Raw genomic sequence first — 56572 nt, 5'->3', positions numbered from 1 at the left:
CGGCGCAAGCCGATAGTTCACGACCACGAAGTTGATGTCGTGCGTCTGATACAGCCCTGCAAGCGAACTGAAGTCGGACTTGTCCAGCGATTGCCAGTAACCGCCGTGAATGAAGACGAGCGTGGGTCGTCCGGCCTGCTGTGCGGGGAACAGATCATAGGTCTGTTTCGCGTCTTCGCCGTACGCGATGTCTTCCCTGAACGCGTTGGCACGACGAAAGGCTTCGCCGGTGCGAGCCCAGCGCGCAAAGATATCGAGATGATCGGGAATCCCCGCACGAACGTTGTATTGCAGATCCAGTGCCTCTTGATCAAACGAACGGTAAACCGGCATGCTAGCCTCACTAATCGGAATGGAAGTCGATTTCACGCCGCAGCATCGCGACGCAAATTCCGAATCTAAGAGAGGCGCGACGACGCGGCGCGCGAACAAGTGACAAGGTATGCCGAGGTTACGCCATGTTCGGAAAGAGTGAAGACCGGGACGATTATCAGCAGATTGCGCGGCCCGTCGGCGGCATGGCGCGCGACTTGCCGGATCGATTTTTCATCGACTATCACGAGCACGTTCGCGGCCAGCTCATCTACACCATCACGGGCTCCATCGTCGTTACGACCGCCAAGGGCACCTGGGTCGTGCCGCCGCTGCGCGCGGTCTGGGTGCCGCCCGGCGTGCGGCACTGCATGCAGGCGGTGGGCGCCATCGAGATGCGCACCCTCTATTTCGACGCGGATCGGTTGCCCCTGCATACGAGCGACTGTTGCGTCGTGTCCGTGTCGCCGCTGCTGCGCGAACTCATTTCCGCCGTCGCGCGTATGCCTGTCGAATATGCGCTGGGCAGCCGCGATGCGGTCGTGGTGGATCTGCTGTTTCACGAGATCCGTCCGCTCAGTATCGAACCGCTTCACCTGCCCATGCCGTCAGACGAGCGCATCGCACGCATTTGCCGGTGGATTCTCGCGAACCCGGCAGAAGAGACGTCGGTGTGCGCGTGGAGCAAGGTCGTGGGCGCCAGCGAGCGCACCATCATCCGTCTGTTTCCCGAGCAGACGGGGATGACGTTCACACGCTGGCGTCAGCAGGCGAGGCTGCTCGTCGCGGTGCAGATGCTGAGCGCGCAGCGTCCGGTGACGGACATCGCGTCGTCGCTCGGGTACGACAGCACCAGCGCGTTCAGCGCCATGTTCCGCAAGGCGCTCGGCTGCACGCCGACCGAATTCTTCCGGCCGAAAGACACCTGATGCCGGTGAGGACTCATCGTCGCTAGTTGGCGTAAGCGCGACATACGTTTGCGTCAGCCCGACAATTCGGGCGCATTCGATCCTCCAGAATGAATGTGCCGCCACGGTGGCGGCTTCATTGTGGAGATGACGTGAACATCTACGAACGTATCGCAGCCGCAGGGCTGGAATTACCCAATCTCAAGGTAACGCCCGCGGCTTTTCGTCCCTTCAAGGTCCACGGCAATACGCTCATCGTGTCGGGGCAGTTGCCCGTGCGCGCGGGCGTTCCCGTTTGCACCGGCAAGGTACCCGCCGACGTGTCGGTCGACGACGCGCGGCATGCCGCACGGCTGTGCGTGCTCAACGTGCTGGGCTGGGCGCATCTGGCGACCAACGGGCAACTCGACCGCATCGAGAGCGTGCTGCGGGTCGGCGGTTTCGTGGCGACGTCGGAGGGGTTTGCCGATGCGCCGTCGATCATCAATGCGGCGTCGGAACTGCTCACGCAGATCTTCGGGGAAGCGGGTGAGCATGCCCGCATCGCCATCGGCGTGGCGAGTTTGCCCTTCAACGCGCCGGTCGAAGTCGAAGCGACTTTCTCTCTCGTCTCATGAACGCGCGCGCCGGATATGCCGACGTCCTCGTCGGCCTGCAATACGGCGACGAAGGGAAGGCCAAGATCGTCGACCGGCTGGCGGCGGATTACGACATCGTCGCCCGCTTCAATGGCGGGGCCAATGCCGGGCACACCGTGTCGACGCCGACGGGGAGCGCCCGTCTCGCGCAGGTGCCCTCGGGGGTGTTCCACGCGCATACGCTGATGTACATCGGCTCGGGGTGCGTGGTCAGCCTCGTCAAGCTGGCTGACGAACTCGACGCGCTGCGCAGTACCGGTGCTTCGCTGGACGGGCGGCTCCATGTGAGCGAGCAATGCGCGGTCATCCAGCCGTGGCATCTCGACTTCGATGCCCGACACGGCGCGCAGATCGGTACGACCGGTAACGGCATCGGGCCGTGCTATGCCGATCTGTCGCTGCGATGGCAGGGCGGCGTGCGAACGGTCGTGCAGCTTCGCGACCTGGTGGCAGACGAGGCGGGCGCATTCGAGCAGATGGCCCGCTACGCCGCGACGCATGACGACACCCCCGCCGCGAGGGCGGCGACCGGGAGCGTCATCGCCAGCATGCGCGCGGCGTGGGCGAGGCTCAAGCCGAGCGTCGGGGTGGTGGATGCGCGGTGGATGACGCGGCATGTCCAGCGCGGCGCGCGTGTGCTCTTCGAGGGCGCGCAGTCGGTGATGCTGGATGTGACCGGCGGACAGCAGCCGTACGTGACATCCAGCCACACCGCCCCGGCGTTTGCCTTCGTCGGCGGCGATCTGCCGGTGCGATATCACCGCAAGACCATCGGCGTGGCGAAGGCCATTGCGTCACGTGTCGGCGCCGGGCCGTTTCGCACCGAATTCGGTGCGCAGCGCTCGTCACGCTATTGCGCCGACGCCGCGCTGCGCGGTATCGGCTGGCGCGAGGAGCGGGACCGCTTCGACCCGCAGGCACTGCTCCGGTCCGAAGATGAATTCGATGTCGGCGTGGCGCTGCGCATGCTGACGAACGAATACGGCACCGGGAGCGGGCGTCCACGACGATTGGGACGGCTCGATGTCGCCGAGCTTGCCGAGGTCATCGAGCGCCACGGGGTGAACGAGTGGTATCTCAACAAGTGCGACTGCCTGTCGCTTTTCTCCGGCACACGCGACGCAGAGATTCCGGTGCTCATGCCGCAGAGCGAGGGTGAGGGCGGCGCGCATGCCGCCGCGATGTATCACTTCCCCGCGTTCGACGAACTTCCCGACGATGTGACCGACATTGCCCGCCTGCCATTGCCGCTTCAGGCGTTCGTCTCGGCCGTGCAGACGGCGACGGCCTGCCGCATCGCAGGCATCGGGCTCGGCCCGCGCCGGGAGCAACTCCTCATTCTTTCAGAAGGGACTGTCAACGATGACGCCTGACTATCTAGACGCCGAAATGCGTCGCACCGATCTGGCATGGACCGATTGGCCGGCGATCGAAGCGTTCCTGCGCGACGAACTGATTTGTCGCGTGGCCGTGAACGACGCGCCGTTTCCCTATGTCGTGCCGCAAAGCTTCACCTTCGTGGGCGACGCGTTTCTCATCCACTGTTCGCGCTTCGGCAAATTCTCGGGCTTGCTGCGTGAGAATCCCCACGTCACCATCGTTGTTGACCGGCCGGTCGCGTTGCTCAAAGCGCCCAAGGGGCAGAACACCAGCCTGGAGTACTACAGCGTGATTGCCCGATGCGAGGCGACGACGCGCGAGGACACGCACGACGTCATCGCGCATCAGAACACGGCGTTGGGGAAGTTTCGTCCCGAGAAGGATTACACGCCCATCGAGCCGGGGGCGGCGAGTCAGATTGTGGCCATTCGCTGCCGCATCGAAAGTCTCAGCGCCAAGAAGCGGATTCTCGCTGACGGCCAGTATTCGCCGCCGGGACAACCGCAGGCGCCCTATCTGCGATATCCGTTCGAGCGGGGCGCCGCGTTGTCAGGTCTGCCTGAAGGCGCGTTCGATCCGCAGCGTTTTCATCGCAAGCCGACGTGATGGGTGTCATGCGGTCCGCCCGCTCGCTTGTGCGTGTTCCTCGTCAAGGCGACACGTCGAAGCACCGGCAGGCCAGCGGACCGCTCGCCTCGCGCATCTTGGCGTAACTCCGATTGTCCACGACATTTTCCCGCGCGCCCCGCTAGTTTTGGCGCCCGATATTGATGCATCCGGTACCGATTCACGGTGCCGGCCTATTCAACGGGACAGGTCGAAACGGAGGAGCGGCGTATGAAAATGCATTCGATGGAAGTGGGCCGGATAACGGCGGCGCAGCGGTTGGAGCGCTTGCCCGTTTGCGGGTATCACCGATGGTTGTTTCTCGTGATTGCGTTGGCGTTTTTCTTCGACAACATCGATCTGGCCACGATGACGTTCGTCCTCGGTTCGATCAAGACGGAGTTCGCACTCTCCAACGTGCAGGCCGGTCTGATCGGCAGTGCGAGTTTCGTCGGTATGGCGATCGGCGCGATCGGCTCGGGGATGGCCGCTGACCGTTTCGGACGCAAACCGGTGTTCCAGATCAGCATGGTCGTCTGGGGCGTCGGCAGCGTGCTTTGCGCCACAGCGTCCGGACCGGTGGAACTGGGCGCGTTTCGCTTGTTGCTGGGCATCGGGATGGGCATGGAACTGCCGCTGGCGCAAACGCTGCTCTCCGAGTTCATTCCGACGCACCGGCGCGGCAAGTATCTCGCGCTGATGGACGGCAACTGGCCACTCGCCTTTATCTGCGCCGGGCTGCTGTCCTACGTCGTGCTCGCGCATCATGGCTGGCGCGTGCTGTTTGCGCTGGAAGCGATCCCCGCGCTGTTTCTGTTCGTCATTCGACGCTATGTGCCCGAATCGCCCCGCTGGCTGGAGTCGCAAGGGCGCTATGAAGCCGCCGATGCCGTGGTCGGTGCGGTGGAGGCGTCGGTCATGCGCCGCCTCCGGCTGACGTCGTTGCCGGAGGTGGCGCCCAATGCGCCGGAGAGCCAACGCGAAGCCCGTGGCCTGCGCGTGATCTGGTCCGACGGCTATCGCAGGCGCACGCTGGTGGTCGGCGCGTTGTGGTTCTTTGCCCTGCTCGGCTTTTACGGACTGAATACGTGGCTGGGGGCGCTCCAGCAGGCGGCGGGGATCGTGGTCACCCAGTCGGTGCTCTTCACGGTGTACATCTCGGTGGGCGGCATACCGGGGTTTCTGGTCGCGGCATGGTCGGTCGAGCGATTGGGCCGAAAGCTGACCTGCGTCGGCACGCTGGTTGGCGGGGCGTGCGCCACCTACGCCTTCGGTCAGGTGCTGCTCGCCGGGGCGCCGCAGTGGTCGATCTACGCGACCGGTGCGAGCATGCAGTTCTTCGCGTTCGGCATGTGGGCGGTGCTATACGCCTATACGCCGGAGTTGTTTCCCTCTCGGGCGCGCGCGACCGGGTGTGGCTACGCGTCGTTCTGCGGCCGGGTCGGGGCGCTGTTAGGGCCGACGCTCGTCGGCGCCATCGTGACATGGTCGACGAGCGATGCCGTGTTCCTCTTTGGCGCGATCTGCTTCGGTATTGCCGCCTTGTGTGTCTGGCGCTATGGCGTGGAGACGAAGGGCGTGCAACTGGAGACGGTATCGGGTTGAGTTGAGTTGAGTTGAGTTGAGTTGAGTTGAGTCGAGTTGAGGCGCAGGCGGATGGGGGATGGCGGCGGCAGGCAGTGCAGGTTCACGTGAAGGGCTGCGCTAGAATCTCGCAGCCCCTCATGTGTGCCTCCGCTCATTTCCGTACCGACATGAATCCCGGACGAGCGGCTTTGCCATCGCCGATGGACGCAATGTCTATCTCGATCAGTACGGAGAGCCGATCGTCGACACCTTTTATCCGTCGCGATATCCCGGTATCCCGCCGATCGTCGGCATTCGTCGCGCAGAGATGCATCGCATTCTCGCCGCACGAATCGCCGCGCTGGACGTCGATATCCGGCTCGGCACGACGGCCGTGTCGATCGATCAACAGGCACCGCATTCGGTTTGCGTCGCGCTCTCGGACGGCTCGGTCGGCGAGTACGATCTCGTCGTTGGCGCGGACGGCATTCGCTCGGAAGTCCGCCAGCTTGTCGCTGGCGCGATATCGCCCGTCTATACCGGGTTGGGCGTGTGGCGCAGCGTGCACGCGCGCCCCCGGGATCTCACTGCGAAGATCATGATGATGGGCGTGGGCAAGCGGCTCGGCATCATGCCGATCAGCGACGACCGTCTGTATGTGTTCGGCACGATGGCCGAGCCGTCGGGCGCATGGTACGACCGTGCCGAATGGCCGGCGTTGATGAAAGCCCGGTTCGCGGAGTTCGGCGGTCCGGCGCGACAGTTTCTCGACACGTTGACGTCGGATTCGGAGGTGCTGTACACCGCCGTCGAAGAAGTCTCGATGCCGCTGCCATGGCATCGGGGGCGGGTGATCGTGATTGGCGACGCCGCGCACGCGTCCACCCCGTTCATGGGGCAGGGCGGGGCGATGGCGCTGGAAGATGCCGTGATGCTGGCGCAGCGGCTTGCGGGAGGGGAGAACATCGGGGACATCGAGGCCACGTTGCAGGCCTTCGGTCGGGCGCGTTATCCGCTGTGCAAGTTCGTGCAGGACGTGTCGCGTTCGGTGGGCGAAGCCGGGGCGCAGGAGCATGCGCACGCGCTCGCCTCGCGCAACGACACCCTGCGGCAGGACGCCCAGCAGAAGGTCGACAGTTTCTATGCGCGGATGGAGGCGCTACGTAGCGAGGCGGCGTCCATGCCGTAGCCGGGGCATGCCGGACACGTCTTGCCGTATGATGGTCGCCTCCCTCAGCGAGACCCGAGACCCCCTGACATGCAAGTGCTAGTCGATGCGGACGCTTGCCCCGCCGCCATCAAAGAGATTCTGTTTCGCGCCGCCCGACGCGAGTCGATACCGGTGACGCTCGTCGCCAATCAGTTCCTGCGCACGCCGCCGTCGCCGTTCATCAAGGCGATTCAGGTGCCGTCGGGATTCGACGTGGCAGACGCGCGCATCGTCGAGATGGTCGAAGCGGGGGATCTGGTGATTACGGCGGACATTCCGCTGGCCGCCGGCGTGATCGAGAAAGGCGGTCATGCGCTCGATCCGCGCGGAAGCTGGTTCACGCCGGACAATATCAGGGAGCGTCTGTCGGTGCGCGACATGATGGATCAACTGCGCACCGCCGGCATCGAGACCGGCGGACCTGCACCGTTCAGCCCGCGCGACAGCAAGGCGTTTGCCGGTGAGCTGGATCGTTTTCTTGCGCGTCAGCGCAAGGCGTCGTCCTGACGTCGTGTTGCGTCGCGTCTCGTTGACGTCAGACGATCGACGACGAGCCGTGTCGTCTTCCGTCGAGTTTTGTGATTACGTCGCGCTTTGTGTGTTGCCTGCCACCTTGTCGCGCAACGCTTCGAGCATCGCGACGATATCGCTCGGCAGTCTGCGCTCGCGGGCGATGTCGACACAATCGCGCCCCCGGTCGTCGGCAATCGACGGATCGGCCCCGGCATCGATCAGCAGACGCAATGTCGCGAGCCGTTGCAGGCGCGCGGCGTAGAACATCGGCGTTTCACCGTGTGCGCGCAGGTTCAGCGACGGCGCGAAGGCGAGCAGCGATCGGCACATGGCGTCGTCGTCGCGCCAGACTGCGGCCCACAGCGAATAGCTCGGATTGGCACCGCGTCGCAACAGGAAGTCGACGAGCGGACGATTCTCGCCGCGTGCGACGGCGTACCAGAGGGCCGTTGCCTGAAAGTCGCCTTCATCTTCATCCATGGGAACGACCTGCTCCAGCACGGCGCCAGCGTCGAGCAATGTCTCGACGGTCTTCAATCCATTGGGTTCGGCCAGCCCGCCGGCGCCCGACGGCCGCACCGCGCAGGCCAGATGCAATGCTGTGCGGCTTTTCGGATCGGTGGCGGCAATCAGCGCCGGCGCGTCTGCCAGCAATCCGGCGACCGCGTCGCAATGCCACTGCTTTGCTGCGTTGAACAAGGCGGTTTTCGAGGGTTTCGCCATCCCGGCTTCTCCTTGTCGGTGTTCTGCGCGACACCGCGCAGAAGACAACGTTGGGTCAGTCTATCGACATCATGTGGCGGTTCGACATGCGGCGGGCACAACGGTTCTCGTACCTTGCCAGCCTGTCAGGCTTGATCGGCGCCCGCGCGCAACAACTCGGCGAAACGGGCCTCGCACCAGCGCATCACGTCGTTCGGCTCGCGTCCGAAGCGCCACAGCATGCGCACGGGCAGTTGTGGCAGGCCGAGATCGTCGCAGCGAAGTTCGTGCAGATCCTCGTACTCCGCAATATCGATGGGCAGCACCGCCCAGCCGAGCTTGTCGACGACCATGCTGGCGATGACGTAGGAACTGTCCGCGCGCCAGATCGACGGGCTGAGTTGCAGCGGCATGATGTCGTCCATCTGCAACAGAATCTGACGGTACTTCGCCAGATCGCCGCGCGTGACCTGATCGCGATAAGCCAGCGGATGGTCGCCCGCGACGAAAACGCCCTGCACGGCCGAGCCGACGTACTTGTGGCCCAGCGCCGACGAGATCGCGCCGCGATCCACGTGAAAGCCGATATCTGCGCGCTGCTTCTCCACGTACTCGGCGACTTCCGTCGACGTGCCGTTGAGCAGCGTCAGCTCCAGATAGGCGAACTGATAGGCGAGGTCGCGCACCAGCTCGCTCACGGCCTGATAGGGCAGCGCCTCGTCGAGCGCGAGCGACAACTGCGGCTGCTCGCCGAACGCCAGCGCATTGGCACGATGGTTCAGCCCTTCGGCTTGCCGCAACAACTCCTTGGCTTCGAGCAGCATCACCTCGCCCTGATCGGTGAGACGTGCATTGCGGCGGCTGCGATCGAATAGTTCAAATCCCAAATCCGCTTCGAGCAGGGCGATGGCGGTGCTCACGGCCGACTGGGCTTTTCCCAAACGACGGGCGGCAGCGGATATCGAGCCTTCCTCCGCTGCCGCCACAAAGTAGCGCAATTGTTCAATTGTCCAGTTCATCCATTCATTTTATAGATAGGTTCCAACTTTTTCTAACACCATTTTCGCGGCAGAATCGCGCTTCTCCAATCTAAAACGCCAGATTGAAACGCCAACATAGGCGAGGCGGCAGACGACCGGATCCCCGGTCCGGTGGTCTCAGGCATAGACTTCCTTCGCGCAACGCGCACCTGCCACCCACGGCGCCCCTGGAGAGATGCGGGCCCCCGGTTCCCCCCATCGCTGGCGCATGGCGCGCCAGCTCTCGCTCGACGCCGCGCACCGAACGCAGCATCGACACCGTCGACCGGATGTCGTCAATCACACGTGCTTACATGTCATCGAAAATCGATTACCGAACCCGTTTCGGACTACTGACTGGTGTGTCCGCCAGTCTGATCGCCAGCGTTCTCCTCCTTTCCGCGTGCTCGGACCGTGGCAAAAAAGAGACGGCGGACGCCACGCCGGAGGCCGTCGTGCGCACGGTCGAGCGTCGCGCCGAACCGCTCACGACCCAGCAACCGGGACGTCTGGAAGCCTACCGCAGCGCCGACGTGCGTGCGCGGGCGGGCGGCGTCGTCATGGAGCGGAAGTATCAGGAAGGCCAGAAGGTCACCAAGGGCGAGGTGCTGTTCCGCATCGATCCGCAGCCGCTGTCGGCTGCGCTCGACGCCGCCCGCGGGGCGCTCGCCAAGGCGCAGGCCGAACATGATTCGGCACGTGACAAGATCGAGCGCTATCGCGGCCTGCTCGAATCGCACGCCATCAGCGCCCGTGAAGACGCCGAGTCCCGCGCGGCCGAAGCGCGCACGCGCGCCGAAGTGCTGGCCGCCCGCGCGGAAGTGCGCAAGGCCGAACTCAACCTCGGTTACACGAACGTCGTCTCGCCGATTGCAGGACGTGTTCGCCGCGCCGAAGTGACGGAAGGGGCGCTCGTCGGTCTGGACGCCCCCACGTTGCTCACGCGTGTCGAACAGATCGACCCGATCTACGTGAACTTCTCGCAACCGGCTGCCGAGGTCTACGCGATGACGCGCGACCTGCGCGCGGGCAAGTTGCAGCGCGGCGAGCCGGGCGAAGGCGCGTCTGCGCCGCAGGTGCACGTGACGCTGCCCGACGGTCGCGAGTACACGCTGCCCGGCAAATTGCTCTTCACGGATCTGGCCGTCGACCCGGGCACCGACACCATCGCCATGCGCGCGCTGCTGCCGAACCCGGACGGCGTGCTGCTGCCCGGCGCGTTCGTGCAGGTGCGCATGCAGGGCGCGGTGAATCCGAACGTCGTGCGTGTGCCGCGCGAATCGCTCACCCGCACCGGCGAGGGCGCCATCGTGCGCGTGGTCGATGCGCAGGGCAAGGTGCATGACAAGAAGGTGCGCGCCGAAGCCATCGACGGTCGCGACTGGCTCGTGACGGAAGGCCTCAAGGGCGGTGAACACGTGATCGTGCAGAACGTCGCGCAGTTCTCCGACGGCATGCAAGTCAAGACGAAATCGGACGCCACCGCATTGGCCGGTCAGGCCACCCGTCAAGCCACGAAAGCGGAGACGCACTAACCATGGCTCGTTTCTTTATCGATCGCCCGGTCTTTGCCTGGGTGATCTCCCTGTTGATCACGCTGATCGGCGTGCTCGCGATCCGGGCGCTGCCCGTCGCGCAGTACCCCGACATCGCACCGCCGATGGTCAGCGTGTGGAGCAGCTATCCCGGCGCGTCGGCAAAAGTCGTCGAAGACTCGGTCACCGCGATCATCGAACGTCAGATGAACGGTGCGCCGGGGCTGATGTACACCTCCGCCACCAGCGGCAACGGCGAGTCCTCGGTGAACCTGACGTTCCGTCAGGGCACGAGCCTCGATCTGGCGGCCGTGGAAGTGCAGAACCGTCTGAAGACGGTCGAGTCGCGCTTGCCGGAAGTCGTGCGTCGTTACGGCGTGAAGGTCGAGCGCGCGGCCGACAACATCCATATGGTCGTCACGCTGTCATCGCGCAATCCGGCGGTGAACGAATTCGATCTGGGCGAGATTGCCGCGTCGCAGGTGATGAACCAGCTCAAGCGCGTGCCCGGCGTCGGTCAGGTGCAGTTCTGGGGCACGGAGAAGGCCATTCGCATCTGGCCTGATCCGGCTAAACTCGTCGCACTCGATCTGACCGCCACGGACATCGTCTCCAAGGTGCGCGCCTATAACGCGCGCGTGACCGTCGGTGATCTCGGTACGGGGTCGACTCCGACGTCCGCCCCGATCAACGCCAACGTCGTGTCCGACAGCGCGTTGTCCACTCCGGAAGAGTTCGCCAACATTCCCCTGCGCGTGCGCTCGGACGGCTCTGCCGTCCGGTTGGGCGATGTGGCGCGCGTGGAACTGGGCGCCTCTGACTACAACTACTCGGCGCGCGTCGACGGCTTGCCCGCCACGGCCATGGGCGTGAAGCTCGCTGCCGGGTCGAACGCCGTCGAAGTAATGAAGGCCGTGCGTCAGGTGATGGACGAGCAGGCGAAGTTGTTCCCGGCGGGTGTCGAGTATCAGATGCCCTACGAGACGGCGTCGTTCGTGAAGGTCTCGATCCAGAAAGTCGTGAAGACGCTGCTCGAAGCCATCGTGCTCGTGTTCCTGGTGATGTATCTGTTCATGCAGAACCTGCGTGCAACGCTGATCCCGACGCTTGTCGTACCGGTCGCTTTGCTGGGCACGTTCGGCGTGCTGCTGGGGCTGGGCTATTCGGTCAATACGCTGACGATGTTCGGCATGGTGCTCGCCATCGGCATTCTGGTCGACGACGCCATCGTCGTCGTCGAGAACACCGAGCGGATCATGGTCGAGGAAGGCTTGTCGCCGTATGCGGCCACGGTCAAGGCGATGCAGCAGATCAGCGGGGCCATCGTGGGGATCACGGTGGTGCTGGTGACGGTCTTCGTACCGATGGCGTTCTTCTCGGGTGCGGTGGGCAACATCTACCGTCAGTTCGCCGTCACGCTCGCCGTGTCCATCGGCTTCTCCGCGTTCCTCGCCCTCTCGCTCACCCCGGCGCTGTGCGCCACGTTGTTGCGCCCGGTCTCGCACGACCACCACGAGAAGCGCGGCTTCTTCGGCTGGTTCAACCGCACGTTCGCGGTGGGCACCGAGCGCTACACGCGCACCGTCGGCAAGACGCTACGACGTCCGTGGCGCGCGCTGCTGGTCTATGGTCTCGTGCTGATCGCCGTGCCGCTGGCGTTCATGCGTCTGCCGTCGGCCTTCATTCCGGAGGAAGACACGGGCAGCTTCATGGTGATGGCGTCGGAGCCGCAGGGCGCCACGTTGCCCGAGGCGATGACCGCGCTCAAACGTATCGAGCACTATCTGATGGAAAACGAGCCGGTCAAGCACGTATTCGTGCTGGGTGGCTGGAACGAGTTCGGCGCAGGCCCGGGCGGCGGCATGTTGTACGTCACGCTCAAGGACTGGCACGAACGCACGTCAAAGCACGACGGTGTGAGCGCGATCGTCGAGCGCGTGAACGGCAAGTTCATGGGGCAACCCGATCGCATGATGATCGCGATGAACAGCCCGGCACTGCCGGAGCTTGGGTCGTCCAACGGCTTCAACCTGCGCTTGCAGGATCGGGCGGGCGTCGGCAAGGAAGTCTTCACGGCTGCGCGCGACGATCTGCTTCACAAAGCCGCGCAGGACCCGGTGCTCAAGAACGTGATCTTCGCGGGGCAGGGCGATGTGCCGCAGGTGGACGTAAGCATCGATCGTCGCAAGATGGAAGCGCTGAAGGTCAACATGGACGACGTGAACACCACGCTCGCGACGATGTTCGGTTCGGACTATGTCGGTGACTTCATGCTGGGCTCGGAGAATCGCCGCGTGCTCGTGCAGTCGGACGGACGCCAGCGAGTGTCGCCGGAAGACATCGGCAACCTGCGCGTGCGCAACGCCAATGGCGAGATGGTGCCGCTCTCGGCTTTCGTCTCGCTCAAGTGGAAGCTCGGTTCGCCGCAGCTCAAGCGTTACAACGGCTATCCGTCGTTCACGATTCAGGGTGAAGCGGCGCCGGGCAAGAGCAGCGGCGAGGCCATGGCGCGCATGGAGCAACTGATGGCGGAGATGCCCGCGGGCATCGGGCACGAGTGGAGCGGGCAGTCGCTGGAAGAGCGCGACTCGGGCGCCCAGGCGCCGATCCTGTTCGCGTTGTCGGTGCTGGTGGTGTTCCTCGCGCTTGCGGCGCTCTACGAGAGCTGGGCGATTCCGGCGGCGGTCATCATGGTGGTGCCGCTCGGCGTGATCGGTGCACTCGGCGCGGTAAGTCTGCTGGGGATGCCCAACGACATCTACTTCAAGGTGGGCCTGATCGCGACGATCGGTCTGTCGGCGAAGAACGCCATTCTGATCGTGGAAGTCGCCAACGACCTGACGAAGCAGGGCATGACATGGCTCGATGCGGCAGTGGAAGCGGCGCGTCTGCGTTTGCGTCCGATCGTGATGACGTCGCTCGCGTTCGGCTTCGGCGTGGTGCCGCTGGCCATCGCTTCGGGACCGGCGTCGGGCGCGCAGCGCGCGATCGGTGTCGCGGTGCTCGGCGGGATCGTGACGGCCACGGTGCTGGCGATCTTCCTCGTGCCGCTGTTCTTCCTGATCGTCGGACGCTTCGTGCGCCGATCACACACTGACGGCAAGCCTGCGCAGGCAGACGCCGCGCCCGCCGTCGAGGGGAAAGTATGACGATGTTTCGACCCCGCCTTCGCGGGATGACCCTGGCCGCAGCGGGTCTCTTCGCGCTGCTGGCCGGATGCACGATGGCGCCCACGTACGAGCGCCCGGCCGCGCCGATGCCCACGTCGTATGAGGCAGCGCCGGCGGGCGGCGACGTGCAGCTCGCGCTTGCCGCGCCGCTCACGGGCGACGCCGATTGGGCCGACGTCTTCACCGACCCGGAATTGCAGACGCTGATTCGTCGCGCGCTCGCGCAGAATCGCGACTTGCGTCTGGCGTCCTTGCGGGTGCAGGAAGCGCGTGCGCTGTACGGCATCGAAGGCGCCAATCTGTTGCCGAGCGTGCAGGCGGGGGGATCGTTCTCCCGTCAGCGCTATTCCGGCTCCGCCGGACAACCCGACGGCAGCAGCAATCCGCCGGGCGGCTACGTCGCCAACGATGTGCGCGCGACGCTCGGCGTGAGCGCGTTCGAACTCGATTTCTTCGGGCGCGTTCGCAGCCTGCGCGACGCCGCATTGCAGTCGTATCTCGCGAGCGAGGAGGCGCAGCGCGCGGCGCAGGTCAGTCTCGTGGCCGAAGTGGCGACGGCTTACATCGGACTCGTGGCCGCGAACGAGCAACGCGCTTACGCGGCCAAGGTGCTGGCAGCGCGCGAAGCGGGCATGCAGGTGATTCGCCTGCGCGCCGAGCGGGGACTCGTCGACGGCCTCGATCTGAATACGGAGACGACGCAGGTCGAGGTGGCACGTGCGGCGTTCGCCGAGCGTGAGCGCCAGCGCAGCGAGATTTCGCACATCCTGCAAGTCCTCACGGGCGACGTGGCGACACGACCGTCCACGGAGGCGGCGCTCGACAGCGCCTTCGTCGTGCCGGTCGCGGCAGGGCTGCCCTCGTCGTTGCTGATGCGGCGTCCGGACATCCGGCAGGCGGAAGCGCAACTGCGCGGCGCAAATGCGAACATCGGCGCGGCCCGGGCGGCGTTCTTCCCGTCGATCCGGTTGACGACGGACATCGGGACCGCCAGTTCGCGCATTGCCGATCTGTTCAGTGCGGGCACGGGCGTCTGGTCGTTCCTGCCGCAGATCACCGTGCCGATCTTCGATGGCGGACGCAACATCCAGGGGCTGAACCTGGCGAACGTGCGCAAGGAAATGGCGATCGTGTCGTACGAGCGTGCCATCCAGACCGCATTCACGGAAGTCAACGAAGCGCTCACGGCGCAGCAATGGCTCTCGCGCCAGCTCGATGCGCAAAAGCGGGTATCGGACGGGGAGCGCGAGCGGCTGAAGCTGGCCGAGCGTCGTTATGCGAACGGTGTGGCGAGCTATCTCGAACTGCTCGATGCGCAGCGCAGCGACTTTCAGGCAGCGCAGCAGTTGATCGACGTCAAGCAGCGCGTGCTGGTCAATCACGTGGCGCTGTACCGTGCGCTGGGCGGCGGCTGGACGCCGAACGCCGAGGAATCCTGAGCGACGCCGGTTCGCCGGTCGTCAAACAAAAACCCCGCCGGGTCTTGCGATCCGGCGGGGTTTTTTCATGCGATGTCGCGGTGAGGGCGACGCGCAGGCGTCTGAACGTCAGAACGCGAAGCGACCTTCCGAGGCGATCTTCGCCAGCGGTTCGCGCGGGCTCGGCACTTCGCGAGCGCGCAAGCCTTCCGGCAGTGCGTTGACGTCGCCGCCGGGACGGCCGATCGCGACTGCCGCTTCGATCTTGTACTTGGACGACAGATCGAGTTCGTTGCGGATCTTGTCGTGCTCGATGCCGGCCAGACCGTGCGCGGCCCAACCCGAGTTCGACGCTTGCAGCGCGAGGTAACCCCATGCGGCGCCGGCGTCGAAGCTATGCGTCGGGGCGGGCACTTCCTTGTCGCTGCCCGGGGGCGTGAGCGTCGACTTCGAGATCACGAGCACGATGGCGGCAGCGTGTTTGGCCCACGTCTGGTTGAATTCGTTGAGGAAGCCGACGAACTGTTCCCAGTGCGGCGTGCCACGGCGTGCGTAGACGAAGCGCCACGGTTGCGCGTTGTAGGCCGACGGCGCCCAGCGGGCGGCTTCGAACAGCGCCAGCAGGTCGGCTTCGGGAATCGTTTCGTCCTTGAACGCGCGCGGCGACCAGCGGGCCACGAATTGCGGGTCGATCGGATGGTCGGCTTGACGCGTGTTGAGGGTGTTGATATCGGTCATGCGAATGTCTCGTCGGCAAAAATACGGGAGAGAGTGCTGCGGCATGTCGGCGTCAGGCCGACGGTCATGCGGTAATTGCGCCCGGGCGAGCCTGAGCGGGTCGCTAGGATACCGCGCGCGTCGTCCGATCCCAACCAATATCGCAGCATGTCCTTATCACCGGGCGCTATCATCCCGTCTCATGAACACGTTCAAAAACATGCGGATCTTCGTGCGCGTGGCCGACGGCGCAAGCTTTGCCGGCGCAGCGCGCGCGCTCGACATGACCACGCCGCAGGTCTCGAAAGCTATCTCCGAGCTGGAGGCGCATCTGCGCACGCGGCTGCTCCATCGCACCACTCGCCGGCTGGCGCTCACCGATGCAGGCAAGCGCTACCTCGCGCGGTGCCGCGACATCATCGCGATGGTCGACGTCTCGGAAGCCGAGGCGGGGGCGACCAACGCGGCGCCGAGCGGCAAGCTCCGTTTGCACGCGCCGGCGAGTTTCGGGCAGGTCTTCGTCGTGCCGGCGCTGGCGCGATTCATGGAGCAGTATCCGGAGGTCGAGGTCGATCTGCTGCTGTCTTCGCGCGTGCCGGACCTGCTGGAGGAGAACATCGACGTCTCGCTGCGTCTGGCGGCGTCGCAACTGCCCGATTCGGGACTCGTCTCGACACGGATCTGCCGCATGGCGTCGGTGCTGTGCGCCGCCCCGCAATACCTCTCTGAGCACGGGGCGCCCCGGTCGCTCGACGAATTAACGCAGCACACGCGGGTTCGCCTGAATGCGCCGCACTACACCGTCGAACACTGGCTTTTCGATGGTCCGGACGGCACCGTGAAGCTGCCGATCCCGGCGGGGCGTCTGCGCGTGAATACGGCGGATTCGCTGGCAGCGGCGCTCGTGAGCGGCTGCGGCGTGGGGCCGGTGCCGTTGCTCTCCGCAGTCCCGGCACTGCGCAACGGGTCGCTGGTGCGCGTGCTGCCCGAGTATGAATTGCAGGGGACGAACGTCTACGCGGTGTACGCGTCGCGCCTGTATCTCGACGCGAAGGTCAAGACGTGGATCGAGTTTCTTCGAACGTTCGTGACGCAGGCGCTTGCGGCGCCCGACGCCGCAGCGATAGCGCTGCCGCCCCGATCAGCAGACCGATGACCAGCGACACCCAGAGTACCGCCGTGTCGCCCCAGCGTTCTCGTGCGAGGGAATATCCCCACGGGGCCACGGCCGAGACCGCGAACGCCGGCGCGAGCAAGGTGCCCAGGGCCCGGGCGTAAGCGTCGTGGGAGAAGAGTTCGAGCGGCAGGCTGGCGCGTAGCAGCGTCGCCAGTCCGTTGAGCGCACCATAGCCGAAGATGAAGACACCGGCCGCGAGCGGCGACGACAGTCCGGCCAGCCCCAGCGCGAAGCACAGCGGCAAGCCGATGCCGACCACGACGTTGAGCTTGACCGCGCTTGCCTGCCGGGGCTGAAGCCACTCCAGCGTTCGCGCACAGACCTGGCCGACGCCCCACAGCGCGGCGAGTCCGACCGGCAACCCGCGCGTGCTCAGCACCGAAGTCAGGTGCGCAGCCAGGCCCGACGAAAGGATCGAGACCATCGCCATGATCGCGCCGTAGAGCAGCGCGGAGGCCCACGGCAGCGGTGCACGTGCCTTGCGGGTCTCGTCCGCCGCCGGGATTCTGGGCGGCGTTGGCGGCAGGCTGCGCAGCAAGGCCCACGCGACGAGGCCGATCACGCCGTAGACGAAGACACCGGTGCGCCATCCCCACGTGTCGCCAAGCCAGTTGCCCAGCGGCCAGAAGACGGTCGTCGCCAACCCGCCGATGAGCGTGATCTGTGTCATCGGACGCCGTGCGGCCGCACCGTACAGCGCGGCGAGTGTGGCGAAGGCGGCATCGTAGAGCGAGAGCCGCATGCCGATCCCGAGCAGACACCACGCGGCATAGAACTGGACGAGGGTGCTGCCGGTGGCGAGCGCGACGCAGCCGACGGTACAAATGAGCGTGCCGACACACATGATGCGGCGCCCGCCGAACCGTTCGAGCCAGCGCCCGGACAATGGCGAGACTGCGGCCATGACCAGCATGGCGAGCGACGGTCCCGCGAACACCCATGTCTGCGCCCAGCCCATGTCGCGCGCGATGCGCCACGCGAACGCGCCGGGCAGATAGAAGTTCACCCCCCAGTTGATGAGTTGCGCAAGGCCGAGCCGGATGACGATGGGCATGACGTGAAGCGGGCAGGAGCGCGCCGAAGGGAAGTCGAAGGGGTGACGGTAGTGGCGCTGTATTGGTGCTGTATTGACGATAGCGCGAGACGAATCGATACAGGACATCCGTCCAATAGCCGAATGGTGCGCCAGCGCCATCTCTTGGTAAAGTCTTGGCATCTTATCCGTTTCATAAGGAAAACTTTGAGATGCGGCGCCTGAATCTGGATCAGCTTCATACGTTTTCAGAAGTCATCGACGCCGGCAGTTTCTCTGCGGCTGCCGCACGTCTCGATTTGTCGCAGCCCGCCGTGAGTCTTCAGGTTCGCCAGTTGGAACAGCGCTTGAACGTCAGACTCATCGAGCGCGTCGGCAAACGTCTGAAGCCGACGTCGGCGGGACAGACATTGCTCGAACACGCGCGGCGTATCGACGCTGCCGTCGAAGACGCCATGCAGGCGCTGTCGAGTCATGCGCTGGGGGCGGCCGGCGAGGTGGCGATCGGCACGGGCGCGACGGCGTGCATCCACTTGCTGCCGCCGATGCTGCGCGCGATGCGCAAGCGCCATCCGTTGCTCGATATTCGTGTGAGTACCGGCAACACCGACGACGTTGTCGCGGCCGTGACCGAAAACCGCCTCGACATCGGGCTTGTGACTTTGCCCGCTGCCGGACGCAGTCTGCACGTCACCCCGGTACTGCAAGACGAGTTTGTCGCGATCGCGCCGGCAAGCGACAACGAGTGGGCTCACGAAGTGACGCCGCACGCGCTCGCCGCAGCGCCGATGGTGGCGTTCGAATCCGGCAGCAGCACGCGACTATTGATCGATGAGTGGTTTTTGCAAGCGGGAATTCGTATGCGCCCGGTGATGGCGCTCGGGAGTATCGAGGCGATCAAGGAAATGGTCGCGGCGGGATTGGGGTATAGCATCGTGCCGCGAATGTCGGTCGGTGCGGGGCATCATCGACGCGGATTGCGTATATCCACACTGACACCGGCCTTATCGAGAACGCTGGCGATCGTGGTGCGTCAGGATAAACCGCTGACGCCTGGATTGCGAAAAGTCCTGTCGGCATTGGAGTCATTGGGCTGCGCGGTATGAAATTCGATGAGAAAATGATTGGCACTCCACGCCATATAGTGGGGTTGTTTTATTGGGCAAAATTACTCCCCGCAAAACGCAAAGCTCAGACTACAATGCGCGAATATCGGCAATCCACCGGCAATTATTAGAGAACGTGCAATTCGCAATGCATCACAATCTTTATCGGTATGAAGGGCTGCTGGGTGCCCGGTCGGTCGAGGCGCTGGACGCCGAGTTTCAGAAACTGACGCAAACGCTGGAATACGACGCACTGTTCTATGCCCCGTTATTGCCCCGTCGCGAACGAGAGGCTGCGGCGTTTCAGATGGACGATCAGCTCATTTCCGCGCAGGGAATGCCGAGCCGCCATATCTTCACGACGTTTCCGCCTGCCTGGATCGAGCGTTATCAGAGTGCGGGCTATGCGGAAGTCGATCCGGTGCTCGTCGCGGCGAATCTGTCGCCTTTACCGATTCTCTGGCGCACCTTTCTCACACAGAAGCGGCCTCACCCGATCTTCGCGGATGCGCGCGCTCACGGGCTCGGCAGTGGTGTATCGATTCCCATTTACGGGGCTGCCGGCGAGCGGGCGATTTTCAGTGCCGCGACGGCGAAGTCGCCGGAGGAATCGGCGGAACTTGAATCGCGCATGGTCGGTGAAATCTATCTCACGGCGCTTTACTTTCATCAGGCGATTCAGCAACTCGACATGCAGTGGGTCGCGAGCCGCAGCAATGGCAAACTCAGTCCGCGTGAGATCGAAAGTCTATTGTGGGCGGCACGCGGCAAGACGGCGTGGGAAATCGGGTTGATTCTGAAGATATCGGAACACACGGTGACGTTTCACATCAATAACGCCAAACGCAAGCTCGGTGCGGTCAATCGCCATCAGGCAATTGCAGCGGCAATCAGCACCGGTTTGATTTCTCCCTGACATTTCCGTCATTTTCGAGACATTTTGGGATCGTGTTTGGCTGATTTCACACTTTTTCCGAAACAGTGTGTTGTTGCTTTGCGGCTGGTTGATTCGTAAGGGAAAACTATAATTTACTCATGGCGCGAACTGATTGGTTAGCAGTTTTCGCCTCCATGAGTGAAATACGAACGATAAAAGGAGTTTTCCATGAAGAAGAACCTGTTGACCGCCGTTGCGCTGGTGAGTCTTTCCCTCGCTGCCGGCTCGGCCATGGCTGCCGATCAGTCCAGCGGCGTGACCCGCGAACATGTGCGCGCCGAACTGCAAGCGGCCCGCGAACTCGGTCTCTCGCCGGTGACGGAATTCAACTTCCCGTACACCTACGAGCAGTCGGTGCAACTGCAAAAGCGTACGGCCGAAATCGAAGCGGCACAGCACAATGGTGCACCGCAAGCTCCGATCACCAACTAAGGCGTTTGCGTCAGTGAGAAGATCGTCGACGACGTTGTCGACACGCTTACCCGAGCAGTTGAGTCGTACCTGAAGTTCCCCGATTCGCCGACGGCCCGCCTGACTCGACATCGAGTCCCGCCCGCGCCGCGCGAATCGTCTCAATGACGCAGCGATGCGTCACTCTCCACAGCCCCGCCAGAGGATTCGTTCCCGACGGGGCTTGTGTGTTTCTGCCATCCCCCACCCAGCGCCAGGAACAGATTGACCTGATCCATGGCGACCTGCGTTTCCGATGCCGCGAGCGCTGCTTCGGCGCTCGCATGCGTGCGCTCGGCGTCGAGGCTCGTGAGATACGGCGCGCGACCGGCGCGATACAACTTGTGATTCTGCTCGGCCGCATCGCGTGATTTGTCGCGGGCGTCGCGCAGGGCGTCGTCGCGCTGCAATTCGCGGGTGTAAGCGGAGAGCGACGTCCTGGCTTCCTGCACGGCTTTGAGTACAACACCGTCGAAATGCGCAAGCGCAGCATCGGCGCCTGCTTCCATGCCCTTGATGTGCGAACGCACGCCGTTGGTCGGTAGCGACCACGAGATCATCGGGCCGACCGTCCACTGTTCCGTGCGGCCTTGTCCGAAGTGTTCGAGCACACCGTTTGCCCCGATCGATGCGCCGAAGCGGATCGACGGATACAGGTCCGCCGTCGCCACCCCGATCCTGGCGGTGGCCGACGCGAGTTCGCGTTCTGCCTGACGTACGTCCGGGCGGCGCTTGAGCAGCGCGGTGCCGTCGCCGACGGGCAGCGCCTGCGTGAGTTGCGGAATGCGGCGGCATTGAGCGACGCGTGCGTCGAGCGTGCCGGGCACCTTGCCCAGCATCACGGCCAGCCGGTACGTTGCGGCTTCGCTCTGCGCCTGGAAGTGCGGAAGTGCCGCGCGCAGCGTGTCGGCTTGCGCCTGTGCGCGCAGCAGATCGGTCGGCTGATCGCGTCCGGCGTCCACGAGCTTGCGGGTGATGGCGACGCTGCGCTCCTGCAACCGCAACTGCTCGTTGGCGATGTCGTATTCGTGGTTCGCCGCGCAACCTTGCACGTACGCCCGCACGGTCTCGGCCGCCACGCTCACACGCGCGACGTCGAGTGCAGCCTGACTCGCTTCGGCGGCGGCCAGCGCGGCTTCGTCGGCACGCGCGAGTTTGCCGAAGAAGTCGATCTGATAGGAGATGCCCAGCGTTGCGACGGCGATGTTCACCACCGGCAGCTTCTCTTCCTTGAGCAGGCTCTCGCCCGAGATCTGCGCGCGGGCCGCTTCGGCCTCCACGCCCCCCTGCGGGAGATTCTCGGATTCCACTTCGTGATACATCGCCACCGCACGCTGCACGTTCGCCAGCGCTACGCGCACGTTCGTGTTGACCGTCAGCGCCTCGCTCACGAGCGTGTCGAGCTGCGGATCGTCATAGAGCTTCCACCAATCGTCGGGTACCGCGTCGATGGAGACGGCGCGTTGCGACGCATCCGCGAGCGGACCGTTCGCGTCGGGCGAGCGCATCACCGAATGCTCCGGCAGATGGTAGTCCGGCCCGACGGTCGTGCAACCGGCGACGAGCGCAGCGGCAGTCGCCACGGCACTCATCAACGCAAAACGTGTTCGGGTTTTGACTTGCACGGACTTCACTGGCGAGCCTCCGCATGTGCAGCCGGCGTCCCGTTCTGAGAGACGGCGGCAAGCGAGGCCGTCGATGCCTGTTTCGGCTGGGTTGCCTTGTCCTGCGTTTGCACGACAGTGACCGTCGCCGTGCGACCGGCGACGAGGCGCATGTCCTTGGGCACGTCGTCGAGCGCGATACGCACCGGAATGCGCTGTGCCAGACGGACCCAGTTGAATGTCGGATTGATGTTCGGGAGCATCGATGCGCCGCTGGTGCGGTCACGATCCTCGATCCCCGCGACGATGCTTTGCACGTGGCCGTGCAGCACATGACGCTCGCCCATCAGGCGAATCTCCACCTTGTCGCCGATGTGGATGCCGCGCATCTTGGTCTCTTCGAAATAGCCTTCGACGTGCAGCGAGTTCGCATCGACCATGGAGAGTACCGGACGCCCGGTGCTCACGTAATCGCCAACGCGCGGCAGGCGGTCGTTCAGATAACCGTCGGCGGGCGCGAGTACGCGAGTGCGTTCGAGGTTGAGCTTCGCGAGACGCACGGCGGCGTCAGCCTGAGCCACGGCCGCCTCACCGGATTCGACCTTGGCCTGACCGGCTTCGACGACTTCCTTCGCGACCACTTCCGTCAGTTGATGATTGCGGGCATTCTCACGACGCGCCTGCGCCAGTGTGGCGCGTTGCGCGGCGGCGTTGGCTTCGGCCTGCTGCAAGGCGAGCGTATAGCGGTCGCGATCGATGACGAACAGCAGATCGCCGCGATGCACTTGCTGGTTGTCCTTCACGTCGACATCGGTGATGAGACCGGAGACGTCGGGCGCGACCTGCACGATATCGGCGCGAATGCGGCCGTCGCGCGTCCACGGGGCGACGGTGTAGTAATCCCACAGATGCAGCAGCACGAAGATCGCGACGCAGGAGACGGCAAGCGTCAGGACGACGGGGCCGAGGGAGCGAAGTTTCAGTTTCATGATTGGCAGGCGCGCGCGAGGGCGACGATGCCGCCCAGCGCGATGATGTACACAGCAAGATTGAATAACGAACGGTGCCAGACGAGCTTGTAGAAGCCGATGCGTGCGAGCACGAAGCGTAGTGCGCCCGTCAGCACGAATGCCACGACCATCAGGGCCAGCAGCGTCGGCACGAATACGCCGTAGATGTCGATCTCGCCGCTCATTGGGCACTCCCGGTAGTGGTGGCGGGGAACAGCGCGACGTGGATGTCCATGAGCGAGGCACGCGCGCTGCGCGAGGCCTGATCGCTATGGGCGACCAGCGAGCGCACGGCGCCCAGCAGTTTGTCTTGCAGCGAGCTGTCCGGCTGGCTCACCTGTTCGTCGAGTCGCGACTGATAGAAGCGCGCCACGTCGGTGAGCGCCGCTTCGACCGCACTGCGCTGCAAGGGATGCAGATGCGGCAGCTCGCGCTGCAAGGCGAGTGCCGAGAGTTCGACGCGTACTTCGGTGAAGCCGTCGCTCGATGTCTCGCTCTCGCTCGCGGCCAGACGCGGCACCAGTTGCCCGAGCCGGTCGAGCAGACGCGCACGCAGCCGGTTGTGCTCGCTCACCGAACGGCCCATGGCGTTCTTCGCGATGTCGCGCCAGCTCGAATGAATCAGGCGGCGCATGGCCACGCGCGTGCCGAACGGCCGCGTTTGCAGGGTCCACAACAGCGCGAACAGCACACCGGCCAGCCCCGCGATATTGCTGTTGAAGAACGCCGGGAAGTCGGCGCTGTAGCCGCCCTGAATGCCGACGAAGCTCGCGGTGTTCACGGCCACGAGCATCGCCACCATCGTGAAGCGAGGCTGCGGGATGAACGTGCCGAGCAACAGGTAGGGCACGGCGAAGAGGGCGACCAGCAGGCCGAAGTCGTGGGCATTCGTCAGGATGAAGAACACATAGACGGCGGCAAGGACCACGCACACGGCCGTCGCCCAGAAGAACGAGCGGATGAACGGTGCGGGTTCGTCCATGGCCGCGAAGAAGCAGCAGGCGACGGCCCCGAGCGAGACGCCGGCAGCGCCGTCGTTCCAGCCCGTGTAGATCCACGCCAGTCCCATGATGAACGTGCACAGCGCCGCGGAGATCGTCGAGAACAGCAGCAGGCCGTGGTCGTAGTGGCGCGCGCCGCCGAGTTCCCAGTAGGGGAAGGCGGGCGTCCACTCGGGCGCGTCGCCCTGCTGACTGAAACGGCGTTGCAGCGACGCGCAGTCCTGCCACAACTGCACGAGCGAGCGCAGACGGTCTTCGGTCGCCGCGACGAGCGCGCCGTACCAGTCCGACGCTTCGCCGGCCGACTGTGGCGGCTTGAGCAGGTGCGCCGGGGCAGCCGAGGGCGCACCGCGCCGCAGCCAGGCGACCACTTCGGCCATCTTGGCCTCCAGCGCTTCGGGCGCGCCTTTCGGATGCAGGCGCAACGTCTGCACGAGCGATGCCACCGTCGAGAGGACCGGCATCATCATCGTCATGCGTCCGCGCAACTCCTGCGCGTCGCGTACGCGCTCGGAGGTGTCGGCGTCATAAGACAACTGGCTGATCAACTGGTCGAGCGCCAGAATGTCGGCCGCCATGCGATGACGGCTCATGTGGCGCGTGGCCTTGCCTTCGGGATCGGCCGACAGCATGTCGGTGGTCCAGCGAGCGGCGTCGGTGAGCCAGCGCGTGGAGCGGTCGTGCAGCACTTTCGCAACGCTCGTCGGCAGAATCACGGCACCCACGACACTCGCGCAGACGATGCCCAGAATGATCTCCTCGGAGCGCGCGATGGCGATGTCGAAGATACCGGAGGGCGTGTTCACCGCCGGGAGTGCGATCAGCGGCAACGTGTACGAGGCGAGCAGGAAGACGTAGCTGCGCGGCGAACGATGCAGCAACGAGATGTAGAGCAACGTGCCGGTCCACAGCCCGACGGCGGCCATCAGCAGTTCCGGCGTATCGACGAGAGCGGGGACGAACGCAATCGAGGCCGCCGCGCCCAGCAGCGTGCCGAGCACGCGATAGAGCGCCTTGGAGCGCGTGGCGCCCGTCAGCGGGTGCGAGACGATATAGACCGTCGCCATGGCCCAGTAGGGGCGAGGCAGGCCGAGCGCGAGCGCGATGTAGAGCGCCAGCATCGAGGCGACGAACGCCTTGATCGAAAAAATCCAGTCGCGTGAAGATGGCCAGGTGAGCACGGTTTACTTCTTGGGGAGCGCCATGGCGAGGATGGACCCATCGGGGTCGGCCGCACGGTTGAGCGTTTCAAACACGCGCAACACCGCCTCGAAGTCTTCTCGGGGGATGTCGGCGAATACCTTGGCGCGCAGCTGGCTGAGTTCGCGTTCGAGCTTCTCGGCGAGCGCTTCGCCGGCGTCGGTCAGCTTCAGTGCGTTGGCGCGCCGGTCGCTGGCATCGACTTCACGCACGACCAGACCGGCGGCGCACAGTTGATCGAGCAGACGCACGAGCGACGCGCCTTCCAGCCCGACGTACTCGGCCAGCTCGACCTGACGCACACCCTGGCCAAGACGGCGGATGAACAGCAAGGGGCCTGCGCTCGCCGCGGAAATACCGTATTCGACGATCGCGCCCTGCGACAACTGGCGCCACTGTTTGCCCGCCAGCAGCAGATGGCTGGTGAAGACGAAGCGGAGCGTTTCCAGGGAGGTCATGGCGAAAGATTATATGTTAACTAATAATTAGGATGCTAGTTAATAGCCTGTTGCGCCAGGCGTGGAAATGATGGGAAGTCTTGCTCACGGAAAGGCGTGGACAGGCACGCGGGACGTGCCTTTGCGCGATTTGCGCAGGTAAGATAGCGGCACTCACGGCGCTATTTCGTGGTCGCGCCGGCCGGCAGACAAGTGTTACGACATATTTCAAGGGACGCCCCATGACATCGAAGGGACTGGATAGCGAATCGTTCGAATTGCTGCTCGCGGCGGTGCAACGGTTCATCCGCGAGCGGCTGGTGCCCGCCGAGAACGACGTGGAGGCGCAGGACGACGTGCCGCAGACCCTTGTCGACGAGATGAAGGAGATGGGCCTGTTCGGGCTTTCGATCCCGGAGGCATTCGGCGGCATCGGTCTGTCGATGGCGCAGGAAGTGCGCGTGGCGTACGAGTTCGGGCAGACGTCGCTGGCGTTCCGCTCGGTCTTCGGCACCAACGTGGGCATCGGCTCGCAGGGCATTCTGATGGACGGCACCGACGCGCAGAAGCAAGACCTGCTGCCGCGCGTGGCGAGTGGTGAGCTGATCATGTCGTTTGCACTGACCGAACCGGACGCCGGATCGGACCCTGCGGCGCTGAAGACGCGCGCTGTGCTCGACGGCGACACTTATGTGATCGACGGCGTGAAGCGCTTCATCACTAACGCGCCGCGCGCCGGGGCTTTTACGCTGATGGCGCGCACCGGCGGCGAGGGCGCGGGCGGCATCTCGGCCTTCATCGTGCCCGCCGATACGCCGGGCCTGTCGCTCGGCAAGCCGGACAAGAAGATGGGCCAGCGCGGCACCAAGACCTGCGACGTGGTGTTGCAAGGCGCGCGGGTGCCTGCTGCGAACATCATCGGCGGGGTGGCGGGCAAGGGCTTCAAGACCGCCATGAAGGTGCTCGACCGTGGCCGTCTGCATGTGGCGGCGCTCGCGTGCGGCATGGCGCAGCGCATTCTGGACGAATCGGTGGCCTATGCGCGCGAGCGCAAGCAGTTCGGTCAGCGCATCGGCGACTTCCAGCTGGTGCAGGCGATGCTGGCCGACAGTCAGGCCGAACTCTATGCCGGGTGGTCGATGGTGCAGGACTGCGCGGTGCGCTATGACGCCAAACCCGCCGGCGCGCGCAACGCCGACGTCAGCATGCGCGCGTCGTGCGCCAAGCTGTTCTGCACGGAGATGGTCGGGCGTGTGGCCGATCGCGGCGTGCAGGTGCACGGTGGCGCGGGCTACATCAACGAGTACAAGGTCGAGCGCTTCTATCGCGACGTGCGCCTGTTGCGTCTGTACGAAGGCACGACCCAGATCCAGCAACTCATCATTGGCCGCGCCCTGATGCAGGACGAATGAACGTGCAGACGCCCGCGCAGAAAGTGTCACCGACGGCATTGCCGTTGCTCGTCGCCTCGACGTTCTTCATGGAGAACCTCGACGCGACGATCATCACGACGTCGATTCCCGCCATGGCGCGGGACTTCGGCGTCGCTCCCTCGCAGCTCTCGATCGGCCTGTCCGCCTATCTCGTCGCACTCGCGGCATTCATTCCGGCGAGCGGCTGGCTCGCGGACCGGCTGGGGCCGCGTCGCGTGTTCCCGGCAGCGATTGCGCTGTTCACGCTCGCGTCGGTGCTGTGCGCGATGAGCACGAGTCTCGACATGTTCACCGTGTGTCGCGTGCTGCAAGGGCTCGCCGGCGCCATGATGGTCCCGGTCGGACGTCTGGTCGTGCTGCGCAGCACGCCGAAGCCGGCGCTCGTGCGCGCCATCGCGACGATCACCTGGCCGGGTCTCGCCGCCCCGGTGCTCGGTCCGGCGCTTGGCGGCTTCATCTCGTCGACATGGAGCTGGCACTGGATCTTTCTCATCAATGTGCCGCTGGGCATGGCGGCCTTCGCCGCGGCGCTGTGGCTGGTCAAGCCGTCGCCGGGGCAGCACAAGCCGTTCGATCTGGCGGGGTTCGTCGCGAGCGGCGTCGGTGCCAGCCTGCTGATGTTCGGTGTCGAACTCGCGAGCCGCACCCCGGCGCACTGGCCGGCCGTGATCGGTTGCCTGGTCATCGGCGGCCTGGCGATGGCGTGGTCGATCCGCCACTTCGGCCGCACGTCGCATCCGCTTCTCAATCTGGGGGCGATGCGGGTGCAGACGTTTGCCGTCACCGTGTGGGGCGGCTCGATGTTCCGGATCGCCATCGGCAGCGCGCCGTTTCTACTGCCGCTGATGTTCCAGCTGGCGTTCGGCATGAGCGCCGTGACGTCCGGGTTGCTGATGCTCGCGCTGTTCGCGGGTAACCTCGGCATCAAACCGGCGACCACGCCGATCATGCGCCGCTTCGGTTTCCGCCGGGTGTTGCTGGGCAACGGGTGGCTCGTGGTCGTGGGCTTCGCCCTGTGCGCGATGCTTTCGGCAACGACGCCGCTGTGGATCATTGCGCTGGTGCTGCTCTTCGGCGGCATCTGTCGCTCGGTGCAGTTCACCACGCTGGCGACGCTGGCCTATGCCGACGTGCCGCCGGCCGACATGAGCGGCGCCAGCACGCTGTCCTCGGCGCTTCAGCAAATGACGACCGGCATGGGCATCGCGCTCGGTGCGCTCGTGCTCAAGATCACCGAGGTCGCCGGTGTCACGCCGTTCAGCACCGCGAGTTTTCGCTGGACGTTCGTCGTCATGGCCGGGATTGCGCTGCTCGCCATGATCGACGGTTCGCGTCTGCCGGCCGACGCCGGCGCGCAGGTGAGCGGGCATCAGCCGTCACCGTCGAGATGAGGTGACGACCAAGGTGCCGACGCACCGCGTGTAGGCATCATGATGGTGCGCACGGGGCAGGCGCCCCGTGTCGTGCACTGCTGCGGTGCAGCAGATGACGCTCAAGAATCGGACACTTCCCATAGACAACTTCATGTCTTCCCCTTGTCCGGCAACGCTTTGTCGATAGTCCCGTTCGTGCTGGCACGCTTGTTGCGTTAGCCATAGCGCTAGCGGCAAAGGCGTCGCCGGCAACGAATTCTGGTGCGGCGTCGGGCGGGACAGCCTGCGACGTACCCACAGGACAACGGCGTCCCTCCGTGCTTCGGCGCGGATGGACGCCGTTTTGTTTTTCGGGGCTGTACTTCGGGACCGGGTTCCGGAGCATGAAGCGCGGCAACAGGAGAAGACAACATGGGCAAACCTCGTCTGGTCGTCATCGGCAACGGCATGGCCGGTATCCGCACGCTCGAAGAGCTGCTTGAGATCGCACCGAATCAGTACGACATCACCGTATTCGGCGCGGAGCCGCATCCGAACTACAACCGCATCCTGCTCTCGCCGGTGCTCGCGGGCGAGCAGTCGTTCAAGGACATCGTGCTCAATCCGCTCGACTGGTATGCGGAAAAAGGCATCACGCTGCATCTGGGCAAGGAAGTCACGCAGATCGACCGGCCGCGTCGCGTCGTGCGCTGTGCCGACGGCACCGAAGCGCCGTACGACCGCCTGCTGATCGCCACCGGCTCCAGCCCGTTCATCCTGCCTGTGCCGGGCAAGGATCTCGATGGCGTGATCAGCTACCGCGACATTCGCGACACCGAAATCATGATCGAGACGGCGCGCGTGAAGCGTCGTGCGGTCGTGATCGGGGGCGGTCTGCTCGGTCTGGAAGCGGCCAACGGTCTGAAGTTGCGCGGCATGGACGTCACCGTCGTGCACCTCGCCGACACGCTGCTCGAACGTCAGCTCGACAGCACTGCGGGCAAGCTGCTGCAACAGTCGCTCGAAGCGCGCGGTCTCGCGTTCCGCCTCTCGCATCAGACATCGGAAATTCTCGGCGACGAGGCGGGCTGCGTGCGTGGCGTGAAGTTCGGCAACGGTGAAGAGATCGAGGCCGATCTCGTGGTGATGGCTGCCGGTATTCGTCCGAACACGACGCTGGCCGAAGCGGCCGGTCTGCACTGCGCGCGCGGCATCGTGGTCTCGGACACGCTGCAAACCTATGACCCGCGTATCTATGCCGTGGGCGAGTGCGTGAGCCATCGCGGTGTGGCGTACGGTCTCGTCGCACCGCTGTTCGAGCAGGCCAAGGTCTGTGCGAATCACCTGGCGCTCATGGGCATCGGCAGCTATCGCGGCTCGGTGCTCTCGACGAAGCTCAAGGTCACCGGCATCGATCTGTTCTCGGCCGGCGACTTTCTCGGTGGCGAAGGCACGGAAGAAATCGTGCTGTCGGACCCGGCGAGCGGCGTCTACAAGAAGCTCGTGATTCGCGACGACAAGCTCGTCGGCGCCTGTCTCTATGGCGACACGACCGACGGCGCGTGGTACTTCAAGCTGCTGCGCGAAGGGCGCGTGCTGGGCGAGTTGCGCAGCAGCATCATGTTCGGCGAGACGAGCGTGGGCGACGTCGGCACGCAAGGCCAGAGCCGGGCCTCCGCCATGGCCGACAGCGACGAAGTGTGCGGTTGCAACGGCGTGTGCAAGGGCACCATCGTCAAGGCGATCACCGAGAAGGGCCTGTTCACGCTCGACGAAGTGAAGAAGCACACCAAGGCGGCGAGTTCGTGCGGGTCCTGCGCGGGCCTGTGCGAACAGATTCTGATGAGCACGCTGGGCACGACGTACGACGCGACACCGAAGGAAAAGGCGGTGTGCGGCTGTACCGATCTGTCGCACGCGGACGTGCGCCGCGCCGTGCGCGAGCACCGTCTCACCACGCACCGCGCTGCCTTCGACTTCCTTGAATGGCGTACGCCGAACGGCTGCGCCACGTGCCGCCCCGCACTGAACTACTACATGCTCAGCACGTGGCCCAAGGAGGCGGTGGACGATCCGCAAAGCCGCTTCGTCAACGAGCGCGTGCACGCCAACATCCAGAAGGACAACACGTTCTCCGTCATTCCGCAGATGAAGGGCGGCGTGACGAATGCGAGCGAATTGCGCCGCATCGCCGACGTGGCCGACAAGTATCAGATTCCGATGGTGAAGGTCACGGGCGGTCAGCGCATCGACTTGCTCGGCGTGAAGAAGGACGACCTCGTGAATGTCTGGCGCGATCTGGGCATGCCGTCGGGGCACGCGTACGGCAAGTCGATCCGTACGGTGAAGACGTGTGTGGGCAGCGAGTTCTGCCGCTTCGGCACGCAGAACAGCACGCAGATGGGCATCGATCTGGAAACGATGCTCGCGAACATGTGGTCGCCGCACAAGGTGAAGCTGGCCGTATCGGGCTGCCCGCGCAACTGCGCCGAAGCCGGTATCAAGGACGTCGGCGTGATCGCCGTCGACTCGGGCTGGGAACTGTACGTGGGCGGCAACGGCGGTATCAAGACCGAAGTGGCGCAGTTCCTCGTCAAGGTGAAGACGGCCGAAGAGGTCAAGGAGTACACCGGCGCATTCCTTCAGTTGTATCGCGAAGAAGCCTACTACCTCGACCGCACGGTGCATTACCTCGACCGTGTCGGCCTGGACTACGTGAAGCAACGCGTAGTGGCCGATGCGGCCAATCGTCGGGCGCTGTACGAGCGTCTGCTGTTCTCGCTCGACGGTCTGCCCGATCCGTGGCAAGCCCGCATCAACGGCACGCAGGCCAACGAGTACCGTCCGCTGACGGTCTCCGGCGTGCCTGCCGACGCGTTGTCTACCGAAACCACGACTGCCTGACTGCTCGATTGCCTTGAAGGGGCTGCCATGACTGAACAATCCCGGCCGATCTGGCTGCATGTGTGCGATGTGAATGCGATTCCGCGTCTGGGCACGCGTGTGCTCACGCATCCGAGCGGTGACATCGCACTGTTTCGCACCGAGAGCGATAACGTCTTCGCGCTGCGCGACAAGTGTCCGCACAAGGGCGGCGCGCTGTCGCAGGGCATCGTGCACGGCGAGAAGGTGACGTGTCCGTTGCACGCCTGGAACATCGATCTGAACACCGGCGAGGCCTGCGCGCCGGATGTCGGCTGCGCGCAGCGCTTTCCCGTGCGCATCGACGCCGGTGAGGTCTATCTGGCGTTCGACGAGACGGTGCAGGCCGACGTGAGTAATGTGAACAACGTGACCCACACGGTCGCGGCCTGACCGTCCCCGACACGAACGACTGCCGGAGCCCCCCATGACAACCATCACGCAAACCACCTGCTGCTACTGCGGCGTCGGTTGCGGCATGCTCGTCGAGAGCGACGGCGAGCGCATCGTCGGTGTGCAGGGCGATCCGGCGCATCCGGCGAACTACGGGCGGCTGTGCAGCAAGGGCATGACGCTGCCGCTCACCGCACAGTCGCTCGCCGGACGCGTGCTGATGCCCGAGCTGCGCACCTCGCGCGAGGCTGAGCGCGCGCCTGCCACGTGGGACACTGCGCTGGCGACGGTGGCGTCGCGTTTTGCCGACGTCATCGAGCGTCACGGCCCGGACGCCGTGGCGTTCTACGTCTCCGGACAGTTGCTCACCGAGGACTACTACGTCTTCAACAAGCTCGCCAAAGGGCTGGTGCGCACCAACAACATCGACACGAACTCGCGGCTGTGCATGTCCAGCGCCGTGAGCGCGTACAAGATGGCGCTCGGCGCAGACGGTCCGCCCACGTGCTACGACGATCTCGAAGCCGCCCGCACGGTGATTTTCGCGGGCAGCAACATGGCGTATGCGCATCCGGTGTTGTTCCGGCGACTGGAAGCCGCGAAGGCCGCCGATCCGTCGATTCGCTGGATCGTCGTCGATCCGCGTCGCACCGACACGGCAGCGATGGCCGACCTGCATCTGCCGATCGTGCCGGGCACCGACGTCGCGCTCTTTCACGGCATGCTGCATCACCTCATCTGGGAGGGGCGCATCGACCGCCGTTACATCGATGCGCATACCGACGGGTTCGACGCGCTCAAGCAAATGCTGCGAGCCTATCCGCCGCAACTCGTCGCGGATATCTGCGGTATCGAGGAGTCGGCGCTGCGCCAGGCGGCTGACTGGTTCGGCGAGAGTCCGGCGGCGCTGTCGCTCTATTGCATGGGGCTGAACCAGTCGAGCCACGGCACGGAAAAGAACCTCGCGCTCATCCATCTACATCTCGCGACGGGGCAGATCGGACGCCCGGGCGCCGGCCCGTTCTCGCTGACCGGGCAACCCAATGCGATGGGCGGACGCGAAGTCGGGGGCCTCGCGACCATGCTCGCCGCACATCGCGACATCGGCAATGCCGCGCATCGCGCCGAGGTCGAGCAGCTCTGGGGCGTGCAGGGTCTGTCGGACAAGCCGGGGCTGCCTGCCGTGGAGATGTTCGACGCGGTTCGCGACGGGCGCATCAAGGCGATCTGGATTGCGTGCACGAACCCCGTGCATTCGATGCCGGACAGCGCGCGTGTGCGCGAAGCACTCGCGGCGGCGGAGTTCGTCGTCGTGCAGGAAGCGTTTCATCAGACGGATACCGTGCCGTATGCCGACGTGTTGCTGCCCGCCGCTAGTTGGGGCGAGAAGGCAGGCACGGTCACGAACTCGGAGCGCCGCATTTCCCGCGTACGCGCTGCGGTGCCGGCGCCGGGCGCCGCGCGTCCGGACTGGTGGATCGCAAGCGAAGTGGCGCGGCGACTTGCCGCGAAGCTCGGTGTGCCGTCCGAGCCGTTTGCGTTTTCGTCCATCGAGACGATTTTCGACGAGCATCGCGCGCTGACCGTCGGCCGCGATCTCGACATCTGCGGTATCGACTACGCCTTGCTGGCGCAACGCGGGCCGCAGCAGTGGCCGTTCCCGGCAGGGGCCACGCACGGGGCGGCACGTCGTTATGAAGATGGCGTATTCGCCACGGCCGACGGTCGCGCGAAGTTTCACGCGTTCGAGTATCGACCGGTGGCCGAGCCGATCAACGCGCGGCATCCGCTGCGTCTCATTACCGGACGTTTGCGGGACCAGTGGCACGGCATGAGCCGCACGGGACGCGTGGGGCAGTTGTTCGAGCATGCGCCCGAGCCGGCGCTGACGATGCATCCGGCGGATGCTGCGCGGCGCAGTCTGCGTGCGGGCGACTTCGTGCGACTGTCGAGTCGTCGCGGCGAGCGCGTGCTGCTGTTGACGGTGAGCGACGACGTGGCGTCCGGCTCGGTCTTCGTGCCGATGCATTGGAGCGGTCAGTTTCTCGGCGGCGGAGGCGTGAACGACATCACGATTGGCGCCGTCGACAAGTATTCGAAACAGCCGGAACTGAAGCATGCGGCGGTGCGTGTCGACTCGCTCACGCTGCCGTGGCGCGTGGCGGCGGTGCGTCGAGGCGACGCGCTGCAACTGCACGCGGCGGTGCAGCCGTTGCTGGCACAGCGGCGCTTCGCAACGGTGCGTCTGGAGGGCGACGACCGTATTGTCGTGTCGGCCGCCGACGACCGTCCCGACGCCGAATGGCTGGAGCGTTTGCATACGGCGCTCGGCTTGCCGCGCGACGAATCGTTGCTGGAGTATCGCGATGCACGCCTGGCGGTGACCAAGCGCGTGGCCTGGCGCGGGACGCTGATCGACGGCGTGCTGGTGGCGGGCAGCGAGGCGGACGTCGCCGGCTCGACGTCGCTGTTGGCGCGGGTGCGCGAGACCTCGCCGTGGACGCGCGCGCGGCACGCTGTGTTCGTGGCCGACAGCGGCCCGGCGGCGCCGCGCGACCGGACGGTCTGTCAGTGCAAGTCGGTCACGGCGTCGAGCATTGGCGCGGCCATCGAGGCAGGCGCGGATGTTGCGCAACTCAAGGCGAAACTCGGTTGCGGCACCGTCTGCGGGTCATGCGTGCCGGAGTTGCAGCGCATGTGTGCCGCATCAAGCGGGGCGACACCCAAGGTACCGGTCCCGTCCGTGGCGGCGAGCGCTGCATGACGGTACGCCAGCGGGACGTTGCCGACATCGAAGACATCGACACCAAGCAGGAATCACGACAGGAATCACGGGAGAACGATCATGAAGCACGGCAAAGTCACACTGCTCAGCGCGGGGCCCGGGGCACTCGATCTGCTGACGTTGCGCGCGGCGCGCGTGCTGGGCGAAGCCGACGTGTTGCTCGTCGACGATCTGGCGAATCCCGAGATCGCCACGCTCGCCCCGCAGGCGCGCGTGATTGCCGTGGGCAAGCGCGGCGGTTGTCGCTCCACGCCGCAGGCGTTTATCGAGCGCATGATGTGTCGCTTCGCGAAGTGCGGCGCGCATGTGGTGCGGGTCAAGGGCGGCGACGCGCTGATGTTCGGCCGAGCGGGCGAGGAGATGGCGGCGCTGCGTCGCGCGGGGGTGCCGGTCGAGATCGTCAACGGGGTGTCTTCGGCGTTCGCGGCGGCGGCCGGTCTCGGCATGTCGCTCACGCATCGCGATCACTGCGCGGGCGTGACCTTCGTCACCGCGCATCGGCAGGACGGCAGTGCGCCCAACTGGGCGGCGCTCGCGGCATCGGGCACCACGCTGGCGATTTACATGGGGCTGCACCGGGTCGAGGAACTGAGCGCGACGCTGCTGGCGCATCTCGATGCCGCCACGCCGGCGGGCGCGGTGCAGTGGGCGGGCACGCCGCAAGAGCGTCGGATGGTGACGTCGCTCGGTCGACTGGCGGCGGACGTGCGCGCCGGGGGCTTCGCCAGCCCCACGATTCTGCTCGTGGGCGGCGCGGTCGCTGAAGCCGCTGCGATGCCCTGTGTGGCGGATGTGCCTGATGGAGCGGATGCGGCGGCGATGCACACGCGAGACGGCAACCACGACATGGCGCACGTCATCCCCCGCGCTGCGTGAAGCGTTGTATCGTCAATGCCTATACTGAACGCGGAGCCGCTTGGGTATCCGCGACCGAATGAGATGCCACCGTCAGGCCGCACAGTCGTGACCTGACGAGGGTGTCGACGTGATCCTCTCACCGACTGGCCGACTGTGTCGGCCCTCACGAAACTTGCCGAAAACACCGGACGCCGGGGACATCGATCCGCCGGCCGCCCCCTCCCGCAAGACTGCTGGTTCTGCGCCTCCCGCCAACCGGCCGGCGGCGCAGGGCATGCTGCGCGTGTTGCTCATCACCGATACGGACAAGCCGATCGGCGAGTTGCGCGCGGCGCTCGCCCGGCTAGGCTGCGAGATGCTGGCCGAGGTCGCCAAGCCGCAGGCGTTGCCGCGTGTGGTGGAGAGCGAGCGGCCGGACGTGGTCATCATCGACACCGAATCGCCTTCGCGGGACACGCTGGAGCAACTGGCGGTGATGAATGCGGCGGCGCCACGGCCGGTGCTGATGTTCTCCGCCGACGACAACCAGTCGCTCATTCGCGCGGCGGTCGACGCCGGGGTGACGGCGTACTCCGTGGAAGGGCTGGCGGCCGACCGGCTCGCGCCGATTCTCGAGGTCGCGCTCGCGCGCTTCGCGCATGAGGAGAAGCTGCGGGCCCGGCTGGCGAAAGCCGAGAGCGAGCTGGCCGACCGCAAGCTGATCGACCGCGCCAAGCGTCTACTCATGGACCGGCGCAGGATTTCCGAGCAGGAGGCGTATGCCATCCTGCGCAAACGGGCGATGGATCAGGGCGAGAAGCTCGTCGAAGTGGCGCGCCAGCTCGTCTCGATAGCCGAATTACTGGGATAGACACTGCTCATGTCGACATCATCGAAGTTGGCTTCCGACGTGCCGCCGTCCGACGAGATATCGGATGGGGTACCGGAGAAGCGTCATTTGCGCGTGGGGTTCGTCGCGCTGTCGGACGCGGCGCCGCTGGTCGTGGCAAAGCGTCTGGAACTGGGCCACGAGCATGGGCTGACGCTGGAGTTGAGCCGTGAGGCGTCGTGGGCGGCCATCCGCGACAAGCTCATCACCGGTGAGCTGGATGCGGCGCATTCGCTCTACGGGCTGGTGTATGGCGTGCAACTGGGCATTGGCGGCCCGCGCGAGGACATGGCCGTGCTCATGGTGCTCAACCGCAACGGGCAGGCGGTGACGGTGACGCCGTCGCTGGCCGATGCGATCTCCGAGACCGGAGATCTGCGCCGGGCGCTGGCGTCGCTCGGGCGCAAGCCGGTCTTCGCGCAGACGTTCCCGACGGGCACCCACGCGATGTTCATGAACTACTGGTTCGCGGCGCAGGGTATCGACCCGCTCACGGACATCACCAGCATCGTGATTCCGCCGGCGCACATGGTGGCGGCGATGGAGGAGGGCGGGCTGGACGGCTTCTGTTGCGGCGAGCCATGGCACGCCGTGGCGCAGGCACGCGGGTTGGGACGCACGGTCACGGTGTCGAGCGACATCTGGCCGAATCATCCGGAAAAGGTGCTCGCCTGCCGGCGGGACTTCGTCGCCCGCTATCCGAACACGGCGCAGGCGCTGGTGCGAACGCTGCTGAGCGCCTGCCGGTGGCTGGACATGCCGGGGCACCGGGCGGAAGCGGCGGGATGGCTGGCGGAGCCGGCGTGGGTTGGCGCGCCGCGCGACCTGATCGCCGCGCGTTTGCTGGGCGATTTCGGACGTCTGTCCGGTCGTCATGCGTTGCTGGCGGTGAGCTTCTTCGATGAGGGCGTGGTGAATTATCCGCATCCGTCGGACGGGATGTGGTTCGTCTCGCAATATCGTCGCTGGGGGATGGTCGGCGAGGCGGCGGTTGCCGGGGCGGCAAGCACGGCGGCGGCGGTCAGTCAGACGGCGTTGTTCGAGGCAGCCGCGCGGGCGGAAGGGGTGCCAGTGGTGGCTCGCTCTGCGGCCCAGACGCTATGTGACGGCCGGGTGTGGGATGCTACCGTGGCTGCCGATCTGGCGGGCTACGTCGACGGGTTCGCGATTCGGGCGAAGTCGGCGAATTTACGCTAATCAGTCGGCGACGCGCTAACGGCAGAGCATAGACGGCGCCCGGCGAGCGCCGGACCGCCGTGGGGAAACGTCGAATTACTGGGCGAAGGCGTCGCAATCGGCGCCGCCACGAGCCAGGCAGGCGCGCAGCGCGCGTTCGCGATGGCGGTGATGCATGTTCAGGTGGTAGACGAGGGCGAGCAGCACGACCTGACGCGATACATTCGCGAAGACCGGTTCGAGGCCGGCGGCGCGAGCGAGTTCGCGGCGCAGGACGGGGTGCAGGCAGGCGAGGGCGAGGATCGCGAAGGACCCGGGCACTGCGAGAAACGCGGCTAACGCTATCTTCTTTTTCATGGCCGTCGATGTGTGGTTGGGCGTCATGGAGACGCACCTGGCGGAGACGGTTGGGGTTCTGAAATCGGAAACCGGCGCACCTGTGTGCGCCGGTTTCGTCATTTTGGCGGGCGTCTCCTCCCGTCTCACTGCATGTGTGACAGTGTAGGGATCCGCCGCAATCCGATAAACGCCCGAAACTGAAAGCCTCTGTTGCGCAAAGTGGAGGGAATCGGTGGGGCGGGGACGTTAGCGGGCGTCGGGCGTAAACTTCCGGAGATTGGCGCGAGCGGCGTCGCCCCCCTTTTTCCGCGTTTCGAGGAGTCTGCCGATGTCTGTGCTTCAGGGAAGTTGTCTGTGCGGGACCGTCAAGTTCGAGATTCGCGGGCCGATGGTCAAGTTCAGCCATTGCCATTGCAGTCAATGCCGGAAGGGACACGGCGCGGCCTTTGCGAGCTATGGTCGGACGAGGCGCACGGATCTTCACATTCTGGCGGGCCGGGAGAGCATCAAGGCGTATGCGTCGTCGGAACGGGCGCGGCGGGAATTCTGTGTGCACTGCGGTGCGTCGCTGTTCTGGTCGGGCAATAGCGACGAGCTGGCCGAATGGATTGCCGTGGCGCTCGGGACCATCGATACCCCTTTTGCCGCGCCGGGGCAAAAGCATCTTCATGTGGCGTCGAAAGCGGCCTGGTACACGATCGAGGATCATTTGCCGCAGTTCGATTGAGGCGGGACAGCCGGCGACGTACCCCCGGCCATCCGCCTGGGGCGGTGCTTACGCTTTCTTGACGAACTCCGTCTTCAGGCTCATCGCGCCGAAGCCGTCGATCTTGCAGTCGATGTCGTGATCGCTGTCCACGAGGCGGATGTTCTTCACCTTGGTGCCCATCTTGATCGTGCCGCCAGAGCCTTTGAGCTTCAGGTCCTTGATGACGGTGACGGTATCGCCGTTTTGCAGAATTGCGCCGGTGGCGTCGCGATAGACTCGCTCGGTCGGCTCAGCCGCTGCGTCCGCCTGCGTTGACCATTCATTGCCGCATTCCGGGCAAATGCACACTCCCGCATCTTCGTAGGTGAATTCGGAGTTGCATTTCGGGCAAGGGGGCAATGCGCTCATGGGGAGTTCCTGGAGTGAAGGCGTTAAGAGCGCGAGAGTATAGCGTGCGTCAGGTCGAACCCGTTTGCGCTGGCTCAAATGCAAAGAGCGTCGCAGCCCTCGCCGTCGAAATCCCTAATGGATCGGAGGCATCACACGGGCGATACTGGTTTGGCCGATAATGGGCGCCACGCCCGTTCCCCCAACCCTTACGCTGTCCCTGTCATGGCTGCGGAGATCCAGATCCTCATTCGTACGGAGTGCCCGCCCGGTGCCTGCACCTGTGAGCGCGAGGTCCTGTTGCAGGACCCGAATGGCGACCGGCGCATTCTGATGCTCACGCAGGCCGAGGAGAAGCGACTGGTGGCCCGCATCGAGGCGGCGACGAGCTATGCCGATCTCCGGCATCTTGCGAAACGGATCTACGAGCAACTGGGCATTGAGTTGCAGATCGGTCCCGGCTCGAACGAAGTCCGCACGGTGAGCGGCTTCGATATCCATCTGGAAGAACGCCCGGGCCTGTGTCGCAAAACCCGGGCGTCCATTCCTGCGGCCGTGCGCCGATGTCTCAAGGAGCGTCCAGAGATCGCCTACGAAATCCTGAACGCCCACGATCTGTTCGGCAACTGAACGTCACGACCGTGGGCGTCGATCTTACGGACGCGGCGGAAACTCCCCATATTGCACCGCGATGCAGAAATTCATCGGCAGGAACGGTTGCATGTTGTTGTGCGAGCCACCGCTGCCGACGACGCTAATCGCCTGTGGTGAGAGCGCGACGGGCGACTGCAACGCCGTGTCTTCGAGATAGGTATTGTTGCCCCCCGCGAAGAATCGCATCGGCAGACGGTCGCCCGGCGTCAGCGACGACGGTCGCCCACCGTTCACATAGGCCGTATGCGTGTGCATCGGGACCTGTGTGTCGTCCAGCGTCACGGTCTCGCTACCCTGACGCTTGTACATATCGGTCGGCACTGTCATGCCTTGTACGATCTGGCCGCGCAGATCGGGGACCGCGAACGTGAGTTTGCCGTCACCGCCATACAGATTGCCGATCACCGCGAACAGTGTCGGAAACGTGCGGATCTGGAGTAACGAACCGTCGCAGAATGCCCAGCCGTTCGGTGCAAAGTTGCAGGCGAAGATGCGCACTTCGCCAATATAGTATTCATCCATGGTTTGCTCGGGTCAGCCTTGCGACGGATAAACGCCTTCGACCGCAATGATGTAATTCATCGTCACGGTTGGCATGATGTTGGCGTGCGCAGCAGGGGCCGCGCTGCCGGAGGGCGCGATGGCCTGGGGAGATAACGCCGCTTTGCCCGTGGGGTTACGGGCGCCGTTGTCGTAAAAGTTCTCCTTCGTCACCGCGAGCAGGAGATCGCTGGCGGGCGTCGCCGATGTCGCATCGCTCGACGTCGCATTGATCACGTGCGTGTGTCCCGGCATTTCCTCCGGCTTGAGCGTGACGCTAGCGCTGCCGATCTTTTGACCGATCGTGCGCGGGGTCAATCCAGGCGCCTGGCCCATGCCGATCGGCACCTGAGCGCGCAGGTCCGGCAGCGCAAAGTCCGTTTGCCCATTGCCGCCGTAGGTCATGCCGATCAGGGAGTAGAGCACTTCGAAGTCGGAAATGTTGACCTTCTGTCCATTGCAAAGCATCCAGCCGACGGGCGCGTAGCTGCCGGCGAACAGGCGAATCTCGCCAATGTACGGTGTCATGTCGAACTCCTAGCTGCGCGAGGGGTAGATGCCGTTGACGCAGATCATGTAGTTCATGACCAGCGACGGCTGCATGTTGTTGTGGCCCAGAGCGTCGCTTGTCGTGCCGCAGGCTTCCGGGGATTCGGCCGACAGCGTGCTCGACGTGACCGGACCGTAGAGCAACGGACCGTCGGTCGTTTGGCCGTCCTTCACATTCACGCTCTTGGCGAGCACCCGGTTCTTGTCCGGTCCCGCCACCGGTTGCGTGGCGCCGATCGAGGCAGTGTGGAATTCATGTGTGTGCGCCGGAATCTGTTGCGCAGTCAGAGTGACGGTCTCCGTACCGTTCGGAACCCCTTGTTCATATTTGCCGGGCTGCCGGTGCATCGCGACGCGCCCACGCAAGTCCGGTAGTCGGAACGTCGTTCGGCCGTCTCCTCCGTATTGCACGCCAAGCAACGAATACAGCGCCTGATTGACATTAACGTTCATGTAGCGCCCGTCGCACGGCAACCAATCGCGTGGAGACATGGCGAACGAGAACAATCGTATTTCCCCGAGATATGCTTCTTCCACTGGTCTTTCCTCGTTAAGTGGCGACGCCACGATCTTTGATTTCTTATTGGCGCGAATTGTGCCATCTCAAACCAAACTTTCAAATTTATTTTGAAGTCCTTCGGGTTTTCAAATTTTATAAAACGATCGTTTGAAGTATGGTTGTCGGTGATTTGAGCGCCAATATTTATAAGGAATTACCCTAATAAAGGTTGATTGCAGAGAGGATGGGAAGAACATTGCTTGACGGAGATTTCATGGTTCTTTTAACCTTCGCCAACAAAGCAAAGCTGGTTGGTTAGTACAAAAAAGCATTAATAAAAAATACCGAAAAATATGGTAGGCAAATGCTGCTGGCTATTTCGGTGGTTGAGGTGGTGAAAATAACAATGGAGTTCCGGCCGATCGTTCGGTTGGGGTTCGGGGGCCATAGACATGAAGCGCGAGTGCTTACGGGGTAGTTCCGCAACGATGCGGCAGTTGGGTAGCCAGACATTCATCGACCCGCCACGGTCACTGCCACGCCAGATGCGCGTGGAAACTTCCTGAGTTTTCCTTTTCGTTCGTTTCGTCGACGTCGCTGATGCGCCGCGATTGCGCGCGTGACGTGCGACACGGTCGGTGGTCTGTTCTCGCTTTTGCCCGTTCTCGTCATGTTCCCAGGTATGAATGCCCCCAGCGCGGCCTCGCGCGTCTCTCATATGCGCTCAGGTCTGTGTGCCGTCGGGTTCCATTGGTTGCGCGCGCTGGTCGCGCTGGTGCTGTTCGGCTTTGCGTCGTCAGCCATGGCTGCGGTGTGCTACACGTGGAATGCGGGGCCAGCCGGTGCAAGTTCTTACACGCTGTCGACACAAACCACGGCGGGGTTCCAGAATTGCGACCCGTTTTACGGGAACTTCAATGACGGCGGCATTTATTCGGACGCGAGTCAGGGGACGTCTGATATTCCTTCGTCAACCGGAGACGGTTCCAAGCTAAAGATCGATACCAACGCTGTCCCCGAGGACGTCGTGGTTTTCACGCCGAGCCCGACGACGACGCAGACGCAATGGACTTTCACGCTGTATGGCAGCGATGGAAGTTCCAGAGAGCTTGTCATCAACCGGGAGCGCGGTATTCCGGCAATCTCAGGCATTTCGCCTTCCGTTCGACCTTCTGCCACTGGTGGTTCGGTAACCCTCACCGGTACCAACTTCGTCAACAACGCAACGGTGACGTTCGGCGGAACGGCTGCTACCGGGGTGACGGTCGTCAGCCCCACGCAGATCAATGTGACGGCGCCGGCGCACACCGCCGGCGCCGTTGATGTCGTCTTGACCACCTCCGGCGGTTCGTCAACGGCGACCGGCGCGTTTACCTATCTCCCGACACCCGTCGTGACGTCCGTGTCGCCAACGCAAGGATCGACGGGCGGTGGCAATAGCGTGACGATCAACGGCACCGATCTCGGCGGGGCGACTGGCGTGACCATCGGCGGCAATGCGGCGGCGATCACCGGGAACACTGGGACGCAGATCACGGTGACCGCGCCGGCGGGAACTGCGGGAATGGTCGACGTTCTGGTGACGACGGGCGGCGGCACGAGCGCCGTCAGCGCGTCGGCGAAGTACACCTATGTCAATTCGCCTACCGTGGCATCGGTGACGCAGAACGAGGGGCCGCTTGGCGGCGGCAACACGGTCACCATCACGGGCACCAACTTCGTGGTCGGTTCGACCACGGTCAGCTTCGGCAGTACCCCGGCGACGGGCGTCGTCGTGAACAGCACCACTTCGCTCACGGCCACCGTTCCGGCAGGCGCAGCGGGCACCGTCGACGTTTCCGTCACGACCGCTGCGGGGACCAGCGCGACCGTGCCGGGCGACCGCTATACCTATCTCGCGACGCCGACGCTGTCGGCCGTCTCTCCGGTTGCCGGGCCGACTGGCGGTTCGACATCGGTGGCATTGACGGGCTCGGGATTCACCTCGGGCATGACCGTGACGTTCGGCGGCACGTCGGCATCCGGCCTCGTCGTGAACAGTGCGACGTCGGCGAGCGTCAACGCGCCGGCGCACGCTGCGGGCAGTGTCGATGTCGTGGTGAGCACGGGGGGCGGCAGTGTTACGCTTCCCTCCAGCTACAAATATGTGGCCGCGCCGACGGTGACCGGCATCCTCCCGCCCACGGGGTCGGCGTCGGGCGGTACGGCCGTGACGATCAACGGCACGAACCTGAGCGATGTCACGGACGTCAAGTTCGGCGCGACGAGTGTGGCGTTCACGGTCACCGGCCCCGGCTCGATTACCACGACGTCACCCGGCGGGACCGGGATCGTGGATATCACGGTGACGTCGCCGGGCGGCACCAGTGCCACGAGCGCGGCCGATCAGTTCACGTACATCCCCGGACCGACGGTCTCGTCGATTTCACCCACGACCGGTCCGGCAGCGGGCGGCACCAGCGTGACGATCACCGGTGCGAATTTCACGGCGGCCTCGACGGTGGCGTTCGGTTCCACGGCCGCCACGGGCGTCACCTTCGTGAACTCGACCACGCTCAATGCCACGGCGCCCGCTGGGACCGGCCCCGCCGATGTCCGTGTGACGACCGCCAACGGCACCTCGCCAATCGTGGCGGGCGACGTATTCACCTACATCGCGGCACCCACCATCACCTCCATCTCGCCGACAAGTGGTCCGGGGGCTGGCGGCACGACCGTGACGATTAACGGTACAGGCTTCACGGGCGCGACGGCGGTGACTTTCGGGGGAACAGCGGCCACGACGTTCAATGTGACCAGCAGCACGTCGATGACCGCGCAAGCGCCCGCAGGGACGGGCACGGTCGACATTCGTGTGACGACGCCGGGCGGCACGACCGCAACGAGCGCTGCCGACCAGTTCACCTACGTCGGTGCGCCGAGCGTGACGTCGATTTCGCCGACCGCTGGCCCGACGGCCGGGGGCACGACCGTGACCATCAACGGCACCAACCTGTCCAACGTGTCGGGCGTGAAGTTTGGCGCGACCAACGCGATTTCGTTCAGCCCCGGTACGGGGACGCAACTCACCGCCATCTCGCCGGCTGGCGCGGCCGGTGTGCTGGATGTGACGGTCACCACGCCGGGCGGAACGAGCGCTACGGGCGCTGGCGATCGGTTCACGTATGTCGCCGCGCCGACGGCCGCGCCTGTCTCGGTGTCGGTGCCGTTCAACAGCGCTGCCGTACCCGTCAACGTCGACCTGTCGAGCGGCGCGAGCGCCGTGACGCTGGTGAGCGTCGGCACAGGTCCGTCGCACGGACAGGCAACCGTCAGCAGCAACACCTCGCTGACCTACCGGCCCACGGCGGGGTACTCGGGCACCGACTCGTTTACGTACACGCTGACGAACGTCGGCGGCACGTCCACCGCCGGTACGGTGTCTGTCACCGTCGGAACGCCGACCATCACGTACTCGCCGCCGTCCACGTTGCAGGCGAGCGTGGGCGCGTCGTATTCGTCGACGGCACTTGCTGTCGCCAGCGGCGGCTCGACACCGTATAGCTATTCCATCACCACCGGACACCTGCCGCAGGGCCTGACACTCGATTCGAGCGGCACCCTGCATGGCACGCCGACTTCCGTCGATGTACAGGACATCACGGTGACGGCTACCGATAACACGACGCCCGGCGGTCCTTACTCGGCGACGAGCGGCACGATCCGGATCACCACGGTCGCGCCGACGATTGCGTTCAGCACCACGTCGCTGACGGCGGTGCCCAGCGGCACGGCATATAACCAGTTGGTCACGGCATCGGGCGGGACCGCCCCCTATACCTACTCGATCGTCGGAGGGAGTCTGCCGCCGGGTGTCACGCTGAACACCGCGACGGGGGCGATCACGGGCGATCTGAAGAATGTCGGCGGCTTCACGTTCACGCTGCAAGCGAAGGATGCGAATCAGTTCCCCGCGCAGGTCGTACTGACCCTTCAGGTCACGGCGCCGGTGCTGGCGGTCACCACGACCGCGCTGACCGATGCCGCCGTCGGAACGACTTACACCCAGACGCTCACCGCCTCGGGCGGCGTCACGCCCTACACCTTCACGGCGACTGGATTGCCGGCCGGCCTGAGCGTGACGGGCAACGCGATCTCCGGCACACCGACGCAGACGGGGACGTTCACGGTGATGGTCCGCATGACGGACAGCACGGCAGGGGTTGGCGCGCCGTACTTCGTCGACAAATCGCTGTCGCTGACGGTGAATGCCTCGCCGATGACACTCTCGCCGTCGACGCTGACCACGCCGGTTGCCGGGCAAGCCTATACGCAGACGCTATCCGCCTCGGGGGGCACGGCGCCGTATCGCTACACCGTCACGAGCGGGACGTTGCCGGCAGGGCTGACGCTCGATCCGGCCACGGGGATTCTGAGCGGCACGCCCACCTCGACCGGCGCCAGCAATTTCACCGTCACTGCGACGGATTCCAGCACCGGTCCCGGCACGCCGCTCACGGTAGCGAAGATGTTCGCGTTCAACATCACCGGTCAGGTCGCTTCGGCCCCGGCGGTGCAGACACAAACGCTGTCGAACGCCCCGTTGCGCATTCGTGCGACGGCCAATGCCGTGGGCGCACCGTTCACGCGCATTGCCATCGCCACGCCGCCGCAAAGCGGTACGGCGGTCGTGGAGGGCGAGGACATCATCTACACGCCGACGGCGAACACCAACGGCGACGTGACCTTCACGTACACGCTGACGAACGCCGTGGGCACGTCGGCGCCGATCAGCGTGACGGTGTCGGTGAAGGCCGTGCCGGTCACGGCGGCCTCGCTCGAAGCCTCGGTGGCGGCGAACGGGACAGCCGATCTGGACATCACGACCGGCGCGACCGGTGGTCCATTCACCGGGGCCAACGTCGTATCGATTTCCCCGGCGAATGCGGGCACCGTCACGATCATCTCGACGGCCGCAGCCACGCCTGCGGCGGCCGGCGTGGCGCGCGCGGCCGCTGCGCCCACGGGCAACGTGTACACCTTGCGCTTCGTGCCCGCTGCGGCGTTCGCCGGCATGGCGGTGATCACGTACACGATCTCGAACGCCAATGCGACATCCGCGCCGGGCACGGTGAAGGTCACCGTCGCGCCGCGTAAGGACCCGAGCACGGACCCGGACGTCACCGGCCTCATCGGTGCGCAGGTCGAAGCAGCGCGGCGCTTCGCCACGACGCAGATCGGCAACTACAACCAGCGTCTCGAAGCGCTGCACGGCAAGGGGCGCGCGCCGTCCAGCAATGGACTGAACGTGGTGCTGCCGTCTTCGGATCGCGGCAGCAGCCGGGATCTGTCGCGTTGCCAGGACATCGCAGGCATTACCGATCGCGACGCCTGTCTGCGCGGCGAAGTCAGCCCGACGGCACTGAGCAAGGCCAGGAGTCTCGACGTGCGCGACAAGAGCGTGGGCGCGAGCGGTGTGGCGACCGGCGAGTCGGGCGACGGTCCGAACCTGCCCGGCGTGGGCGCGGGAGACGACCAGCGCTTTGCCTACTGGACGGCCGGCACGGTGGACTTCGGTTTCGCCAACACGGCGGCCCAGCGCTCGGGTTTCAAGTTCACGACCGGCGGCGTGACGATGGGGGCGGACTATCGCTTCTCGGACCAGTTCTCGCTCGGCGCGGGCGTGGGCTACGGTCATGACGCCACGGATATCGGCAGTTCAGGCACGCGAAGCACGGGCGACAGCTACAGCGGTGCGATCTATGCGAGCTTCCGTCCGTTGCCGACGTTGTTCGTCGACGCCGTCGCGGGCTACGGCACGCTCAGTTTCGACTCGCGCCGCTGGGTCGTCGATGCGAACGACTTCGCCACCGGCAAGCGCAACGGGCAGCAGTTCTTCGGCTCGTTGTCGGCAGGTTATGAATACCGCACCGACGATTGGCTGTTCTCTCCGTACGGCCGTCTGACGGCGTCGCGCTCCACGCTCGATCAGTACAGCGAATCGGGCGCGGGATTGAATGCGCTCACGTACTTCAAGCAAAACGTCAACACGCTGTCGGGCACGCTCGGCGTGCGCGCGGGCTTCGCGAAAGCGACGCGCATCGGCACCTTCTCACCGTATGTTCGCGTGGAGTTGCAGCACGATTTCAACGGTCAGAGCCTTGCCGGGCTGGCCTATGCCGATATCGCGTCGAGCGGGCCGGTGTACTTCGTGCCGGGCAGTCCGTATGGCAGCGATCGCGTGCAAGTCGGGGCGGGGACGAAACTGCGTACCGGTGTGCTCGTCTTCGGGCTGGACTACAGCGTGACGACCGGCATGGGCGGCTTGCAGCAAGGGGTGCGGCTGACGTTCTCCGCGCCGTTCTGAGGCAGTGGTCGTCACTGCCGGGGCTTCTGACGCTTGCGCGTCGACATGACAATGGCCCGCCGGTCGAAAGATCGGCGGGCCATTGGCTTATTGGGCGACGCTGATTGTCCTCTATCGTCCCTTCGCGTGGTCGCCGCGCAGTGTCATTACGGCGCTGTCGATGCTCGCCACGATCTTCCCGTCGTCGCGCTTGATGTCGCACTGATAGTGCGAGACGGTGCGCCCCCGGTGGGTCGCCCAGGCGTGGGCGAGGAGCCGGGCGTCCCAGACCGGGCGCAGAAACCTGGCCTTGAGATCGATCGTGGTGAACGTCTCGCCGTCGGCCATCAGGGTGGAATGGGCGGTGCCGATGGCGGCGTCGGCCAGCTCGCACAACATGCCGCCGTGCACGGTGCCTTGCTGATTGCCGTGCAGTTCGGCCCGGGCATGCAACTCGATGACGGCTGACGCTTCACCGATCTCCACGATACGAAAGCCGAGGAATTGCGAGATCGCTGTCGGGTAACGCATGTGGATCGTCTCGTCACCGCGCAGTGTGCCGTCGAGCTGACGTCGCAGGTAGTGCAGGACCGGGAGGGATTCGGCGGGGTCCCGAGGCGGGGAAGGCTGAGCGGGCAGGGAGGGCATGACGGTCTCGGTTGGGGGTGGCTCTACGCAGTGTCGCCGTCTACAATCGGACAATCAAGAAATTGTCCTACGTACAGTGATGACTGACGCATCCTCCCCGTCTCCCGTTGCCCGGCTCGTCGAGCGCTTGTCCGACGATATTCGCCGTGGCGTGCTGCCACCGGGCATGGCGTTGCCGACGCATCGCAAACTCGCTCTCCAGTACGGCATTGCCATCGCGTCGGCCACCAAGGTCTACGCGAAGCTGCGTGAGCTGGGGCTGGTCGTCGGCGAGGTCGGGCGAGGGACGTTCGTGCGCGATCGACCGATGCAGCGTGAGTGGGATGTCGACGACGAGGCTCGGCTGAGTTCGAGCGCGGTGGATCTGTCGTTCAACCATCCGTCCTGGCCGGAGCAGAGCGAGCTGTTGCGCGCGACGCTGCGCGAACTGGCGACGGCGGGGGATCTCAGCGCGCTCATGCGTCAACAGCCGCCGGGCGGGCGTCAGCACGAGCGGGAGATCGTCGCATCGTATTTGCGCGACGTTCGTGGCATCGAGGCGGAAAGCGAGCGGGTTTTTCTCGTCGGCGGTGCGCAACAAGGGCTCGACGTGGTGGTGCGGGCGGCGCTACGGCCCGGCGATGCGGTGGCTGTCGATGCGCTGACGTATCCGGGATTCAGGATGACGGCGTCGCTCGGGGGACTGGCGTTGAAACCCGTGTCTTATCTCAATGGGGCGAATGGCGGTCATGGTGGTAACGGTGGTAACGGTGGTCATGGCGGCCCGGATCTGGCGGCGCTGGACGCACTTTGCCGTCGGCATGCGATCCGCGCGATCTATACGATGCCTACGCTGCACAATCCGCTCGGCTGGGTATTGAGCGAGGCGCAGCGCCGAGCACTGGTCCAGATTGCGAGGCGTCACGATTGCCTGATCGTCGAGGACGCCACGTATGCCTATCTGGTGGACGATGCCCCGCCGCCCATCGTGACGCTCGCGCCGGAGCGCACGTTTCATGTGTCCAGCGTCTCGAAGAGCGTGGCGACGGGGATGCGATTCGGCTATGTCGTCGCGCCGAAAGCGCATGCGGTGGACGTCAAGCGAGTGATTCGCGCGACTTACTGGAGCCTGCCGAGCATCGTGACGGCGATCGCGACGCGGTGGCTGGCGAGTGGGGAGGTCGAGCGTCAGGAGCAACGGCAGCGCGAGCGCGCGAGGCAGCGGCAAGCGATTGCGCGTGAGGTGCTGCGTGGCATGGCCGTTGTTGCGCATCCGTCGTCGCTGTTTCTCTGGCTGCCGCTGCCGGAAGGCTTGCGCATGGATCAGGTGGCCTCGGCGCTTGCCGCGAGCGGCATCGCCGTGTCGAAGGCGCAGGCCTATGCCACGACACGGCATGCACCACATGCGCTGCGTCTGGGGCTCAGTTCGATGTCCGATGCGCAAGTCGGGCCGGTGCTGGCCGAGGTTCGTGCGGTCATCGACCGTCTGCCGTTATGAAGCGTCGTGGCGTCGACGTGCGGGTGGTCGTCGACAAGAAACGCAACGAAGCGAAGACGAGCCGGGATGCGATGGATTGGGTGACGCGTCAGGGCGTCGAAGTCCGCACTAACGACCGGTTTCACATCCATCACGACAAGACGATCATCGTGGACGGGGCGACGGTGGAGACGGGGTCGTTCAACTTCGCCAAATCGGCGGAGACGGAGAATTCGGAGAATGTCGTCGTGATTCGCGGTATGCCGGACGTGGCGCGGCAATACGTCGAACACTGGCAGTCGCGGTGGGATTCGGGGCGAGCGTACGTCGCGAAGTGATACGCGCAGCAACTTGAGATGTCCGACTTGCATAAGTTGCGATGTGCAACTATATTGGTTGCGTATCGCAACTTTTGCGGTGTTTTCAACTTAAGTGAGGCGTCTCATGGATATCGTCGATCTTCCCGGCAAACCCCGCGACGCGGAGATTCTTGAGCTTCGCGACTTCTCCCGTCGACTGGTTCGCGAACTCGGCTTCATGCGCAACACGCTCGCCGATAGCGACCTCGCACCGTCGGCCGTGCACGCCATCATCGAAATCGGCGCCACGCCGGGGATCAGCGCCAAGGATCTCGGCAATATTCTGCGTCTCGACAAATCGAATACGAGTCGTCAGGTCGCGAAGCTGGAGGCCGGCGGGCTCGTGCTACGCGCGACCGCAAGCGACGACGCACGCGCCTCAGAGCTCTATCTGACCGACGCCGGGCAGAAAGTGCGCAGCAAGATCGATCGCTTTGCGACCGATCAGGTGTCGAGCGCGCTTCGACGCATCGTGCCCTCGGATCAGGCGGCGCTGGTCCGCTCGCTCGCGTTGTATGCCGACGCGCTCGCGCAGGACAACTCGGCCAAACGCGACGCGGACGCCGACATCGCCACGCAGATCACCCAGGGCTATCAGCCTGGGTGCATCGGTGACATCGCGAGTCTTCACGCACGTTATTACGCGGCGCATTGGGGTTTCGGCGCGTTCTTCGAGAAGAAGGTGGCGACAGGGCTGGCCGAGTTTGCCGGCGCGTTGCCCTCGGACGGCAAAGCGCTGTGGCTCTACGTCGAGAACGGACGAACGCTGGCGTCTCTCGCCATCGACGGCAATCTCGAGACGGGGGTGGCTCACCTGCGCTGGTTCATCGTCGACGACGTGCTGCGCGGCACGGGCGTGGGGCGACGTCTGATGTCGAACGCCATGGCCTTCGTCGATGCGCGTTTTCGCGAGACCTATCTGTGGACGTTCAAAGGCCTGGACGCGGCGCGCCATCTGTACGAGTCGAATGGCTTCTGTCTCACGGAGGAGTTCGAGGGGGATCAGTGGGGCAGCAAGGTCACCGAGCAGCGGTTCACGCGCACGAAAGGCTGACGAAAGGCTGACGAAAGGCTGAGGCGTCGGGGAGACGACGAAAGCAATGGCGGGAGTGAGACAGGGCGCGCGCATGACAACGCAGGCGACACCGATGCCAGGGCCGTGACGCTTATTCTTCGCGGGTTCGACGAAGCAACGGCAGCATGTCTGCGAGCGTAAGCACCGTGGACCGGGAATCGAAGGCCGTGGCGAACAGGCGGTCGTGTGCAACGGTGTCCGGATCGAAACAGCAGTCTTTCACGGTGAAAAGACGGTAGTCGGCGTCGCTCGCGTAGGCAATCGTCGAGAGCATGACGCCAGTCGACGCGATGCCCGCCATGATCAGCGTATCGATGCCGCGCGCCGCAAGCTGTGTCTGCAAGTCGGTGCCGAAGAATGCGCTGGCACGATGGGCAAGAATGCGCGGCTCATCCGGACGCCGTCCGAGTTCGGGACAGATCTCGTCGTCGACAAACAACCCGAGCCGTTTGACGCCTTGCCCATTCCGGTTCATCGGACTGACTTCCGGGTAGCCGCGGCTGAAGTGGAATTTGACGAAGAAGACATCGATACCCTGATCGCGGGCGGCATCGCACAGCGTGCACGTGTTGGCCAGCAGTGTCGGGGCGACCGTCGGGAACAACGCAAGAATGTCGGTCTGGTAGTGCATCACGAGCAGCGCCGTTCTCGCGGGGACGATTGTCGTGCTGAGCGCGTCGTAGGGATCTGCCGTCGAATCGACGGGCGTGCGTTCGATGGAGGACGGCATGAGGATTCGCGGTGACGGGGGGATGGGGCGACTCTAGCATGATGTTGGAGGCTTCATGCGTTGTGCGATGTCGTGACCGGGCTGATGCGTCGGGCAGGGCTGATGGCCTCGCCGTTCGTCTGTAAAATCAGGCGCTAAGTTGCGCGTCACGCCGACGCGAACCCCATTCACTCTTTTGGTGACTTGCGATGGCCCGAAGCACCGCATCCAAACGTCCGGACTGGGTCATTCGTGCCCAGCCGACAGAGGGTGTCGAGCGCATCGAGGCCTGGTTTCATGGCAAAGCGTATGCCATGCATCGCCACGATACGTACGCGATCGGTCGTACGATTGCCGGGGTGCAGAGCTTCAGCTATCGACGTAGTCGGCGCGACAGCATGCCGGGTAACACGATCGTGTTGCATCCCGACGAAGCGCATGACGGCCAGGCAGGCACCGACGAGGGCTTCCGCTATCGCATGATTTACGTGGATCCCGCACTTTTTCAGGACGTATTGGGTGGCAGTGGATTACCGTTTCTCGAAGGCGGGGTGACGACCGACCCCCGTATCGCGGCCGCAACGGAAGTCTTGCTCCAGCACGTCGACCATACCGTCGAACCACTTGAGCAGAATGACGCGCTGGCCGAGCTGGCGCATGCGCTAGCCGCTGTCGCGGGTGCGCCGCGCGCGCGAGGAAAGGGGGATTATTTTGCCGCCTGTCGTGCGCGCGATTATCTGCGCGCGAACTTCACCCGCGTGGTCACGCTCCCGGAGTTGGAGGTGGCCACAGGCCGGGACCGCTGGAGTCTCTGTCACGATTTTCGGGCGTTCTACGGCACGAGCCCGTATCGCTACCTCACCATGCGCCGACTCGATGCGGTGCGACGCATGATGCTCTGCGGCGTTTCGCTCGCGAGCGCGGCAGCAGACGCTGGCTTTGCCGATCAAAGCCACATGACACGTCACTTTCTGAAGACCTTCGGCGTCACGCCGGGACGCTGGCTCCAGATCATGGCCAGCGTGCGTCGCGGTTGAAACACTCCCCCAAGATCGTTCAATACAGCGCTCCAGCGACTACGTATTCTCGGAAGGACATCTACACCGAACGGAGAGAACGATGTCTGCATCACCGAATCCCGGCACTGCACCTACCGCACGCGGACAATGCGAGGCGATTGACCTGACTGGCAAGATCGCATTGATCGACGGTCACTGGCAGCCGCGTGTGGTCGCGGAAATGAACGATTACCAGTTCAAGGTCGTGAAGATAGAAGGCGAATTTGTCTGGCACCAGCACAGTGACACGGATGAGACGTTCGTTGTGCTGGACGGCGAATTGAGGATCGACTTTCGCGGCGGCCCTTCGGGCGATGGCTCGATCGTGTTGCGTGCCGGACAGATGGCTGTCGTTCCGAAAGGGATCGAGCACAAGCCCTGCGCACAAGGCGAAGTGAAACTGCTGCTGGTCGAACCACGAGGGGTGCTCAATACCGGGGACGGCGCAACCAATGAGCGCACGGTGCAGAACGATCAGTGGATTTGAGGCCCCGCTGCCGAAACATGGGCGAGAGGATGACTGAAGGGAATCTGTCGGTAGCGTGATTGACTTGCTGCCGAAGGAGAATGTGAGGCTGGAAATGAAAATGGCCGGCTTGGTAGCCGGCCAATCTTCACTTTTCACTCGTACGCCCGACTTGCTGAGCGACAGTGAATCAAATTTGGTTGCGGGGACAGGATTTGAACCTGTGACCTTCGGGTTATGAGCCCGACGAGCTGCCAGACTGCTCCACCCCGCGTCTGAGGAGATGAATAGTACGGGTATTCCACGCATTGGTCAAGCATTTATGACATTAAATTGAATGCGCTCCCGAAATTCATGCGTGACGTGTGCGTTTTTTAGGTGTCCTGCGCGTGGTCCGACGCGTTGCGTACACCGTCATTGTCCTGTCTATTCATATAGATAGAGATCTCCGACGTCACCAGCGAATCGTGACCCCAGCCTGAACCGAATGGGAGAGCGATGCCGGATTCAGGCCGCGCTTGTAGCCGACGTCGAGGTCCAGATCCTTCGTGGGGCTGTAGATGGTGCCGATCAGGGCGTAGGCGGGTTTCGTCTGTGTCGTGCTGTCGGGGTTCGTGGCGAGTCCGATGTCGCCAACGAGTCGCAGGGTATCCGTCACACTGAAGATTACGGCCGTGGATACGTTCCACAGGCTCTGACGGTTCCCGATGCTGTTGTTATTCCATGTGTAGCCGGCGTTAGCGAGCAGCGTCCATCGGTCGACGTTGTATTGCATGAGCAGGTTCGCTCCCGTCGTGGCACGCCCGTTGCCGAGCCCACGGTCCTGACTCGCGGTCGGGAGCGTGATGAACGGCTTGATACCGATGCTCCACTGCTCACCTTCGAGAAAGCGCCATTTGGCTTGCAGTTGCAGATCCGTGAAACCGCTCGTCCAGCCGTCGCCATCGGGACGTGAGCGTTGATACGGTGCCTGAATAGCGATGTCGAGCGTCGGCAGCACGCCGTACGTCAATGTGTTGGTCCACTGCTGCTGGCGCGACGTCGGCTGCGTGAGCCATTCGCTATTGAGTTCGAGCTGCCAGTTGCCGGTGTCCTGCGTGCCGGTGTCGTCCGTCACGAGAGGATTCGTGGCATGGGCACTGAGTGGTGCGATTGCGGCGGCGAGAATCAGAAACTTCTTCATCGAATACTCCTGCGAGGGCCCTGTTCTTGTCGGTTTGGATTCGCCTGGGTGCGGGCGCCGGCGATCGGACGACAATCCGGCCGGATTTCATGGGTCGAGCGGATCGTAAATTCCGGATATGACACCGTCAATCGAATCGCAACGAAAGGCGGCGGAAAGTGTCGTATTTGCCGCTGTGGCGATGAGGTCTGTGACGACGGCATTGCGTGTCGACGCCCGATGTGGTGACGCCGGAGCTTTTTGTGTGAGCTTCGTTCGATGTGCGGTGATAGACTTCGGCCCCCTTTTTGCGCAGATGCGAAGCCGTTTGCGCGTGTCGACAAGTCTTTCATGCAAGCCAGAAGTCATCTCATATTCGGTATCGGGGCCACGTGGCTGATGCATCGCACCGGTTGGGCCGCAAGTGTTCATGCATGGCCGTTGACGCTCGTCGGCGCGTTACTGCCCGATATCGATCATCCGAAAAGTCTGTTGGGGCGTCGTGTGGCGCCGTTGTCGCTGGCGATCTCCGGATTGTTCGGCCATCGCGGCATGACGCATTCGCTATTGATGCCGGCGCTCGCGATCGTCGGTTGTCTCTATGGATGGGGCTATGTCCCGGCGTGGATGCTCGCGCTCTGTGCCGGCTACTTGTCGCATCTGCTGGCCGATTGGCTGACGCCCTCGGGCGTGCCGCTATGCTGGCCGCTTCGGACACGCTTTCGCTCTCCGCTCTATGTCACGACGGGGTCCGCCGCCGAGTGGTGCGTGGCGGCAGCGCTCGCGTTCGCCATGTGGCGATGGTGGTGAGTGGGTTCGAGGTGAGCGGCCTGTCAGCGCCAGGTGAGCGGAGGTTCGTCCATCAACGCCACTTGCTCGCGTAGCTCCAGAATGCGGTCCTGCCAGTAGCGCTGCGTGTTGAACCACGGGAACGCGGCGGGGAACGCCGGGTCGTCCCAACGGCGTGCGAGCCAGGCGCTGTAGTGCAATAGGCGCAGCGTGCGTAGGGCTTCCGTCAGATGCAACTCGCGCGGGTTGAAGTCGGCGAAGTCTTCATAGCCGGAGAGTACTTCGTCCAGCTGGACGGTCATCTCGGCGCGGGTGCCGGAGAGCAGCATCCATAGGTCTTGCATCGCGGGCGCCATACAAGTGTCGTCGAAGTCGACGAAGTGCGGGCCGGCGTCGGTCCACAAGACGTTGCCGCCATGACAGTCGCCGTGCACGCGCAGGCGTTTGACGTCTCCCGCACGTTCGTAGGCGCGAGCGATGCCGTCGAGCGCCAGATCGACGATGCTGCGCCAGGCGTCACGCAGATCGGATGGGATGAATCCGCTCGTCCACAGATAGTCGACGGGCGCGCGGCCGTAGGTATCGATATCCAGCGTGAGGCGATGGCGGAACGGTTGCGTCGCGCCATGTGCGTGGATGCGTCCGAGGAAGCGGCCGAGCCAGTTGAGGGTGTCGGGGTCCTGAAGCTCTGGGGCACGACCGCCTCGACGGGGGAATAGCGCGAAGCGGAAGCCCTCGAAGTGATGTAGGGTCCGGCCACCGATCTCCATGGGGGCGACGACTGGGATTTCGTTTTGCGCGAGCGACTGTGTGAAGGCGTGCTCTTCGAGGATGGCGTCGTCCGTCCAGCGTTGAGGACGGTAAAACTTGGCGATCAGCGGGGGACCGTCCTCCATCCCTATCTGATAGACGCGATTCTCGTAGCTATTGAGGGCGAGCAGACGCCCGTCGCTATAACTCCCGAGTTGCTCGACAGCGGTAATGACGGTGTCGGGGAGCAGGGCGGCGAACGGATGGGCGTGCCCGGAGACGTCGTTGGGAAGGTCGGTGTTCATGGACGCTATTGTGCCCAAAGGCGATGGCGTCGGTGTGGCGTTCTTCTGTCTATAGGGACGAGGCAGTGAAGAGACGTGACGTCGCGTGGTCGAATCGAAGGAAAATGCGCGGTCTTCAAAATAGTTTCACAAAGTGCTTGCGCGTCTTCGAGAAGGTCATTAATATCTCGTCTCTCGCAACGACAGCGACGCAGCGAAAGCAGCGACGAGGTTGAAAGCGACGGGCTGAAAAGCCCGGTGGTTAGTGGTTTTGGAGCTTGTGAGTCGCTACGGCGACGAACGAAAAGAGCGAAAAAAACTGTTGACGACGACGAGAAGCTGCGACATAATCTCACTTCTCTGCTGCTGATGCAGCGA

50 protein-coding genes and 1 tRNA gene (1 of these 51 cut by a window edge) are annotated in these 56572 nt (G+C 64.5%); 31 read left to right on the top strand and 20 right to left on the bottom strand.

Going from position 1 to position 56572, the window contains the following annotated elements; translation table 11 throughout:
* A protein-coding gene (locus PCA20602_RS00255; RefSeq protein WP_150719487.1) for an alpha/beta hydrolase crosses the window boundary here: on the bottom strand, positions 1-333 show its beginning. The gene continues 534 nt to the left of window position 1, outside the view; the window shows 333 of its 867 coding nt (coding positions 1-333); the start codon lies at positions 331-333; its stop codon lies off the left edge, out of view.
* Between the two features lie 125 nt (positions 334-458).
* Here PCA20602_RS00255 and PCA20602_RS00250 point away from each other — a divergent pair, with 125 nt between their 5' ends.
* From PCA20602_RS00250 to PCA20602_RS00220, 7 genes are all read left to right on the top strand, one after another.
* Complete coding sequence (locus tag PCA20602_RS00250) at positions 459-1241, top strand: AraC family transcriptional regulator (RefSeq protein ID WP_150719486.1); 783 nt, start codon at positions 459-461, stop codon at positions 1239-1241.
* A gap of 131 nt (positions 1242-1372) precedes the next feature.
* Complete coding sequence (locus PCA20602_RS00245; RefSeq protein ID WP_069341495.1) at positions 1373-1837, top strand: RidA family protein; 465 nt, start codon at positions 1373-1375, stop codon at positions 1835-1837.
* The gene (locus PCA20602_RS00240) at positions 1834-3231 is read left to right on the top strand and encodes an adenylosuccinate synthetase (protein ID WP_150719485.1); all 1398 of its coding nucleotides are present in this window, start codon (positions 1834-1836) and stop codon (positions 3229-3231) included. Before PCA20602_RS00245 ends, PCA20602_RS00240 begins: the two co-directional genes overlap by 4 nt.
* Positions 3221-3844: a pyridoxamine 5'-phosphate oxidase family protein gene (locus PCA20602_RS00235; protein WP_174980672.1), complete on the top strand. Its 624-nt coding sequence runs from the start codon at positions 3221-3223 to the stop codon at positions 3842-3844. The genes PCA20602_RS00240 and PCA20602_RS00235 overlap by 11 nt, the downstream gene beginning before the upstream one ends.
* 231 nt (positions 3845-4075) lie before the next feature.
* Positions 4076-5449 carry an MFS transporter gene (locus PCA20602_RS00230; protein ID WP_150719484.1) on the top strand — a complete coding sequence of 458 codons (1374 nt, stop codon included), beginning with the start codon at positions 4076-4078 and terminating at the stop codon, positions 5447-5449.
* Positions 5450-5570: 121 nt separating this feature from the next.
* Positions 5571-6599, top strand: a complete 1029-nt coding sequence (locus tag PCA20602_RS00225; RefSeq protein ID WP_150719483.1) for an FAD-dependent monooxygenase — start codon at positions 5571-5573, stop codon at positions 6597-6599.
* Between the two features lie 69 nt (positions 6600-6668).
* The gene (locus PCA20602_RS00220) at positions 6669-7127 is read left to right on the top strand and encodes a YaiI/YqxD family protein (RefSeq protein WP_150719482.1); all 459 of its coding nucleotides are present in this window, start codon (positions 6669-6671) and stop codon (positions 7125-7127) included.
* A gap of 75 nt (positions 7128-7202) precedes the next feature.
* On the opposite strand, the gene PCA20602_RS00215 is transcribed toward PCA20602_RS00220, so the two are convergent.
* Positions 7203-7856: an ankyrin repeat domain-containing protein gene (locus PCA20602_RS00215; RefSeq protein WP_150719481.1), complete on the bottom strand. Its 654-nt coding sequence runs from the start codon at positions 7854-7856 to the stop codon at positions 7203-7205.
* Between the two features lie 125 nt (positions 7857-7981).
* On the bottom strand, positions 7982-8854 hold the full coding sequence (locus PCA20602_RS00210; protein ID WP_174980670.1) for a LysR family transcriptional regulator: 873 nt from the start codon (positions 8852-8854) through the stop codon (positions 7982-7984).
* A 314-nt stretch (positions 8855-9168) separates the two neighbouring features.
* Between PCA20602_RS00210 and PCA20602_RS00205 the strand changes: the two genes are divergently transcribed.
* Genes PCA20602_RS00205 through PCA20602_RS00195 form a run of 3 tightly spaced genes read left to right on the top strand, consistent with a single transcriptional unit; the run spans position 9169 to position 14998 of the window.
* Complete coding sequence (locus PCA20602_RS00205) at positions 9169-10389, top strand: efflux RND transporter periplasmic adaptor subunit (protein WP_150719480.1); 1221 nt, start codon at positions 9169-9171, stop codon at positions 10387-10389.
* Positions 10390-10391: 2 nt separating this feature from the next.
* Positions 10392-13538, top strand: a complete 3147-nt coding sequence (locus PCA20602_RS00200; protein ID WP_150719479.1) for a multidrug efflux RND transporter permease subunit — start codon at positions 10392-10394, stop codon at positions 13536-13538.
* Complete coding sequence (locus tag PCA20602_RS00195) at positions 13535-14998, top strand: efflux transporter outer membrane subunit (RefSeq protein ID WP_150719478.1); 1464 nt, start codon at positions 13535-13537, stop codon at positions 14996-14998. The genes PCA20602_RS00200 and PCA20602_RS00195 overlap by 4 nt, the downstream gene beginning before the upstream one ends.
* Before the next feature lie 108 nt (positions 14999-15106).
* On the opposite strand, the gene PCA20602_RS00190 is transcribed toward PCA20602_RS00195, so the two are convergent.
* The gene (locus PCA20602_RS00190) at positions 15107-15715 is read right to left on the bottom strand and encodes a nitroreductase family protein (protein ID WP_174980668.1); all 609 of its coding nucleotides are present in this window, start codon (positions 15713-15715) and stop codon (positions 15107-15109) included.
* A gap of 181 nt (positions 15716-15896) precedes the next feature.
* Between PCA20602_RS00190 and PCA20602_RS00185 the strand changes: the two genes are divergently transcribed.
* Positions 15897-16850: a LysR family transcriptional regulator gene (locus PCA20602_RS00185; RefSeq protein ID WP_150719477.1), complete on the top strand. Its 954-nt coding sequence runs from the start codon at positions 15897-15899 to the stop codon at positions 16848-16850.
* On the opposite strand, the gene PCA20602_RS00180 is transcribed toward PCA20602_RS00185, so the two are convergent.
* Positions 16750-17925 carry an MFS transporter gene (locus tag PCA20602_RS00180; protein WP_150719476.1) on the bottom strand — a complete coding sequence of 392 codons (1176 nt, stop codon included), beginning with the start codon at positions 17923-17925 and terminating at the stop codon, positions 16750-16752. The two genes, PCA20602_RS00185 and PCA20602_RS00180, sit on opposite strands and share 101 nt — an antisense overlap.
* A gap of 191 nt (positions 17926-18116) precedes the next feature.
* Here PCA20602_RS00180 and PCA20602_RS00175 point away from each other — a divergent pair, with 191 nt between their 5' ends.
* The 3 genes from PCA20602_RS00175 (at position 18117) to PCA20602_RS00165 (ending at position 20379) form a co-directional block, all read left to right on the top strand.
* A complete protein-coding gene (locus PCA20602_RS00175) occupies positions 18117-19010 on the top strand; it encodes a LysR family transcriptional regulator (protein ID WP_150719475.1) in 894 nt (297 codons plus the stop codon).
* Positions 19011-19158: 148 nt separating this feature from the next.
* Entirely contained in the window at positions 19159-19926 is a 768-nt protein-coding gene (locus tag PCA20602_RS00170; RefSeq protein WP_150719474.1) for an autoinducer binding domain-containing protein, read from the top strand.
* Positions 19927-20115: 189 nt separating this feature from the next.
* Entirely contained in the window at positions 20116-20379 is a 264-nt protein-coding gene (locus tag PCA20602_RS00165) for a DUF4148 domain-containing protein (protein WP_150719473.1), read from the top strand.
* A 140-nt stretch (positions 20380-20519) separates the two neighbouring features.
* On the opposite strand, the gene PCA20602_RS00160 is transcribed toward PCA20602_RS00165, so the two are convergent.
* Genes PCA20602_RS00160 through PCA20602_RS00140 form a run of 5 tightly spaced genes read right to left on the bottom strand, consistent with a single transcriptional unit; the run spans position 20520 to position 25670 of the window.
* A complete protein-coding gene (locus tag PCA20602_RS00160) occupies positions 20520-21989 on the bottom strand; it encodes an efflux transporter outer membrane subunit (protein ID WP_150719472.1) in 1470 nt (489 codons plus the stop codon).
* Between the two features lie 38 nt (positions 21990-22027).
* Positions 22028-22990 (bottom strand): efflux RND transporter periplasmic adaptor subunit, encoded by a 963-nt coding sequence (locus PCA20602_RS00155; RefSeq protein WP_150719471.1) that lies wholly within the window; start codon positions 22988-22990, stop codon positions 22028-22030.
* On the bottom strand, positions 22987-23196 hold the full coding sequence (locus PCA20602_RS00150) for a DUF1656 domain-containing protein (RefSeq protein ID WP_150719470.1): 210 nt from the start codon (positions 23194-23196) through the stop codon (positions 22987-22989). Before PCA20602_RS00150 ends, PCA20602_RS00155 begins: the two co-directional genes overlap by 4 nt.
* Entirely contained in the window at positions 23193-25193 is a 2001-nt protein-coding gene (locus PCA20602_RS00145) for an FUSC family protein (RefSeq protein WP_150719469.1), read from the bottom strand. The genes PCA20602_RS00150 and PCA20602_RS00145 overlap by 4 nt, the downstream gene beginning before the upstream one ends.
* A gap of 3 nt (positions 25194-25196) precedes the next feature.
* Positions 25197-25670, bottom strand: coding sequence for a MarR family winged helix-turn-helix transcriptional regulator (locus PCA20602_RS00140; RefSeq protein ID WP_069341479.1), 474 nt, complete (start codon positions 25668-25670; stop codon positions 25197-25199).
* A gap of 221 nt (positions 25671-25891) precedes the next feature.
* On the opposite strand from PCA20602_RS00140, the gene PCA20602_RS00135 reads away from it, so the two are divergent.
* From PCA20602_RS00135 to PCA20602_RS00100, 8 genes are all read left to right on the top strand, one after another.
* Complete coding sequence (locus tag PCA20602_RS00135; protein ID WP_150719468.1) at positions 25892-27061, top strand: acyl-CoA dehydrogenase family protein; 1170 nt, start codon at positions 25892-25894, stop codon at positions 27059-27061.
* Positions 27058-28473, top strand: coding sequence for an MFS transporter (locus PCA20602_RS00130; protein WP_150719467.1), 1416 nt, complete (start codon positions 27058-27060; stop codon positions 28471-28473). Before PCA20602_RS00135 ends, PCA20602_RS00130 begins: the two co-directional genes overlap by 4 nt.
* A 393-nt stretch (positions 28474-28866) precedes the next feature.
* Positions 28867-31338, top strand: a complete 2472-nt coding sequence (gene nirB, locus PCA20602_RS00125) for a nitrite reductase large subunit NirB (RefSeq protein ID WP_150719466.1) — start codon at positions 28867-28869, stop codon at positions 31336-31338.
* 27 nt (positions 31339-31365) lie between these two features.
* Positions 31366-31749: a nitrite reductase small subunit NirD gene (nirD, locus tag PCA20602_RS00120; protein ID WP_150719465.1), complete on the top strand. Its 384-nt coding sequence runs from the start codon at positions 31366-31368 to the stop codon at positions 31747-31749.
* A gap of 34 nt (positions 31750-31783) precedes the next feature.
* Complete coding sequence (locus PCA20602_RS00115) at positions 31784-34513, top strand: nitrate reductase (RefSeq protein ID WP_150719464.1); 2730 nt, start codon at positions 31784-31786, stop codon at positions 34511-34513.
* Positions 34514-34594: 81 nt separating this feature from the next.
* Positions 34595-35410 carry a uroporphyrinogen-III C-methyltransferase gene (gene cobA, locus PCA20602_RS00110; protein WP_425495623.1) on the top strand — a complete coding sequence of 272 codons (816 nt, stop codon included), beginning with the start codon at positions 34595-34597 and terminating at the stop codon, positions 35408-35410.
* A gap of 256 nt (positions 35411-35666) precedes the next feature.
* On the top strand, positions 35667-36242 hold the full coding sequence (locus PCA20602_RS00105) for an ANTAR domain-containing response regulator (RefSeq protein WP_150719962.1): 576 nt from the start codon (positions 35667-35669) through the stop codon (positions 36240-36242).
* 9 nt (positions 36243-36251) lie between these two features.
* A complete protein-coding gene (locus tag PCA20602_RS00100; protein WP_150719463.1) occupies positions 36252-37457 on the top strand; it encodes a CmpA/NrtA family ABC transporter substrate-binding protein in 1206 nt (401 codons plus the stop codon).
* 75 nt (positions 37458-37532) lie between these two features.
* Here PCA20602_RS00100 and PCA20602_RS00095 read toward each other — a convergent pair whose 3' ends face one another.
* Positions 37533-37820, bottom strand: coding sequence for a hypothetical protein (locus PCA20602_RS00095; protein WP_150719462.1), 288 nt, complete (start codon positions 37818-37820; stop codon positions 37533-37535).
* Positions 37821-38103: 283 nt separating this feature from the next.
* Between PCA20602_RS00095 and PCA20602_RS00090 the strand changes: the two genes are divergently transcribed.
* Positions 38104-38502 carry a GFA family protein gene (locus PCA20602_RS00090; protein WP_150719461.1) on the top strand — a complete coding sequence of 133 codons (399 nt, stop codon included), beginning with the start codon at positions 38104-38106 and terminating at the stop codon, positions 38500-38502.
* Between the two features lie 48 nt (positions 38503-38550).
* On the opposite strand, the gene PCA20602_RS00085 is transcribed toward PCA20602_RS00090, so the two are convergent.
* Positions 38551-38892, bottom strand: coding sequence for a zinc ribbon domain-containing protein YjdM (locus PCA20602_RS00085; RefSeq protein ID WP_150719460.1), 342 nt, complete (start codon positions 38890-38892; stop codon positions 38551-38553).
* A 204-nt stretch (positions 38893-39096) separates the two neighbouring features.
* On the opposite strand from PCA20602_RS00085, the gene PCA20602_RS00080 reads away from it, so the two are divergent.
* The gene (locus tag PCA20602_RS00080) at positions 39097-39501 is read left to right on the top strand and encodes a hypothetical protein (RefSeq protein ID WP_150719459.1); all 405 of its coding nucleotides are present in this window, start codon (positions 39097-39099) and stop codon (positions 39499-39501) included.
* A 24-nt stretch (positions 39502-39525) separates the two neighbouring features.
* Here the strand turns inward: PCA20602_RS00080 and PCA20602_RS00075 are convergent, their stop codons facing one another.
* From PCA20602_RS00075 to PCA20602_RS00065, 3 genes are read right to left on the bottom strand one after another with little or no spacing between them, the layout of a single operon-like run.
* Positions 39526-40047 carry a phage tail protein gene (locus PCA20602_RS00075; protein WP_150719458.1) on the bottom strand — a complete coding sequence of 174 codons (522 nt, stop codon included), beginning with the start codon at positions 40045-40047 and terminating at the stop codon, positions 39526-39528.
* A gap of 12 nt (positions 40048-40059) precedes the next feature.
* Positions 40060-40593 (bottom strand): phage tail protein, encoded by a 534-nt coding sequence (locus PCA20602_RS00070; protein WP_150719457.1) that lies wholly within the window; start codon positions 40591-40593, stop codon positions 40060-40062.
* A gap of 9 nt (positions 40594-40602) precedes the next feature.
* The gene (locus PCA20602_RS00065) at positions 40603-41151 is read right to left on the bottom strand and encodes a phage tail protein (protein WP_281354611.1); all 549 of its coding nucleotides are present in this window, start codon (positions 41149-41151) and stop codon (positions 40603-40605) included.
* A 680-nt stretch (positions 41152-41831) separates the two neighbouring features.
* Between PCA20602_RS00065 and PCA20602_RS00060 the strand changes: the two genes are divergently transcribed.
* Positions 41832-47459, top strand: a complete 5628-nt coding sequence (locus tag PCA20602_RS00060) for an IPT/TIG domain-containing protein (protein ID WP_174980666.1) — start codon at positions 41832-41834, stop codon at positions 47457-47459.
* Between the two features lie 111 nt (positions 47460-47570).
* Here PCA20602_RS00060 and PCA20602_RS00055 read toward each other — a convergent pair whose 3' ends face one another.
* Positions 47571-48086, bottom strand: coding sequence for a PaaI family thioesterase (locus PCA20602_RS00055; protein ID WP_150719455.1), 516 nt, complete (start codon positions 48084-48086; stop codon positions 47571-47573).
* Positions 48087-48165: 79 nt separating this feature from the next.
* On the opposite strand from PCA20602_RS00055, the gene PCA20602_RS00050 reads away from it, so the two are divergent.
* The 3 genes from PCA20602_RS00050 to PCA20602_RS00040 all read left to right on the top strand — a co-directional run bounded on the left by PCA20602_RS00050 (position 48166) and on the right by PCA20602_RS00040 (position 50955).
* Positions 48166-49563 carry an aminotransferase-like domain-containing protein gene (locus PCA20602_RS00050; RefSeq protein WP_150719454.1) on the top strand — a complete coding sequence of 466 codons (1398 nt, stop codon included), beginning with the start codon at positions 48166-48168 and terminating at the stop codon, positions 49561-49563.
* The gene (locus PCA20602_RS00045; protein WP_150719453.1) at positions 49560-49880 is read left to right on the top strand and encodes a phospholipase D-like domain-containing protein; all 321 of its coding nucleotides are present in this window, start codon (positions 49560-49562) and stop codon (positions 49878-49880) included. Before PCA20602_RS00050 ends, PCA20602_RS00045 begins: the two co-directional genes overlap by 4 nt.
* Before the next feature lie 106 nt (positions 49881-49986).
* Complete coding sequence (locus tag PCA20602_RS00040) at positions 49987-50955, top strand: bifunctional helix-turn-helix transcriptional regulator/GNAT family N-acetyltransferase (RefSeq protein WP_150719452.1); 969 nt, start codon at positions 49987-49989, stop codon at positions 50953-50955.
* Positions 50956-51067: 112 nt separating this feature from the next.
* Here PCA20602_RS00040 and PCA20602_RS00035 read toward each other — a convergent pair whose 3' ends face one another.
* The gene (locus tag PCA20602_RS00035) at positions 51068-51706 is read right to left on the bottom strand and encodes a cysteine hydrolase family protein (RefSeq protein WP_150719451.1); all 639 of its coding nucleotides are present in this window, start codon (positions 51704-51706) and stop codon (positions 51068-51070) included.
* A gap of 188 nt (positions 51707-51894) precedes the next feature.
* Between PCA20602_RS00035 and PCA20602_RS00030 the strand changes: the two genes are divergently transcribed.
* Together PCA20602_RS00030 and PCA20602_RS00025 are read left to right on the top strand one after the other, a co-directional pair.
* The gene (locus PCA20602_RS00030) at positions 51895-52722 is read left to right on the top strand and encodes an AraC family transcriptional regulator (protein WP_150719450.1); all 828 of its coding nucleotides are present in this window, start codon (positions 51895-51897) and stop codon (positions 52720-52722) included.
* An 82-nt stretch (positions 52723-52804) separates the two neighbouring features.
* Entirely contained in the window at positions 52805-53230 is a 426-nt protein-coding gene (locus tag PCA20602_RS00025) for a cupin domain-containing protein (protein ID WP_150719449.1), read from the top strand.
* Positions 53231-53406: 176 nt separating this feature from the next.
* Here the strand turns inward: PCA20602_RS00025 and PCA20602_RS00020 are convergent.
* Both PCA20602_RS00020 and PCA20602_RS00015 read right to left on the bottom strand, forming a co-directional pair.
* Positions 53407-53483, bottom strand: a tRNA-Met gene (locus PCA20602_RS00020).
* A gap of 180 nt (positions 53484-53663) precedes the next feature.
* Positions 53664-54392, bottom strand: a complete 729-nt coding sequence (locus PCA20602_RS00015; protein ID WP_150719448.1) for a transporter — start codon at positions 54390-54392, stop codon at positions 53664-53666.
* A 330-nt stretch (positions 54393-54722) separates the two neighbouring features.
* On the opposite strand from PCA20602_RS00015, the gene PCA20602_RS00010 reads away from it, so the two are divergent.
* Complete coding sequence (locus PCA20602_RS00010; protein ID WP_150719447.1) at positions 54723-55181, top strand: metal-dependent hydrolase; 459 nt, start codon at positions 54723-54725, stop codon at positions 55179-55181.
* 23 nt (positions 55182-55204) lie between these two features.
* On the opposite strand, the gene PCA20602_RS00005 is transcribed toward PCA20602_RS00010, so the two are convergent.
* Entirely contained in the window at positions 55205-56215 is a 1011-nt protein-coding gene (locus tag PCA20602_RS00005) for a serine/threonine protein kinase (protein ID WP_150719446.1), read from the bottom strand.
* Between the last annotated feature and the right edge of the window lie 357 nt (positions 56216-56572).

Source organism: Pandoraea capi (assembly GCF_902459735.1).
Classification (GTDB): domain Bacteria; phylum Pseudomonadota; class Gammaproteobacteria; order Burkholderiales; family Burkholderiaceae; genus Pandoraea; species Pandoraea capi.
Note: the sequence above shows the minus strand (reverse complement) of the source record. Positions and strands in the feature narration are given on the sequence as shown.

Coding starts and splice junctions, on each gene's coding strand:
- PCA20602_RS00250 (WP_150719486.1), top strand. CDS start 459: ATGTTCGGAAAGAGTGAAGACCGGGACGATTATCAGCAGATTGCGCGG.
- PCA20602_RS00240 (WP_150719485.1), top strand. CDS start 1,834: ATGAACGCGCGCGCCGGATATGCCGACGTCCTCGTCGGCCTGCAATAC.
- PCA20602_RS00235 (WP_174980672.1), top strand. CDS start 3,221: ATGACGCCTGACTATCTAGACGCCGAAATGCGTCGCACCGATCTGGCA.
- PCA20602_RS00230 (WP_150719484.1), top strand. CDS start 4,076: ATGAAAATGCATTCGATGGAAGTGGGCCGGATAACGGCGGCGCAGCGG.
- PCA20602_RS00220 (WP_150719482.1), top strand. CDS start 6,669: ATGCAAGTGCTAGTCGATGCGGACGCTTGCCCCGCCGCCATCAAAGAG.
- PCA20602_RS00215 (WP_150719481.1), bottom strand. CDS start 7,856: ATGGCGAAACCCTCGAAAACCGCCTTGTTCAACGCAGCAAAGCAGTGG.
- PCA20602_RS00210 (WP_174980670.1), bottom strand. CDS start 8,854: ATGAACTGGACAATTGAACAATTGCGCTACTTTGTGGCGGCAGCGGAG.
- PCA20602_RS00205 (WP_150719480.1), top strand. CDS start 9,169: ATGTCATCGAAAATCGATTACCGAACCCGTTTCGGACTACTGACTGGT.
- PCA20602_RS00200 (WP_150719479.1), top strand. CDS start 10,392: ATGGCTCGTTTCTTTATCGATCGCCCGGTCTTTGCCTGGGTGATCTCC.
- PCA20602_RS00195 (WP_150719478.1), top strand. CDS start 13,535: ATGACGATGTTTCGACCCCGCCTTCGCGGGATGACCCTGGCCGCAGCG.
- PCA20602_RS00190 (WP_174980668.1), bottom strand. CDS start 15,715: ATGACCGATATCAACACCCTCAACACGCGTCAAGCCGACCATCCGATC.
- PCA20602_RS00185 (WP_150719477.1), top strand. CDS start 15,897: ATGAACACGTTCAAAAACATGCGGATCTTCGTGCGCGTGGCCGACGGC.
- PCA20602_RS00180 (WP_150719476.1), bottom strand. CDS start 17,925: ATGCCCATCGTCATCCGGCTCGGCCTTGCGCAACTCATCAACTGGGGG.
- PCA20602_RS00175 (WP_150719475.1), top strand. CDS start 18,117: ATGCGGCGCCTGAATCTGGATCAGCTTCATACGTTTTCAGAAGTCATC.
- PCA20602_RS00170 (WP_150719474.1), top strand. CDS start 19,159: ATGCATCACAATCTTTATCGGTATGAAGGGCTGCTGGGTGCCCGGTCG.
- PCA20602_RS00165 (WP_150719473.1), top strand. CDS start 20,116: ATGAAGAAGAACCTGTTGACCGCCGTTGCGCTGGTGAGTCTTTCCCTC.
- PCA20602_RS00160 (WP_150719472.1), bottom strand. CDS start 21,989: ATGAGTGCCGTGGCGACTGCCGCTGCGCTCGTCGCCGGTTGCACGACC.
- PCA20602_RS00155 (WP_150719471.1), bottom strand. CDS start 22,990: ATGAAACTGAAACTTCGCTCCCTCGGCCCCGTCGTCCTGACGCTTGCC.
- PCA20602_RS00150 (WP_150719470.1), bottom strand. CDS start 23,196: ATGAGCGGCGAGATCGACATCTACGGCGTATTCGTGCCGACGCTGCTG.
- PCA20602_RS00140 (WP_069341479.1), bottom strand. CDS start 25,670: ATGACCTCCCTGGAAACGCTCCGCTTCGTCTTCACCAGCCATCTGCTG.
- PCA20602_RS00135 (WP_150719468.1), top strand. CDS start 25,892: ATGACATCGAAGGGACTGGATAGCGAATCGTTCGAATTGCTGCTCGCG.
- PCA20602_RS00130 (WP_150719467.1), top strand. CDS start 27,058: ATGAACGTGCAGACGCCCGCGCAGAAAGTGTCACCGACGGCATTGCCG.
- nirB (WP_150719466.1), top strand. CDS start 28,867: ATGGGCAAACCTCGTCTGGTCGTCATCGGCAACGGCATGGCCGGTATC.
- nirD (WP_150719465.1), top strand. CDS start 31,366: ATGACTGAACAATCCCGGCCGATCTGGCTGCATGTGTGCGATGTGAAT.
- PCA20602_RS00115 (WP_150719464.1), top strand. CDS start 31,784: ATGACAACCATCACGCAAACCACCTGCTGCTACTGCGGCGTCGGTTGC.
- cobA (WP_425495623.1), top strand. CDS start 34,595: ATGAAGCACGGCAAAGTCACACTGCTCAGCGCGGGGCCCGGGGCACTC.
- PCA20602_RS00105 (WP_150719962.1), top strand. CDS start 35,667: ATGCTGCGCGTGTTGCTCATCACCGATACGGACAAGCCGATCGGCGAG.
- PCA20602_RS00100 (WP_150719463.1), top strand. CDS start 36,252: ATGTCGACATCATCGAAGTTGGCTTCCGACGTGCCGCCGTCCGACGAG.
- PCA20602_RS00095 (WP_150719462.1), bottom strand. CDS start 37,820: ATGACGCCCAACCACACATCGACGGCCATGAAAAAGAAGATAGCGTTA.
- PCA20602_RS00090 (WP_150719461.1), top strand. CDS start 38,104: ATGTCTGTGCTTCAGGGAAGTTGTCTGTGCGGGACCGTCAAGTTCGAG.
- PCA20602_RS00085 (WP_150719460.1), bottom strand. CDS start 38,892: ATGAGCGCATTGCCCCCTTGCCCGAAATGCAACTCCGAATTCACCTAC.
- PCA20602_RS00080 (WP_150719459.1), top strand. CDS start 39,097: ATGGCTGCGGAGATCCAGATCCTCATTCGTACGGAGTGCCCGCCCGGT.
- PCA20602_RS00075 (WP_150719458.1), bottom strand. CDS start 40,047: ATGGATGAATACTATATTGGCGAAGTGCGCATCTTCGCCTGCAACTTT.
- PCA20602_RS00070 (WP_150719457.1), bottom strand. CDS start 40,593: ATGACACCGTACATTGGCGAGATTCGCCTGTTCGCCGGCAGCTACGCG.
- PCA20602_RS00060 (WP_174980666.1), top strand. CDS start 41,832: ATGCGCTCAGGTCTGTGTGCCGTCGGGTTCCATTGGTTGCGCGCGCTG.
- PCA20602_RS00055 (WP_150719455.1), bottom strand. CDS start 48,086: ATGCCCTCCCTGCCCGCTCAGCCTTCCCCGCCTCGGGACCCCGCCGAA.
- PCA20602_RS00050 (WP_150719454.1), top strand. CDS start 48,166: ATGACTGACGCATCCTCCCCGTCTCCCGTTGCCCGGCTCGTCGAGCGC.
- PCA20602_RS00045 (WP_150719453.1), top strand. CDS start 49,560: ATGAAGCGTCGTGGCGTCGACGTGCGGGTGGTCGTCGACAAGAAACGC.
- PCA20602_RS00040 (WP_150719452.1), top strand. CDS start 49,987: ATGGATATCGTCGATCTTCCCGGCAAACCCCGCGACGCGGAGATTCTT.
- PCA20602_RS00035 (WP_150719451.1), bottom strand. CDS start 51,706: ATGCCGTCCTCCATCGAACGCACGCCCGTCGATTCGACGGCAGATCCC.
- PCA20602_RS00030 (WP_150719450.1), top strand. CDS start 51,895: ATGGCCCGAAGCACCGCATCCAAACGTCCGGACTGGGTCATTCGTGCC.
- PCA20602_RS00025 (WP_150719449.1), top strand. CDS start 52,805: ATGTCTGCATCACCGAATCCCGGCACTGCACCTACCGCACGCGGACAA.
- PCA20602_RS00015 (WP_150719448.1), bottom strand. CDS start 54,392: ATGAAGAAGTTTCTGATTCTCGCCGCCGCAATCGCACCACTCAGTGCC.
- PCA20602_RS00010 (WP_150719447.1), top strand. CDS start 54,723: ATGCAAGCCAGAAGTCATCTCATATTCGGTATCGGGGCCACGTGGCTG.
- PCA20602_RS00005 (WP_150719446.1), bottom strand. CDS start 56,215: ATGAACACCGACCTTCCCAACGACGTCTCCGGGCACGCCCATCCGTTC.